Raw genomic sequence first — 57671 nt, forward strand, 5'->3', positions numbered from 1 at the left:
TTTACCCTGGCCAAGCGGTTCAGTCATTAAATCGCGCATGACCGTACCGGCGATTGCATATGCTACTACCAGCGGCGGCGAGGCCAGAAAATTGGCCCGCAGATTCGGGTGAATCCGTGCCTCGAAGTTGCGATTACCCGATAACACGGCAGCGGCTACGAGATCGTGCTGGATGATTGCTTCGTTAAGGGCTGGCGTGAGGTCGCCTGCATTGCCAATACATGTTGTACAGCCATAGGCGGCGAGTGTAAAACCGAGCTTCTCAAGATAAGGCGTGAGGCCGGTTGCATTTAAATATTCGGTAACAACGCGTGAGCCAGGCGCAAGAGAAGTCTTAATATGCGGGGCGACACTAAGGCCCATTTCAACCGCTTTCTTGGCAAGTAAGCCAGCAGCAAGCAGCACGCTTGGATTGGATGTGTTGGTACAGGACGTAATCGCCGCAATCAAGATGTCGCCATTTTTAATTGGCAGGCCATCACGGGTCTTATAGGCTTGATCGAGCGCGCTGTTGTCTTTAGAAAAACCGTTTTCAGTGACTGGCTTTGAGAAGAGTTCAGTGAAAGTTTGCTTCATCTGACCAAGCTCGATGCGGTCTTGCGGCCGCTTAGGGCCAGCCAGTGAGGGAGTTACGGTAGCTAGATCCAGCGTGACGATCCGGGTATAGTCGATTTGACCGGCCGCGGGCATGCCATAGAGGTGCTGCGCTTTAAAGTAATTACGGAACGCGTCAATTTCTTGTGGGGTACGGCCGGTATTTTCAAAATATTCGATAGTCTTATCATCTACTGGGAAAAAACCCATCGTAGCCCCATATTCGGGCGCCATATTGCTGATGGTTGCCCGGTCCGGTACGGCGATTGAAGCGGCCCCCTCGCCGAAGAATTCAACAAATGTGCCGACGACTTTTTCTTTGCGCAAGAGTTCAGTCACTGTCAGTACCAGGTCGGTGGCAGTGAGCCCTTCACGTAGTTGGCCTTTTAACTCAAAGCCAATCACATCAGGGGTCAGCAAATATACCGGCTGGCCGAGCATGGCTGCTTCCGCTTCAATACCACCGACTCCCCAGCCAATCACGCCAATACCGTTAATCATGGTTGTATGGCTATCCGTACCAACTAGCGTATCGGGGTAGTAAATGGCGTTGTGGCGAGGATCCGTTAGATCCTTCTTCTGGTGCACCCCCCGTGCAAAATATTCAAGATTGACTTGGTGGACAATGCCAATGCCAGGCGGCACCACGCGGAATGTATCAAACGCTTGCATGCCCCATTTCATGAACTGGTAGCGCTCTTGGTTGCGCTGAAACTCCAGCTTCATATTTAAATCGAGCGCATCTTCGCGGCGAAAATAATCGACCTGAACTGAGTGATCCACCACTAAATCAACCGGCACCAGTGGCTCAATCGATTTTGGATCCTGACCCATTTGTTTAGCCACATCGCGCATGGCTGCAATATCGGCCAGTAGCGGCACACCTGTGAAATCTTGTAAAACGACGCGCGCGACAACAAACGGAATTTCTTCAGTGCGAATTGCATTGGGCTTCCAGTTTGCGAGTTGCTCGATATGCGTACGAGTGATTTTGAGGTCGTCATAGTTACGCAAGACCGACTCAAGTATGAGCCTGATTGAAACGGGCAGGCGCTCAAGCTTAAGGTTAAGCGCCTGACCTAGCTGCGGCAGCGAGTAAAATGCACCGGTGCCAGTACCGCTATCAAATTCTTTGAGTGTGTTGTAAAGAGTGTGAACCATTTTGTCCTTATGGGCAGAAATCGCAAATCCTATGCGCCGCTTTTTCCCACTTATGCTTATGCATTGCGTTTATAGCAATGTGCGTCAGTACGAGAAAGCGTCTGCGCTATGATTTGCGAACGACCGTTCGTTAGTGAGCTTTGCGGATTGCCTCTGCTTGGGTTGGAGCGGGAGTATCCTTAGCAATCATTGCGGGTGACTTACATTCATCGGCAAGGCGTCTTTTATGCTGGCCTTTATCATTGAATAGCATTGCTTTGGACGGAATAACAATCCAATTCATACCGCTGGCCGGATCATAGAAACGATCAGCACCAGTGGTAGTTCGGACGCGCGGCAGTTGGTAGTTTTTACGGCCCCAACGCATGGTGAGGATTTGGTCGCGCTGCATATCGCCGGTGATCCAGAGTGTTTCTTTGCCTTTACACGACCATTTCACTGGCTTAGCAGCCGTTTTTTTGTGTGCGGCATGCTTGATACGCAAGCGCTCGGCCTTAGCAGATGCTTTTGAGGAGGTGGCGGTTTGTGCTGTGTGCGCCACAGCATTGCTCGCTAGCACCCCCGGTACGATAACTAATAGATAAGTGAGGACAGCGATAACTAGGTTTCTCATACAAGTCTCCTTATATATCGTAACTCCAAGCAAAAACAATCGCGACTACCCAAGCAGATGCTTTACACCGTTCTGTTCTTCGAGCAATTCTTGCAGCGCCAGATCCATCCGCTCGCGTGAAAACGCATCGATCTCAAGATCTGACACCAAAGTGTACTCTCCGTTTGCTGTTGTCACTGGAAAACCATAGAGCAAGTCTTTAGGAATGCCATAGGCTCCATTGGATGGAATGCCCATGGTAACCCAGCGCCCGTTGCTGCCCAGTACCCAGTCGCGCATATGATCAATCGCTGCATTGGCTGCGGAGGCTGCTGACGACAAGCCACGCGCCTCGATCACGGCGGTTCCGCGTTTAGCAACAGTTGGAATAAAAACCTCGCGATTCCAGGTCTCGTCATTGATCATCTGCTTTAAGCTAGCGCCGTTAACCGTGGCGAAACGGAAATCGGGATACATCGTAGGCGAATGATTGCCCCACACAATGATCTTCTCAATGTCTGTGATTGACTTACCCGATTGAGCGGCGAGTTGCGACAAAGCGCGATTATGGTCAAGGCGCATCATTGACGTGAAATTTTTCTGCGGTAAATCGGGCGCAGATTTCATCGCGATGTAGGCATTTGTGTTAGCGGGGTTGCCGACTACTAGTATTTTGACATTGCGGCTGGCTACTTCGTTTAAAGCGCGGCCTTGCACGGTAAAGATTTCAGCATTGGCGCTGAGTAGATCTTTGCGCTCCATCCCTTTTGAACGCGGTCGTGCGCCAACTAACAAAACAAAATCGGCGTCCTTAAAAGCAATTTTAGGATCATCTGTAATAATAATGTCTTGCAGCAGTCCAAAGGCGCAATCCTCAAGTTCCATCACCACCCCTTTCACGGCTGCTTGAGCTTGCGGCAGATCCAGCAGTTGCAAAATTATAGGCTGATCTTTACCAAGTAGATCGCCATTGGCAATACGAAAGAGCAGCGAGTAAGCAATTTGCCCGGCAGCACCGGAGATGGCGATACGCTTTGCAGGTTTAGACATAATTATTTCCTGAATGAGTCATTGAACAATCCGCGTGTAGGCGGCGCAGCGCCTAATCGATCCCAAGTCTAAAAGCCACTGTCTTGAAAGTCAACATTATCATGTATCTTATATAAGACATATAAATTAAAGCAGCGGGTAGACGGTATGAGTGCGCTGTGATCCAATACTACAATGAATACTCGTTCTGCCACTTTGTCGAAGGCGACTACTGAAATTGAGCGCAGCGCACAGGTAGAGTTGCCGCTTTCTCCTACCTTTAGCCCTCTCTATCAACAAATAAAAGCTCTCATTACACAGAGTTTAGAGGTTGGTGAGTGGAAGCCAGGTGAACCGATTCCGAGTGAAGTTGAGCTTGCCACGCGCTATAAAGTCAGTCAAGGAACCGTACGCAAAGCAATCAGTGTGCTGGCTGCTGAAAATTTGCTTATCCGCCGACAAGGCAAAGGCACTTTTGTTGCGACGCATAGTGAAGCGCGTGCGCAATTTCGTTTTTTGCGCTTACTGCCGGAAGCGGGCGTGCCGAACGTATACGAAAGTCATTTGCTTGAGTGCCGGCGCCTACGTGCACCGGTTGAGATTGCTCGGCCGCTCGAGCTTCAACCCAATGAGCCAGTTGTACTCATCAAACGTACTCTGCAGTTTAGTGGAGTTGTTGCCGTCTTCGATGAAATTTGGTTGCCAGGCAATTTATTTAGGGGCCTGACACTAGAGCGGTTGGCTGCGTATCATGGACCGCTTTATGTACTATTTGAAACAGAATTTGGTACGCGGATGATTCGTGCTTCGGAAAAAATTCGTGCGCTAGCCGCGGCTGATGAGGTTGCAGCAATGCTTGGTGTTGAACCAGGTCACCCGCTATTAAGTGTTGATCGAGTGTCTTATACCTATGGCGACCGGCCGGTTGAAGTTCGGCGCGGTTGGTATGTAACTGACGCGTTTTATTATCAGAATGATTTAAGTTAATTTAATGCAGTTTGCGCCGACGTTGGCGGAGCTGATGTAATGCCACTTATTACCCGTTAAAAAAATTCCGGCATTTAATCTGCTATTTGGTTGAAGAAAGTCGAGATGATGATAAGTGGTTTTTGCAGTTCTTGATGGAAAACGTAAATTTAAATTTTTTTTAACCAGCCTTATAACTTGCTTAACTCATCTATTTGCAAGGGGTCTGCGCGCGCAGGTTTGAGTTATGCGAAGTCTCTATAGTGTCAGACAAGCAGAAAAAGCGTTAAAATCTCGGGCTGTGTGATTCAATGAGGTTTAACCGTATGGCTGAAGCTAGCAAAAAACCAAGGCCGGAATTTCGTAATATTGGAATTAGGCAGATACTCAGTTACCGGCTTCCGTTAGCAGGGATGGTGTCAATTTTGCATCGTATTAGCGGGGCGCTGCTTTTTCTTTCCTTACCGTTTGCTTTGTATTTGTTCGAGCAAAGCCTGGCTTCGGCAACGAGCTTCGAGGTGCTAAAGGGGTTCGCGAGCGGTGTGCTGGTCAAGTTAAGCCTTTTGTTGGTTATTTGGGCATTTGCATTTCATTTTTTTGCAGGTCTTCGTCACTTGCTGATGGATATGCATTATGGGGTGGCTAAAGCCGCCAGTAAGAAGACAGCTGCTGTTGTATTCGTCCTTTCGTCAATAGTCACGTTTGCTATTGCGCTCAAACTATTCGGGGTTTTTTAAATGGCAAGCCAAAATAATCTTGGCCCAAAGCGCCTTGTGGTGGGCGCACATTACGGTTTGCGCGACTGGCTGGCGCAACGGGTGAGCGCCGTGGTGATGGCGATTTATACCCTTATTTTGCTCGTCTGGTTTTTTGCTGCGCAAGCTTTTTCATATGACGGTTGGGCATCGATTTTTGCTGCGCAATGGATGAAGGCAGCTACTTTTGTTGCATTGCTGGCGCTTTTTTATCATGCTTGGGTTGGCCTGCGTGATATTTGGATGGATTACGTGAAGCCGCTTAGTGTGCGGCTTACGTTGCAAGTGTTGACGATCGTATGGCTGCTTGTATGTGCAGGTTATGCCGTGCAGATTCTGTGGAGAGTATAAGAATGGCCGCAATTAAGAGTACGCTACCCCGCCGGCGTTTTGATGTAGTGATTGTCGGTGCGGGAGGCTCGGGCATGCGTGCCTCTTTGCAATTGGCGCAAGCGGGTTTGTCGGTCGCCGTATTATCTAAGGTGTTCCCAACTCGCTCACATACCGTTGCAGCTCAAGGCGGTATTGGCGCCTCGCTGGGCAATATGAGTGAAGATAATTGGCATTATCATTTTTATGACACGATTAAAGGCTCAGATTGGCTCGGTGACCAAGACGCGATTGAATTCATGTGTCGTGAGGCGCCACGTGCAGTTTATGAGCTTGAGCATTTTGGCATGCCGTTTGATCGTAACCCTGATGGTACGATTTATCAACGTCCGTTTGGCGGGCATACTGCAAATTATGGCGAGAAACCCGTACAGCGCGCTTGTGCCGCGGCGGATCGAACCGGTCATGCATTACTGCATACGCTTTATCAACAAAATGTTAAAGCAAAAACTCACTTCTTCGTTGAGTGGATGGCGCTTGATCTGATCCGCGATCAAGAGGGCAACGTGCTTGGCGTGACTGCGCTCGAAATGGAAACGGGTGAGGTTTATATTTTGGAAGCCAAGTGCACACTCTTTGCAACGGGTGGCGCTGGCCGTATTTATGCGGCTTCAACCAATGCATTTATCAATACGGGCGATGGTCTTGGCATGGCTGCACGAGCCGGTATTCCTCTCCAAGATATGGAGTTTTGGCAGTTTCATCCAACTGGGGTAGCAGGCGCTGGCGTCTTGATTACAGAAGGGGTGCGTGGCGAAGGTGGAATTTTACGCAATGCCCATGGCGAACGTTTTATGGAGCGTTATGCGCCAACTCTGAAAGATCTTGCCCCGCGCGATTTTGTTTCCCGCGCGATGGACCAAGAAATCAAGGAAGGCCGCGGCTGTGGGCCACAGCGAGACCATGTGCTATTGGATTTATCGCATATTGGGGCTGAAACCATTGTTAAACGACTGCCGTCAATCCGTGAAATCGCACTTAAATTTGCCAATGTGGATTGTATTTTAGAGGCGATTCCAGTGGTGCCTACAATTCATTATCAAATGGGCGGCATCCCGACCAACATTAATGGTCAGGTGGTTGGCAAAGAGGGTAATAGTCAAACCCCAGTCAGTGGTTTTTACGCTGTTGGCGAATGTTCGTGCGTATCGGTGCATGGCGCTAATCGTCTCGGCACTAATTCATTGCTGGATTTGGTTGTATTTGGCCGGGCTGCAGGTAACCATATTATTCAGCAAGTGAAGGCTCAAGCGGAGCATAAACCGTTGCCAGCCGATGCTGCCGAACGTACGTTGGCGCGGTTAGCTGAGCTTGAGGTAAGCACGACTGGTGAGTATACACAGCATATTGCGGGCGATATTCGTCAGGCCATGCAAGCTCATGCAGGCGTTTTTCGGACCAGTGAATTACTCGCAGCAGGCGTTGCAAAAATGAGCGAGTTGACTGAGCGCGTTAAACATGTGCACTTGCGAGATAAATCAAAAGTATTTAATACGGCGCGGGTCGAAGCACTGGAATTGGCTAATTTGATTGAAGTTGCACGTGCCACGATGACTTCAGCCGAAGCGCGTAAAGAAAGCCGTGGCGCACATGCGCACCGCGATTATCCAGAGCGCGACGACGGAGATTGGCTGCACCATACTCTTTGGTATAGCGCGGATAATCGTTTGGAATATAAGCCAGTGCAAATGAAGCCGCTGACAGTTGAAACGATACCGCCAAAGGCTCGCACCTTTTAAGCGCTGCCTATTTTTGCTAGATATGTCTGACAAAAGCATCAAGCGCAATCAGTTGATACAGTGTGCCTGCATGCTAGGTTAGGCCAACGGAAGTTCGAGATGACAAAACGTATTTTTGAGATTTATCGCTATGATCCAGACCAGGACGCAGCACCACGCATGCAAACTTACGAGCTTGAGCTCGACGCGCATGACAAAATGCTGCTCGATGTATTGATCAAGCTGAAATCGATGGATGAATCGATCGCCTTTCGCCGCTCATGTCGCGAAGGCGTATGCGGCTCGGATGCGATGAATATTAATGGTAAAAATGGGCTTGCCTGCCTAACCAATATGAATGAGCTGCCGCAGCGAATTACGCTAAGGCCGCTGCCAGGGTTGCCCGTAGTACGTGATTTGATTTGCGATTTTACGCATTTTTTTGATCAATATTATTCAATCAAGCCCTATTTGATTAATGATGAGCCACTACCAGAAAAAGAGCGTTTACAATCTCCACAAGAACGTAATGAGCTGGATGGATTGTATGAATGTATTTTATGCGCTAGCTGCTCGACTTCTTGCCCGAGTTTTTGGTGGAACCCAGACAAATTTGTTGGCCCCGCTGGTTTATTGCAAGCGTATCGTTTTATTGCTGACAGTCGGGATCGTGCGACCGGCGAGCGCCTAGATAACCTGGAAGACCCTTATCGCTTGTTCCGTTGCCACACGATTATGAATTGCGTTGATGTCTGCCCGAAGGGGCTGAATCCAACTAAGGCAATTGGTAAAATCAAAGAACTCATGGTGCGCCGTGCAATTTAAGCATAGACGTTGAAGCGGGCATTTAAAATGGAAACTGTTTCTCATCAAGCAGACCCCGTGCAACGGGCCCGATTGCGTTGGCGCGCGCGGCGCGGGCTGCTGGAAAACGATCTCATCATTGAACGTTTTTTTAGTCGTTATGAGCATACGCTGAGCGATGCTGACGTAGGGGCGCTGACTCAGCTGTTGGAGCTTAGCGATAACGATTTGTTAGACTTACTTCTTGCTCGATCGCAGCCGCAAGGCGAACTCGCCAGCGCGGATGGATTACGTGTATTGGCGCTGTTACGCGCCAGTTAAATGAACAATCCATTTTAATTTTACCGCAGAATCTAAACAGGTTCACGGCCTGCTTTTTTTGGCAACACCCGCTATGCCATTTTTTAACTTGAGGACGCTTATGACTCCATCCGATGTAAAAGCGACGCTTTCTTTTAGTGATGGCTCGCCCAGCGTTGAACTGCCAATCTACCAGGGCACCCAGGGCCCCGATGCGATTGATATTCGCAAGCTATATGGACAAACCGGTAAATTTACCTATGACCCAGGTTTTATGTCCACGGCAGCGTGCAATTCGGCCATTACCTATATTGACGGTGACAACGGCGAACTCTTGCATCGCGGCTATCCGATTGAGCAACTTGCAGTGCATGGCGATTTTTTGGACGTTTGCTATTTACTCTTAAAAGGCGATTTACCCAAGATCGAACAGAAACGGGAATTTAACGAGCTGGTCACTAAGCATACGATGGTGCACGAGCAGATGCAGTTTTTTTTCCGGGGTTTTCGGCGGGACTCGCATCCAATGGCAGTATTAACGGGGTGTGTCGGCGCTCTCTCCGCGTTTTATCACGACTCATTGAATATTAACGATGCCCGTCATCGCGAAGTATCGGCCATCCGGTTAATTGCTAAGCTGCCGACGTTGGTTGCAATGGCGTATAAATATAATATTGGCATGCCGTTTGTGTACCCACTCAACGAATTGTCATATAGCGCTAACTTTATGCGCATGATGTTTGCCAATCCATGCGAAGAGTATAAGGTTAACGAGGTATTGGTGCGTGCTCTTGACCGCATTTTGATCTTACATGCTGACCATGAGCAGAACGCTTCAACGTCAACGGTACGGCTTGCCGGGTCATCGGGCGCTAACCCATTTGCTTGCGTGGCGGCAGGCATTGCCTGTCTATGGGGACCGGCGCATGGCGGAGCGAATGAAGCTGCACTCAATATGCTAGAAGAAATTGGCTCGCCAGAGCGGATTCCAGAATTTATCAAGCAGGTCAAGGATAAGCACTCAAGTGTAAAGTTAATGGGCTTTGGCCATCGCGTCTATAAGAATTATGACCCACGCGCTAAACTCATGCGCGAGACGTGCCATGATGTGCTTGAAGAGTTGGGCTTGCAGAACGAACCACTCTTCAAATTGGCGATGGAGCTAGAAAAAATTGCGCTGGAAGATGAATATTTCGTCTCGCGCAAACTCTATCCTAATGTTGATTTTTATTCAGGCATTGTGCAGCGCGCGTTGGGTATTCCGACTTCGATGTTTACCTGTATTTTTGCGATGGCGCGCACGGTTGGCTGGATTGCGCAATGGAATGAAATGATTTCCGAGCCGGATCAAAAAATTGGCCGGCCACGCCAGCTTTTCGTTGGGCAGACACCGCGCGAAGCAAAACCGATCGAGCAACGATAGCCATATAGGATGCTCTCGCAGTGACGGGAGCGGATTTTTAAATGAGTAAAAAGATGAAAACAGTTGGCTTTGTCGGCTGGCGCGGCATGGTGGGTTCAGTTTTATTGCAGCGCATGTGCGAAGAAAACGATTTTGCCTTGATCGAGCCGTTATTTTTTAGTACGAGTAATGTTGGCGCAGCGGCGCCACCTTTCGCTAAAAATGAAATCAAGCTGAAAGATGCGTATGAGTTGCAGGCGCTCAAGCAGTGCGACATTATCATAACTTGCCAAGGTGGCGACTACACAGCTGAGATATTCCCTAAGCTGCGTGCGGCTGGCTGGGATGGCTATTGGATTGACGCTGCTTCTTCGCTGCGCATGAAAGAGGATGCGGTGATTATCCTAGACCCGGTGAATGCGGACGTTATTCAAGATGCACTAGGCCGTGGCATTAAAAATTACATCGGCGGCAATTGTACGGTCAGTCTCATGCTGATGGCGCTCGGTGGTCTTTTTCATGCGGGCTTAATCGAATGGGTCAGTGCGATGACCTATCAGGCCGCTTCTGGCGCCGGCGCGCAGAATATGCGCGAATTGCTGCAACAAATGGGCGTGCTATATGGCGCAGCCAATCAAAGCCTGGCTGATCCGGCCGCCGCAATCTTGGACATTGATCGCTGTGTGCTGGCTGCAATGAACAGTGAGCAGATGCCGGTGGCTCAGTTTGGCGCGCCGCTGGCGGGTTCACTGCTGCCATGGATTGACCAGGATCTAGGACAGGGTGTGTCGCGCGAAGAATGGAAAGGGGCGGCTGAAACCAATAAGATTCTTGGCAAGCCCTCACTGGGCATGGTCGGTTCAATACCCGTTGATGGTATTTGCGTGCGCATTGGTGCGATGCGTTGTCATGCACAGGCAATGACGATTAAGCTCACGCAAGATGTGCCGCTGGCCGAGATCGAAAATATATTGGCCGCGGCAAATGACTGGGTGAAGGTGGTGCCGAATGAACGCGTTGCATCGCTTAGCCAGCTTACGCCGGCTGCTGTAACGGGTAAGTTATCCGTACCGGTTGGCCGGTTGCGTAAGCCCGCGATGGGCGCTCAATATCTCTGCGCCTTTACAGTAGGCGACCAGTTACTTTGGGGCGCGGCTGAACCTTTGCGGCGGATGCTGCGAATTTTGTTGGCCGCAGCATGAAGTTTAACCTGCACTGCGGCTTTAGACCGTAAACTGCGATGCGCATTGCTTTAGGCTTGCAGTACGATGGTGCGACGTTCTCCGGCTGGCAGTCGCAGCAGCACCGCAACACGGTGCAAGATGCGCTTGAACGCGCATTGGCGTTATTTGCTACCCGTCCGCTGAAGACCGTGGCGGCGGGTCGTACAGATGCAGGCGTGCACGCGTTGGGCCAAGTGGTGCATTTTGACACCGAAGCGCAGCGCCCGATATTTGCATGGGTGCGCGGGGTCAATGCTTTTTTGCCGGCTAGCATTGCCGTGCAGTGGGCGCAGCATGTACCTGCAGAGTTTCATGCGCGTTTTAGCGCATATGAGCGTACTTATTACTATATGCTGTACTCGCATCCTATTCGCTCACCTCTATTGGCTGGCCGTGCCGGTTGGGTGTATCAGGCAGAACTTGACCTGACAGCCATGCGCGCCGCTGCATGCGTGCTGCTTGGCGAGCATGATTTCTCCGCCTTTCGTTCCTCTGAATGTCAGGCCAAATCGCCTTGTAAGCACCTCTATGCGCTGGATATCGAAGCGCGTGGCCATTTTATTTATTTTCGTTTTCGTGCTAATGCTTTTTTGCACCATATGGTGCGAAATATCATGGGCTGTCTGATTGAAATTGGCCGTCACCGGCAGTCGGTGAGCTGGTTGCAAACGGTGCTTGAGGCGCGTGAGCGACGTCAGGCAGCGCCAACTTTTATGGCGGATGGCCTATATCTTGCTCAGATTGGCTATCTGCCCACTTTCAAGGTGCCACTGCCGGACTTGACTAGTCAGCCTTGGGGAGAGCTATGGGCAAGCCACAGCTAGCTGCGGTGGTAATCGGTAGACGTATTGTGCAGCTTCTGGCCGAGGCGCCGCCCACAGACGCGGTACAATTGCTGATTAATTTTATTACGCAAATGCGACAGGCGCTCGATACAGCCGTAAAGTTAGAGCGTAACCAAGAAACTAAGGATAGATGATGAGCTGGCTTGATAAACTACTGCCACCTAAAATTAAACCGACTGATCCGGCAAGCCGCAAAAGCATGCCTGAAGGGCTATGGATTAAATGTCCATCATGTGAGGCCGTACTCTATCGCAATGATCTAGAGAGTAATCTGCACGTTTGCCCTAAGTGTGATTACCATATGCGGATTGGCGCGCGCGCGCGGCTAGATAGCTTGCTTGATGCAGAGGGCCGTTATGAAATTGGCCAGGAAATTGTGCCGGTCGATTCGCTTAAATTTAAAGACAGTCGCAAATATACCGAACGCATTAAAGAAGCGATGGAAGATACCGGGGAAACCGATGCGATGGTCGTACAGGGCGGCGCCATCCATACCTTGCCAGTGGTCGCGGCTTGTTTTGAATTTTCTTTTATGGGCGGGTCAATGGGCTCGGTCGTTGGCGAGCGTTTTGCGCGCGGCGTGAAAGTTGCGCTTGAGCAACGTACGCCATTTATTTGCGTGACAGCTTCGGGTGGCGCGCGCATGCAAGAAAGTTTGTTGTCGCTGATGCAAATGGCCAAAACGACGGCGATGTTGACCAAACTTTCCGAAGCTAAACTACCGTTTATTTCCGTCTTAACTGATCCAACCATGGGGGGGGTTTCAGCGAGTTTCGCATTTCTAGGCGATGTTGTGATTGCTGAGCCTAAAGCATTAATCGGTTTTGCCGGGCCACGCGTGATTGAGCAGACAGTACGTGAGAAACTACCGGAAGGTTTTCAACGCTCTGAGTTTTTGCTGCAAAAAGGCGCGATTGATATGATCGTTGACCGTCGTCAACTGCGCGCAAAAATTGCGCATTTGCTGGCCATACTTACGCTACAACCGCATGATGCCGTTGTTTCTTAGAGAGCATAGGCCGCTATGGTGCACTGATATGAGCGTTTTTATGACGGTGTTTTTTCATCACGAACCCTTTAATCTCAGTACCTATTCAGCAGTACATATCAGCTAAATGATCACTTTTCCAACCCTAACCGCTTGGCTTGCTCATCTCGAAACAGCCCATCCGATTGGTATTGATTTTGGCCTTGAGCGGGTGAGCAAAGTGAAAGATGCGCTCGCGCTGGATTTCAAGTGTCCAGTGATTACTGTCGGAGGGACAAACGGTAAGGGCTCGACCTGTGCGCTACTCGAATCTATTTTGTTACATGCCAGTTATCGTGTTGGTTGTCATACTTCACCGCATTTACTGTCATTTAACGAGCGTGCGCGTATCAATGGTGAGATGGCCTCTGATGCCGCTTTATTGCCTCACTTTAAAGCGGTCGAACATGCACGCCATAGTTTTGCCGAGCCGATCTCGCTGACTTACTTTGAATTTACGCTGCTGGCGATTGCGCATTGGTTTGCCGCCAGTAAACTTGATGTCGTGATTCTTGAAGTAGGCTTAGGCGGGCGGCTAGATGCAGTCAATAGTATCGATCCAGATTGCGCGGTGATTACGAGCATTGATCTCGATCATACTCATTACCTTGGTGACACGCGCGAGAAAATTGGCTTTGAAAAGGCGGGTATCTTCCGCCCTGGCAAACCGGCAATTTGCGGCGATCCATTACCGCCGCGCAGTTTAATTGACCACGCTCAGCGCATCGGCGCAGATTTATGGCTGGTTGGCCGTGATTTTGGTTATCAGGCGCAAGCGGGTAATGAGCGCCAGCAGTGGTGTTATACCGGCCGTACCTTATCGCGGGCGGCGCTTGCTTATCCGGCATTGCGAGGCGCGAATCAATTGCTCAATAGCTCAGCGGCGTTGGCGGCGCTTGAAGCACTGCGCGACAGACTGCCGGTCGCCGCGCAAGAGATTCGGCTTGGCCTAGCCAGGGTTGAATTAGCCGGCCGCTTCCAGGTACTGCCTGGCAAGCCGGCAGTGGTGTTGGATGTTGCACATAATCCGCATGCCGTGGCGGCACTCGCAGAAAATATAAGTAATATGGGATTTTTTCCGTATACCTATGCAGTATTTGGCGCCATGGAGGATAAAGATATTGCTGCCGTCCTTCAGCGGATTAAGGGCGAAATTGATTACTGGTATATCACTGATCTGCCCACGCCACGCGCAGCGCCAGCAGCCATGATCGAGGCGCTATTGCATGAAATACAGGCGGTTGATCAGAATCGTACCGCGGCCACCAATGTGCCTCGCCGCATCGAATGTTTTGCTACACCGGCGCAAGCTTACGCAAAGGCATTAGCGAATGCCGCGGAGAATGATAGAATTATCGTTTTTGGATCTTTCTACACGGTGGCTGATGTCATTGCATATCGACAACGCCAGCTATAAACCGGTCGACCTTCCAAAATTTTACGATACAAGTAAGGCGGTTTAAGCCATTTATGGGACTTTTCTCGTTCGGTAACAAAGAGAATAGCCGCCGCAGTGCGGGCGACGAATATGATACGCGCGACGCATCTAGCGGGCGGGTGAGCCGCGCGGATAAGGCCGCATTGGCTCGCGAGAAAGCTGCGCAGCGTGAACGCAGTGCTCGCCGCACTGGGCAAGAGGCTCTACTAGATCCGCTGCTGCTAGAAAAGCGGCGAGCGCGTCGTCGTTTGCTGGGAGCGGTAGTCCTGGTAGCTGTCGCCATTGTGGTTTTGTCTAAAGTGCTCGAGCCGGGCCCTAGGCCACACGTTGATGACATCGCAATTCACGTGGCTGCGCCGACTAAAATAACACCGGCGACAGCGTTGGGCATAGATACGGCTGTATCTGGTGTTCGTTCGCGCTTGCCTGAGTCGCTTCCCACTGCCCAAAAATCTATTCCTAATACAACGAGTCTAGCGGCCAAGGCTGCACCGAATATGCCGTCCGTTGCGTCTAGCCAGCCCGCTCAGCCAACTCGTAAGCCAGCTTCGCCCCCTACGGTAACGAATATGCCGCTGGTTACGGCGACTCATTCTTCAAAGGCTGTCAATGCGACGGACGCAAGGCGTGCCGCCACGGCGCCTTCTGCACCTGTTAACCCGCGTATAAAAGCCAGCCCTCAGACCACAAATGGAGTTGCCGGCAGTGCGCCTAGCAATCGCTTCGCGGTTCAGTTAGGCACTTTATATGATGAGCCGCGCGCCCGCGCATGGATTGCGCGCTTAAAAGCAGCTAACATACCCGCTTATCTGGAGCGTAAAAAGCTGGCTAACGGCAGCCAACAACTGCTCGTGCGAGCTGGGCCATTTAATGATCGCGTGAGTGCTGAGGCAGCTAGCAAGCGCATCCGTGAGCTAGGTCTGGCGCAGATGAAGGTCAAAACTGGTAAACCAACACTTAAATAGAGGTGCTCATGCTAACCATATTCGACTTTACCGTGTTGCTCGTGCTTGGCCTTTCGGCCTTGCGTGGTCTATGGCGGGGTTTAGTTGCTGAAATCTTTGGTTTAATTGGCTGGATTGCTGCTTTTATCATTGCTGCTAAGTGTGTAAACGGGATTGCGCCTTATCTGCCGGCGCATTTGCCGGGTGGTGAGACAACCCAGTATTTGTTGGCATTTGTTCTGCTGGTGATGGCTGTACTGCTCGCCGCCAATGTGCTCAATGCCTTATCAAACCGGTTAGTCGGCGCGATTGGACTAGGCTCGCTCAATGCATCATTGGGCGTACTATTTGGTTTATTGCGCGGCTTTGTACTGGTGGTGGTGTTGGCGGCGATAGCCAGCATGACCGATTTACCACAGCAACGGTTTTGGCGCGAGGCGTTGCTACGGCCTTATGTGCAATCAGGCGTGTCCCTCATGAAGCACCTGCTGCCTGATTCGCTAGCACGTTATGTGCGCGCCTACCCCGAATGAAGTAAAATGACTATATGGTTGCTAAAAGTTGCTAAGAAAGCAACTTTTAGCAAGCCAGGGTAGGTGTTCTAAAGCAAGAACGCAGTAATAATTTGTGTCATTTGAAGGACCCGCCATGTGTGGCATTGTAGGTGTAGTTTCAAAATCTCCTGTTAACCAGTTGCTGTATGACAGTTTGCTCTTGTTGCAGCATCGTGGTCAGGATGCGGCTGGGATTGCCACGGCAAATGGCAATACTTTCTATATGCATAAAGCCAATGGGATGGTGCGCGACGCTTTTCGCACGCGCAATATGCGTGCCTTGCCTGGCACCTGCGGCATTGGTCAGGTGCGCTATCCAACGGCAGGTTCGGCTAGCAGCCAAGAAGAGGCGCAGCCTTTTTATGTCAATGCGCCATACGGTATTATTTTGGCCCATAACGGCAATTTGACGAATTCCCGGCAATTAAAAGACGAACTGTTTCGGGTTGACCGGCGTCATATTAATACCCATTCTGATACAGAAGTTTTGCTCAATGTGCTCGCGCATGAATTGCAAATGGCGAGCGCGGGCTACTCGTTGGATCCTGCTATGCTGTTTAAAGCAGTCAGCGGGGTACACCGGCGCGTACGTGGCTCATATGCGATTGTTGCACTTATCGCGGGTTATGGCTTGTTGGTATTTCGTGATCCTTACGGCATTCGTCCGCTCTGTATCGGTAAGCGTGAAACTGAGCAGGGCACCGAATGGATGAGCGCATCTGAATCGGTTGCGCTTGAAGGTATTGGCTTTGAGTTGGTGCGCGATGTGGCGCCGGGCGAAGCGATTTTTATTGGCCTTGACGGCGATTTTTATAATCATCAGTGCGCGCTTGAGGCCAGCCTTAATCCTTGTATTTTCGAGTATGTGTATTTGGCGCGGCCGGATTCTTGTCTGGATGGAGTGCCTGTCTATAATGCTCGGTTGCGCATGGGCGATTATCTAGCGAAAAAAATTGCGCGGGTGATATCGGCAGGGGATATTGATGTGGTGATGCCGATTCCTGATTCAAGCCGGCCGGCGGCGATGCAAGTGGCAAATCGGCTTGGCATTGAATACCGTGAAGGGTTTTTTAAAAACCGTTACGTAGGCCGCACTTTTATCATGCCAGGCCAGGCAGTGCGCAAAAAGTCGGTGCGCCAAAAGCTAAATGCAATGCCGGTTGAGTTTAAAGGACGTAACGTGCTGATTGTCGATGACTCAATTGTACGCGGCACGACCAGTCATGAAATCGTACAAATGGCGCGCGATGCGGGCGCCAACAAGGTTATCTTTGCCTCTGCGGCGCCCCCGGTTAAATTTCCAAATGTCTATGGCATTGATATGCCAACCCGAGGTGAGCTTGTTGCCCATGGCCGTAGCGATGAAGAAGTGGCGCGCATCATTGGCGCAGACCAACTCATTTATCAGGACGTGACGGCGATGAAACAAGCTGTGCGCGACTTGAACCCGGCGCTCACGTCTTTTGAAGCAGCCTGTTTTGATGGTCATTATCTAACCGATGATATTACGCCGGATTACTTGAACAGCCTCGAATTGGCGCGACTTGCCCCCGCGGCACTGAGTGAGCGCGATGCCGGTTCCGATGGTGAAAAAGCGTTTTCGCAATTACATTTGCAATTGTCAGTGGAATAAGAGGCGCTTTTTTTTGACCTCAAGCTTCTGTTTTGCTAGCGCTGCCGAAGCAGTTGAAAGCTTTGCTAACTCGACTGAGGGGCAATACACCTACTCGCGTTTTTCAAACCCGAGTGTCGATATGTTTCAGAATTGGCTGGCAGCGCTTGAAGGCGGAGAAATTTGTGTGGCGACTGCATCTGGCATGAGCGCCATTATGTCGGTGGTTATGAGCGTGTTGCAGGTAGGCGATCACCTGGTGAGTTCGCGCAGTATTTTTGGCTCATGCATAGCCGTATTTCGCCGCAAGCGCGCGCGGCGGCCAGGGATTACTGGAGGTTTGATCAGGCTTGCGGTTGGCCTTGAGAGTAGCAATGATCTGCGCCAGGATTGAGCGCGTGGTTTAGGCAAATAACAGGCAAAAAAGCTTATCTGAATAGTCGCCGAGCAAATAGACAATGAAGCCCGGTTAAAGCGTGCTAAGAGTATTTAATGCTGGGGTGCTATTTTTTGGATATCCTCGTCAAAAAGGTCGGTCACTTTTTTAACAAAAGCAAATTCTGATCCCTCGGCTAGCATTTTTTTAGCAATAGCGAGCGCTTTCTGGTGCTCACCTTCTTGCCTACCTTCTTGTCGACCTTCTTGTCGACCTTCCTGCCGCAATTGTTCGTTAAAAGTCATGATACTCTCCCGCTTCTCAGGTAATGCTGTGTAGTCGCTGAGCAAATAGACAATGAATCCTAGTTAAAGTGTGCTGAGGGTATTTAATATTGGGCCGCTATTTTTTTGATATCCTCGTCAAAAAGGCCGGTCACTTTTTTAACAAAAGCAAATTCTGATCCCTCGGCTAGCATTTTTTTAGCAATAGCGAGCGCTTTCTGGTGTTCACCTTCTTGTCTACCCTCCTGCCGACCTTCTTGTCTACCTTCTTGTCTACCTTCCTGCCGACCTTCTTGTCTACCTTCCTGCCGACCCTCTTGCCGCAATTGTTCGTTAAAAGTCATGATACTCTCCCGCTTCTCAGGTAATACTGTGCTTAGTAGCTTAAATAAATCTTCCGCTTTTTGCGGTTGCTCCCCTTGTTCATTTGAACCAATATACTCTAGCATAGCAAAAAAATATGAATCTGTCGTATGAGATACTGCCACCTTCAAGATGCCTTGGTCTGCAAGCTGCCGAATTTTTTCGATAAAATCACGTTCCCGATAGTGCTTAAAAAGCAATTCCATCAGTGCTGCTACCCCATGCTGTTTCAAGGTATCGACAGGCAGCGTCGTCAAATCAATAAGCTGAAATTGTTTGAAGACTAGCGCTCTTGCCATCTCAACATCATCAAAGTCTTCAAAGATATCTGTTGAATACGGATAGGGAGATACGGTGCCATGATAAAGGCATATCGGCAAGACTAATGGGAGCGAGTTATGCCCAGCTTTTAAATGATCTCCCATCAAATTTACAGTGTACTGCAGCAGTCTAAAAGCCATATGTTTGCTGGCGGTAGATTGATGCTCAAGCAGCAGTAAGATGGGGATATAGCCTGCTTTGCCATTGATTTGGCAAGCATAGACCATGTCGCTATGCACTTCGCGTAGCTCAGCACTAACATAGCTTTTATCAATGGCTCGCAGAGTGCTGAGGTCAAGCTGTTGATAGATATCAGCAGGTAAATGGGCTTTTAGAAAATCGAGAGCAATTTGTTTTTCTTTGAGGCTTCCCTTAAAAAATTTATCATGGGGGTGGGAAATAATGGACATAGAAGTCCCCGGAGAGCTGAGTTTAAATGCTAAAGAAAAAATTATACCAGTTTAACTAGTATAAATCGACGTGTTATGAGCAATTCTGAGAAACGTATGAGAGACCTATGCGGACTATCATGATTTTGCTATCAAGCTAAACGGTGTCAGGGTATGGCTGAAGGCCTTGGCTATTAGCTTTTAAGATGGAGGTAGCTACGGTTAAGCGCGTAGGTTCGGTAAATAACACAGTTTGGCTAATCTTTCGAGCAACTTAATTTAAGCCCTTATATAGTTTTTACTCAGGCTACAACAGCAAATGTACTGAGCTCGCCAAAATGCAAATTTTACTAGTAAAATGCAGCGGCAACTTAGTTGAACGTTATAATTTCTGTAGAGGCTGTTTTAATACATCTGCAGCATGTGCTGAATCGCTATCGATTCCTATGTATGTGGTCGATGCAACGGGTACGGGTAAGCAATTAGGCAAGGGCCCGAAAGGACTTGCCGCTAGCATGGCTGCCGGAAGGGAGAGCAGGGACCCGCAGCAGACAAAGCGTCACGCGGGTCCCTATAGACCAGGAGGCTCTTGAATCAAAGCATTTCGTGGTGATAACGCGTCACACGGTCAACTTCATTTTTTGATCCAAGGAAAACGGCTACCCGTTCGTGTAGTTGGGTTGGGGTGATCTCAAGAATGCGCTGCTGACCATTGGTTGCAGCGCCTTGTGCCTGTTCCACGATAAAAGCGATCGGGTTAGCTTCATACATCAGGCGCAGCCTGCCAGGTTTGGCAGGATCGCGCTGGTCGGCCGGATACATAAAAATACCGCCGCGATTCAAAATACGGTGCACATCAGCCACCATCGAAGCGACCCAGCGCATATTAAAGTCTTGCTCGCGCACCCCGGTTTTGCCCATCAGTAGCTCATTGACATAGCGCTGTACCGGCGGATACCAATGCCGTGCATTTGAGGCATTGATGGCGTATTCATGAGTTGTTTGCGGAATACGCATATTGCTTTGCGTAAGGACCCATGAACCCAGTTCGCGATCAAGCGTAAAGCAGTGTACGCCGTGACCTGTGGTGAGCACAAACACAGTTTGCGGGCCATACACAACGTAACCCGCAGCAACTTGCTGCGTACCTGCTTGTAAGAATGATTGCTCGGTAGGCGGCTGGGTTTTATCTGTGCAACGCAAGACCGAGAAAATTGTGCCAATTGACACATTGACATCGATGTTCGATGAGCCATCAAGTGGATCAAACAACAGCAAGTATTCACCTTTAGGGTAATGGTGCGGAATCAGGTGAATATGCTCAAGCTCCTCGGATGCCATGGCGGCGAGACTGCCCCCCCATTTATTGGCTTCGAGCAGAATATCATTTGAAATCACATCGAGCTTTTTTTGCACTTCGCCCTGCACATTCTCGCTGCCGGCGCTGCCTAGTACACTGCCTAACGCACCTTTCCCGACATAATGGCCGATCATCTTGCACGCTCGTGCAACGACCTCGATTAAGAGCCGTAAATCAGCGGGGAGACTATTGTGTTGGCGTTGTTGTTCAATTAAAAATTGAGTAAGCGTGGTACGGTCTTGCATGAGGATGACTCCAAAAAGCGTTCAAATCGCCGCGATGTTACCAGTTTGCGCAAAAAGTGCGTGAATCTTTATCAATAACAAGACGCGATCTGCGTTAATTCCTATTCTGCACTCTATAATTTTGTATTACGAGCAGGATGGGGGTGGATGTAAACAGAGATATGCGCATGAGGGATATTTTATTGTCCGCGTCAGATAAGGCCGTGTAGGCTGCTTTTGCGAAGCTCCTTTTGGAGCAATCCTTCTTTGGAAGAGGCAGCGCGTTGCCTCATTAAAAAAGGTTACCGAAGGGGACTAACGTTGCCTCATAACATAGGTTACCGAACAAGTTTAAAAATAGCGTTAAGTTTTTTCTGAATAATAGAGCGCAAAACGAAAGGGTTAAGATTATTGTAGATGTTTTTCAGAGCTGTTTTTTGTTGAGAGTTGACGGCTGGATTTGCCAATAAACGTTGAACAGGGGTTTCTGGTTTGGCATGTTTTTTGATAATTTTTGCACCGACTCGCTTTTTCTCAAAGAGCTTCATGGTTGGGCAAAAGAAATTATTGAGCAAGCTGAATTCATTGGTATACAGGTCATTCATCATGGTAACGAGCTCGGGATTGGCAAAGCGCTCATAGCCCAAAAGCTGACGGACACAAGACCAATTTTTTTGCTCAACATGCGCATTATCATTTGAGTGATAAGGGCGAGAACGGGTAAATTGAATTGGCTGTGGATGGTTCTGGAAATAGCGTAGTAGATGCCAATTTAAGAATTCGGAGCCATTATCACAATCAAACCCTTGCACCACAAAGGGTAACGCTTTCTGCACAGCTTGAATTTGTTTCATGGCACCCTTAGCGCCTTTGCCCCAGGTAGCACGACATTCGGTCCACACGGAGTAAAGGTCAGTCATGGTTAGGCTCCAGACAAAATCCCCTGCTAAGCTTGTGCCGCAATGTGCCGCCGTATCGGCCTCGATAAAACTCGGTAGCCATCTCACCACGCATACGCATAGCCTCATAGTGCGGTAGCCAGAGCGGTATGGCAACTTTTAGGCGTTTGGAGGCCATTTGATCGGTAGCAAGCCAAATGGCGCGTAACGGCACCCTCACCTCGGCGCAATCGTAGCGCGATGGCTTGCCTGGCTTTTTTCTGGTAGCTTGTTTTTTCGGCTCGTTTAAGCGCTGCAGCGCATATTTGCGATGGTAGCCGCAAATCACACAAAATTACTGACACCCTCCGTAATAGGCGCGTATAAAGACCGCTGCCACAGCCAAAATCTAATGGTCCAAAGATATCGAAAAGGATATGCCTTTCGACATGTTTGCGAAAAAGTAAATCAGTGATGGTGTGCTCGAAAGCTTCTGCCAAGGTATCGAAGTGACGGGTTTGAGTGATCATCTTACTCTCCTTTCATTTATTAGTAATTTCGGCCGCTAAGCGTTTTTCGATAGTAGATGCTTAATGACGACATCATATAATTTTTCACATTAATGCCATGTTCGCGTTAATCCATGGCTCACGTTTTTTACGAGATGAACCACCAAGAAGCAGACGGCCCCTTCAATCGACAACTTCGGTATAACACTCTTTCTATGCTTCGAGTAGGAGGCCGGCCCGCAAGTAAATGAGGCGGCACCGAGGTGCCTGGTACATTATTAAATGCCGATGACGCTTAAGCTAAATATTCCTTTGTATAAAGCGGAAAATAACAAGTCTGACATCAAAACAATGCTAAACTTCACAGCATTTGAGCGATCCAATTCTGGAAAAAAGAGCCCCAACATACTCCCCATTAAATAATAAACTGATTGGCATGTGACTGTTTAATTTATATTATTTTTTCGTGTTGCCTCTTTGCTTGGCGCACTAATATTTGCTTACCTGTTTTAACTTTTTCTATGGGTATCTTATGTCTGTTTGCGTCAATCCAGTAACTTATCCCTTATCTGTTGCGCAAAGGGAGATTTGGCTCGCCCAGAAAATTAACCCCGACAGCCCTGCCTACAACATTTGCCAGTTCACGGAAATCCAGGGTGCCGTTGATTCGACCTTGTTTGAGGCTGCCTTGCGACAGGTGATCGCGGAAGCAGAAAGCTTGCGTCTTCAATTCATTGAAAGTAACGATGGCCCGCGACAATTTGTCGGCTCATCAGATTGGTCGCTACCTTTGATCGATGTTAGCGCGGACGTCAATCCTCAGGCTGCCGCCGAGGCTTGGATGAGAGCCGACTACGAGCAGCCAATCGATTTTCTGCGCAATCCGCTGTTTGGCTATGCGCTGTTCAAGACCGCACCTAACCGATTTTTTTGGTATCAACGCTATCACCATATTGTGATGGATGGAGCGGGAGGCGTCCTCATCGCGCAACGTATGGCGCAGGTGTATAGCGCACTAGTTAAGGGCGTGACAGCGAAAGAGTGCTTATTTGGGCCGCTATCGCTGTTGTTGGAGAATGATGACAGCTACCGCGCCTCAGCGCAATTTACTAAAGATCAGGCCTATTGGCTTAAGCATTGCGCTGATTGGCCAGAACCGGTGACGCTGGCAGGTCGGCAAGCCCCCGCTTTGCATCACCGTCTTCGACAGACAACTTACCTCTCTTCTCAATCAGTACGCATTCACGCTTCTGACGCAAGTCGTTTGGTGCAGCTCATGATTGCTGCCATGGCAGCGTATCTCCACCGTTTGACCGGTGCTCAAGACGTGGTATTGGGCTTTCCAGTGACAGCCCGCTTCGGCGAAGTTCGGCGCATCCCCGGCATGGTGTCTAATATCGTGCCAATCCGATTAACTGTGCAATCGGACATGTGTCTGTCATTATTAATAAAACAGGTGGCGCAAGAAATTCAACGCGGGTTTCGGCATCAACGCTACCGTTGTGAAGAGTTACGGCGAGAGCTCGGGCTGGAGCAAAGCCAAACATTATTTGGTCCTGTGATTAATCTCATGCCATTTGATTATGACCTATCTTTTGGCGAATATTCGTCGACCAATCATAATCTCGGTAATGGGCCGGTCGAAGATCTGATGATTGCTGTCTATACGCTATCCGACGACAATCCGCTACGGATTGACTTTGACGCGAATCCCGCGCTATATACGGCAGATGAACTGATTGCACATCAACGCCGTTTTTTAAAGTTCCTTGATGCTCTCGCCACTGGGCCCGCACAACCGATTAGCGACATTGACCTGCTCGATGCGGCGGAGCGACGGCAGTTGCTGGTTGAGTGGAATGCTACGGAGTCTGAGTATCCGGAACACCAGTGCATCCACCAATTGTTCGAAGAGCAGGTCGAGCGCACGCCAGAAGCCACTGCGCTCGTGTACGAGGATCAAGTATTGAGTTATGCTGAACTGAATGCACGCGCCAACCGTCTCGCGCATCAGCTTATTGAGTTAGGCGTTCAACCGGATGCGTGTGTAGCGATCTGTGTGGAGCGTTCACCGGCGATGGTGGTGGGGCTCTTGGCAACTCTGAAAGCGGGTGGTGCCTACGTGCCGCTCGATCCAGCATATCCGAGCGAGCGTCTTATCCATATTCTCGCCGATGCCGCACCGGAGATTCTGCTGGCTGATGCCGCTGGCCGCACTGCATTGGGCGATGCTGCCTGTGCTTCGTTGACGGTGCTCGATCCGAATCAGCTGCTGGAGTCAGGCACCACCAATCCGTATGTTCCTGAGCTGAGCTCAAGTCACCTGGCTTATGTAATCTACACCTCCGGCTCCACCGGCGCCCCCAAGGGTGTGATGGTGGAGCATCAAAGCGTTGCGAATCTCGCTCAGGCGCATCCGGTTTATTTTGAGATGGATCCATCCAGTCGGGTCTTACAATTTGCTTCACCCAGTTTCGACGCGAGTATCTGGGAAATCGTCATGGCCTTAAGTTGCGGCGCATGCTTATCTCTTCCGCCCGATATGGCTCGTCATGATCTGGATGCACTATGGGATTACTTGGAGAGATATGCGATCACTCATGCGATATTACCCCCTTCTTTGCTTCAGAATGGCACGACTTTCCCTAGCCTGAAGACACCCCTGACGCTGATTCTGGGAGGTGAAGCACCCAGTGCAACATTGCTTCGAACTTTGGACCACCAAGGCGTGGTCTTCAATGCCTACGGTCCAACGGAAACAACAGTTTGCGCCACTGCATGGCGTTGTCCGCATCATTTCAACGGAGAAGTCGTCCCTATCGGGCGACCGCTCACGAACACCCAGCTCTACTTGCTCGATATGCACGGCCAGCTGGTGCCGTTAGGTACAGTCGGCGAACTGTACATTGGCGGAGCTGGTGTTGCGCGTGGCTATCTGAACCGTCCTGAATTGACCACTGAGCGCTTCCTCCCTGATCCGTTTAGCGACGATGAAGAGGCTCGTATGTATAAGACGGGCGACCTAGCCCGTTACCTGCCCGACGGTAATTTGGAGTTTTTAGGCCGCAATGATCATCAGATCAAGATCCGCGGGTTTAGGATCGAACCTGGCGAGATCGAGACACGCCTGATCGAACATCCGCAGGTGCGTGAAGCTGCCGTGCTCGCATTGGGTGAGGGGAGTGATAAGCGCCTGGTGGCGTATGTGGTGGCTGAGGCTGACGAGCAACTGGCCTCTACCTTGCGCGAGCACCTTGCGGCCAAGTTGCCTGACTATATGATGCTCGCGGCCTTCGTACGCCTGGATGCGTTGCCGCTGACACCGAATGGTAAGCTGGATCGGCGAGCTCTGCCGGCACCGTCTGACGAGGCTTTTGCTCGTCAAGCGTATGAAGCGCCGCAGGGGGAGATCGAAATTACGCTGGCAAACATCTGGGCTGAGCTACTTCAGCTCGAAAAGGTTAGTCGCCATGATAATTTCTTCGCACTGGGTGGCCACTCGCTGCTTGCAATGCAGATGATCAGCCGTATTCGCAACATGCTAGGTATAGAGATATCCTTGGGCATGCTGTTCGAGGCACCTACTATTACGGGACTAGCAAAACGCTTACTTAAGTCGGATGGCGCGCTAGTCAATTTATTTGATGTCTTACTTCCTATTAAATCAACAGGCAGTCGCCCTCCTCTTTTTTGCATTCATCACGGTGGCGGGCTGAGCTGGAGTTATTTTAGTCTGTCCCAACATTTAGACGCAGACCAACCTGTTTATGGTCTTCAGGCCAGTGGATTCGATGGTGTATCGCCGCTAGCAGAAACAATCGATGCTATGGTAGCTGACTATATTAAGCAGATTCGCCGCGTTCAACCTAATGGACCTTATTATCTGCTCGGGTGGTCCTTTGGCGGTAGTATCGCTCACAGCATTGCAGTACAACTCGAGCAACAAGGCGAAAGAGTAGCATTGCTTGCTTTATTAGATGCTCAGTTAACTTATTCGATCGATTCAATCGATTTGCAAGAGGAGCTAAAAGCCCTCTATGGCGAAGCTATTGCTCGCTATGGTGATGAAAATATGCCAACTGAGGAAAAATCTTTCTGGGAAAGAACGCTAAATGTCCACAAAAACAATGCCCGCCTTGCAAAAACTCTTTCCCCGCTTATTTATTGCGGTGACATGCTCTACTTTTGTGCAACGATACCGCAAGGGGAGTCTGACCTACTTACCCCTCTTGATTTATGGAAGCCCCATGTCCTCGGGGATATCGAGGTTTGTGATATTCACAGCACACATAATGACATGGATGAGCCTGCACCGATGGCTGAAATTGGCCGCATTCTGGCCCAGAGGCTTGATAAATTACTGGTACAACCGCCGCTTGATGTTGCCCCCCTCTCGCGGACAGAAAATGGTTTCCCTTAATCAATTGGAAATGGATATGAAATTATTTTGTTATCCGGCCTGAACACAAGGCAAAACAGAATCCATCCTGCCAAACTTGAAGCAGTCCAACTCATGTAGAGAGTCATTAGGTTGAGTGTCGTTTTTTTGCAAATATTTCCTTTCAAAATTAATCGGTGATACATAGGCAAGAGCAGAATGCCTACGTTTAAGGTTGTACCAAGCTTCGATCCACGTAAATACAACGTCAATTGCCATGGATGGAAAATTTGACTTGATTTTTATTACAGATGCTGACGTTACCATAAGTCTCATCTGACTCAGCGTGAATCGTGCGAATGTCCTCTATCAGTTGCGCATTCTCTTGCTCACGAGCACTCGGTACACGTTTATGCCAGCCATAATATGCACTGCGCGAAACGTTTAGAATTCGGCACAATGCCTGCACTGGGAAGTCGGCCTGATTCACCATCACGAGTTCGAAGACGGAGTGAACATCTTCTCGCCTTTGGCGGCAAACCAGGCCGTAGCCTTTGCCAAGATATCGCGTTCCATCTGCAACTGGCGTACTTGACGGCGTAAGCGACTAAGCTCTTCACGCTCTGCAGCACTTAGGCCCGCCTTGATCGATGATTTGGGTTCTTGAGCTATTGACGCTTGGGCTACCCAATTCAGGATTGTCTTAGTGCAGCATCCGAACTCTTTGGATAGCTCCTTAGCGCTCTTACCCGCTTGCACTAGCTCTATTATTTGTTGACGAAAGGCCGCTGGATACGGCGCTCTAGATTGGTTCATTACAGACTCCTTTTAGGTAGTTTAAAAGTGTCCGCAAAAATGAGTCAACTCCAGTTAACGAGTAAAGGCCTTCACCGCACACTACGCCGGCGCAACCGATCCGCACATCCAATAATAATCGCCACGAAGAAAAACAGGCAAGTTGAAACGGCTGCAATTGTCGGAGAGACGTTTAATGTAATCTCGTCCCAAAACTGCTTAGGCAGCGTTGCACTGAGACCACCCGTGACAAAAAGTGCAATCGTCAATTCATCAAATGAAGTGGCAAAGGCAAACAAAAACGCTGAGGCTAAGCCAGCGGATAAAATCGGAAAAGTGATATAACGTAAAGTCTTAAACCGGTTAGCCCCCAGGCTTTGAGCTGCCGCATCAAGCTGGGTATCATAATTTTTAAGAACCGCCATGATTGTGATGACGACATAGGGAAGCGCAATGGCCGTGTGGCCTAACACCAAGCCAAACATGGAGCCTACCAAGCCTAGCTTAGCGAAAAGATAAAAGAAACCAATCGCTAGAATCATCCTTGGCACAATCATCGGCGTTAGAATAAAACCCAGCAGTGCTATTTTCCAGCGAAAGCCTGAGCGAGAGAGCAAAAAAGCGGCAGGTGCGCCAATCAGCATCGATAAAAATCCCGTGCTTATGCCAATCAAGATGGAACGTATAGCGGCATGGCTCCAATTGGGCGAATGAAAGATGGCTTCATACCACTGTAAGGAAAACCCTCGAGGGGGCCAATCGATTGCTCGGCTTTCAGTGAAAGAGATTGGAATCATCACGAGTATCGGAGCCATCAAGAATGCCAGCATAGCCAGCGCAGCGATCCGCAGCGCCCATCCTTGTTTGCCGGAGAGATGCCGGTTTTTTGCAGGATTTTTGACGTAAGTTTGTGTTCTCCAAGAAACCGTATGGCGCCACAGACTACCCAAACCATCAAAAATATCGGCCAAACGTTCAAGGATCCAGTAGCCAGCAAGTCGTATCCTGAGATGGGTGGGGCTAGCCGCTTGCTGAGTGGTCGTGGTCCTTTCTCCGGCTAAACTTGAAAGCCCGATGAGCCGACTATATAAGAAAAAAACGGCTAACACTGCCACCAGCAGCAGCATTGAAACAGCACCAGCAAATCCCCAATTGAGCGTACTCTGAATTTGGTCCATGATAATTTGCGTCATCATGATTTCTTTACGCCCACCTAACAGCGCTGGCGTGATAAAAAAGCCAATCGACGTGACAAATACCATCAGCGCTGCTGCCGCTACGCCTGGCAAAGAAAGTGGAAAATACACGGTCCAGAATGCTCTAGCGGGTTTTGCGCCCAGTGTTAATGCAGCACGAGGCAGGGTGCGGTCAATATTTTTCATGACCGACAGCATGGTCAAAATGGCCAGCGGCATCATTGCATGCACCATGCCAGTTAGGACGGCTGGAAAGTGATAGAGTAAATTGAGTGGGGTGTCTGTCATCTTGGTGAGGGCCAGCATCTGATTGAGCATACCATTGCGGCCAAGCAGTACCATCCAACCAAAAGTGCGCACGAGAAAGCTTGTCCAAAATGGCAACAGGACCCAAAACAGCAACGAACTCTTAAACTTTGGGGGCGCAAAAGTAATCAGATAGGCAACTGGATATCCTCCCACGACAGCAAGCAAAGTGGTATAGGCGGCTGTTTTGAAGGTGATGGCAAGCACTTGCAGGTAGACTGGCGACAAAAAGAGCCGGCTGTAATGGGTCAGCCCTAATTCTCCTTCAGGCAGAAAGCTTAGACTGAACAACTGGGTGATGGGTAACACCAGCGTCACCAGCAGATAAATGATAATGGGCGCGCCGAGATAAAATTTTGGGCTACTCAATAGTCTAAATAGATTGGGCCAATACTGTGCGGTGAGTAGCCTGGGGGTTGCTCGAACTTGCCAGGAAGAATCTTTTTGTTTCATTAGACCTCAATGCCCATTGGGTCTTGTGGAATTGCGATCGCATCCGCTGCATTCCAGGTCAACGTAAGTTTCTCACCTTGAAGGCGATGTGAGCGGTGGCCCTGGGTTAGCTCTGCAATGATGAGTTGCGTGTCCCTTGGGGCCGATAGGTACGATTTGCTGGTGGCGCCAGTGACCACGAAATCAGTGAGCATAGCTTCAATTCGGTTTTCGTTTAAGTCGCTCTCTGTGCTGACGCGCAAATGTTGCGGCCTAATCATGACCTCAATGTGGCTGCCAGGCGTGACCGGCTTGCCATTGGAGGTGGCAATGCCGCCCCCACTCATACCGTTGAAGCTGAAATGCACGGCTTCACCAGCGACTTGGCTGACGCGTGCTGGCAATAAATTGGACTCGCCAATAAAATCTGCTACGAAAGCGGTCTGTGGGCAAAAATAAAGCTCAATAGGCGTACCCAATTGCTCGATCTTGCCCCCGTTCATTAAGCAAATGCGATCCGACATGGTCATCGCTTCCTCTTGATCATGCGTGACATAAAGGATCGTTGTGCCAAGCTCGCGATGGATGCGTTTAATCTCCAACTGCATTTGGTTGCGCAATTTTTTATCTAATGCGCCGAGAGGTTCATCCATCAAAATAATCGACGGGCGATACACCATACAGCGAGCGAGTGCGATGCGCTGTTGCTGACCACCGGATAATTCACGCGGGAAGCGCTCAGCAACATGCGGCAGCTCGACAAGCTCAAGTATGCGTGCAACGGCTTGCTGAATCTCGCGCGCGCTCACTTTGCGCATTTTAAGAGGAAAGGCAATATTTTCCGTCACGGTCATATGCGGGAATAACGCATAGTTTTGAAAAACTACACCAATATCTCTTTCATATGGCGCCTTGTTAGTGACGTCGATACCAGCGATATGAATACTGCCGTCATCGGGCTGTAATAATCCTGCAATCAAGCTCAGTAGTGTTGTTTTACCTGAGCCCGAAGGGCCGAGTAAGGTTAGAAATTCCCCTTGCGATACCGTCAAATCAGTTGCAGCTAATGCAACAACATGGCCGTACTGCTTACAAAGCTGATTGGTTTGTAATAATTTTGATGGTTCAGGCATTAGAAAATTTTCTTTCCTTAGTTGTGCGCAATCTTTTGTGCAGGATTGATGCTGCTTGGCGGTAACGCTGCAATCCGCGTACGGCTGCTAAGTGCAAGCATGAAGACAACTGCTGCGGCAAAAAGCCAAGTGTCCGAGCCAACTTCCTCGCCAAAAAAGCAGGCAGAAAAAGCCAGCGTGAAAAATACCTGTAACTGTTGCACTTGGCTAACACGCGCAATACCGCCTAACGCAAGGCCCGCGTACCATATAAAAAGACCAAAAAACTGCGAAATAAGCGCAGCATAGCCAAAAGCCAGCCAGGATTTAAGAGAAATTGGGCCCGTATGGTGCCAAGCCAGCAAAGTAACCGGTATGACTAGCACTGGAGCGGCGATAACCAAGGCCCAACAAATTACTCGCCAGCCACCCATTTGCTTAGCCAGGCGCCCCCCTTCTGTATAGCCGAGCGCGCCAAAAACAACGGCAATCAACATGAAGATATCCCCAGCCATTAACGTGCCGCCACTTGCGCGCATTGCATAGGTGATAATGAGTGTGCTGCCTATGATTGAGCATAGCCAAAATGTACGGGAGGGTTTTTCACGGGCGAACCACACTGCATAGATGGCAACGCATAAGGGTTGTAGTCCATTGACAATCGCGCCGTGCGAGGCGGGCAGGGTACGCATAGCCCAGGCAGTACATACCGGAAACACTATAATTGCGCCTAAGGCGACAACGGCTAGCCCCTTCATTTGTTGTTTAGTCGGCCATTTTTCCCGGCGCCAGGCCAGTAAGATGGCTGCAGGTATCGCCGCTATGAATGAACGCCCAAGCCCATTGAGTAATGGATGAATTTCCATAATGGTAATGCGTGTCATCGGTAACGTTATGCTGAAAAGAATAACGCTTAGCAAGCCAAGCAGCATGCCTTGAATTTCACGTGGACTCATCAAAGAATATCCGATAATGTTGAATTTGGCCGACAGCGCCGAGATAATAAGTATAGGCGAATGTGATGGAATAATTGTACGACAATGTGGCAAGAGCCATTAAAATAGGCCAACTAACGCAAAAACGTTATTGCAGTAGCCCACCAACCTGGCTTGCTGCTTGTGCTGGCATTTCATGTGTGCGCTTATCTAATCTCTCTCTTGAAATACGGAAAAGCGCCTCCACTATTTGGCACGATCAATTAATATCAATTTAACAGCCCTTAAGGATTTTGACAATGACGCAAGAAACCCTAAGCTTTCAGGCAGAAGTAAAGCAGCTTCTGCAGTTGATGATTCACTCACTCTATAGCAATAAAGAAATTTTTCTGCGCGAATTGGTCTCAAATGCGTCAGATGCTGCGGACAAACTACGCTTTGAAGCCATTGCAGATGCGTCACTTTATGAGAGTGATGCGGATTTACGTATTCGCATTTCATATGATGCCGCTGCGCGCACCATCACAATTGACGATAATGGGATTGGCATGAGTCGCGAGGAGGCAATTGCCAACCTTGGCACGATTGCTCGCTCCGGTACCAAAGAGTTTTTTGCCAAACTCTCTGGCGATGAGCAAAAAGATGCGGCGCTGATTGGTCAATTTGGCGTGGGTTTTTATTCCGGTTTTATCGTTGCTGACCAGATCACAGTCGAATCGCGCCGCGCTGGCTTGCCAGCTGCTGAAGGACTCCGCTGGCAAAGTACAGGAGATGGCGAGTTTAGTATAGAAGCGATTGAACGGACCGCACGTGGTACGTCCATTACCTTGCATCTGCGCGCAGGCGAAGATGATTTTCTGTCTGCGTGGCGCTTGAAATCGATCATCAGAAAATATTCGGATCATATTGCCCTGCCGATTCTGATGGCCAAGGAAGAATGGGATCAAGAAAAGCAAGAAACCGTACGCCGTGACGAGGATGAAACGATCAACCAGGCAAGCGCTCTATGGGCACGCGCAAAAAGCGATATTGATGAAACCCAGTATAAGAATTTTTATCAGCATCTGTCGCATGATCAACAAGAGCCGTTGATCTGGACACATAATCGCGTTGAGGGCCGTAATGAATATACGCAGCTCTTATATGTCCCTGCTCAAGCGCCTTTCGATCTAGGGGACCGTAATCAGCGTGGTGGGTTAAAACTGTATATCAAGCGCGTCTTCGTGATGGACGATGCAGAGCAATTATTGCCTACATATTTACGTTTTATTCGCGGGGTGGTCGATTCAAACGACTTACCATTGAATGTCTCACGTGAAATTTTGCAGGAGAGCCGTGACGTTAAGGCAATTCGAGATGGTGTGACTAAGCGCGCGTTATCCATGCTTGAAGAGCTCGCTGAGACAGATGTGGAAAAATATACGGTGTTCTGGCAGCAATTTGGTCAGGTATTGAAAGAAGGAATGGGCGAAGATCATGCCAATCGCGATCGAATTGCACAACTTTTGCGGTTTGCCAGCACAGCCACTGATACAGCAGCTCAGACGGTCACTTTGGCAGAATATGTGGCACGCATGAAAGAAGGCCAGAGCAAAATTTATTATGTCACGGCAGATAGCTGGCAGGCGGCGCGCAATAGCCCACACCTTGAGGTATTTCGCAACAAAGGAGTCGAAGTATTATTGCTGACGGACCGGGTAGATGAATGGATGCTCTCTTTCTTAAACGACTTCCAAGATAAGCCACTGAGCAGCGTAGCGCGCGGCGATCTTGATCTAGGCACGTTAAGCGATGATGAGAAAAAAGAGCAAGAAAAAACCAGCGAGTCATTGCAGCCGGTGGTCGAAAAAATGAAAGAGGCCTTGAAAGACAAGGCAAAAGATGTGCGTGTTACATTCAGGCTGACTGACTCACCCTCTTGCTTAATTGCCGATGCAAACGAGATGAGTGGCTATTTGCAACGCCTATTAAAATCGGCGGGCCAAAAAGCACCTGAATCCAGGCCAATTCTAGAAATTAATCCAGAGCATGCATTGATTAAGCGTTTGAATGCTGAACAAGCCAGCTTTGATGCCTGGTGTCATTTGCTTTTCGACCAAGCAATGTTGGCCGAAGGGGGCGCGCTAAACGATCCGGCGGACTATGTAAAACGCGCTAACACGTTGTTATTGGAAGGGCTGGAGCGCGGCTAAACAGTTTTATCCGTTTGATGCCCATGCCTTTTAATGTGTCCAATGCACACTGGCGAGTGCTGCCGCGCCCGGCTTTTTCTGCTAATCAGAAAGATTGGCTGACGCGCGGTGGCTCGTTGACGCGTCGTTTGCAAACATTGGGCAGGGTAGACGTGCAGGTCGTGCGCGAAACAGTTGATTTTGTTTGGGCGAGTGAAGCGCATTGTTTAAAGACACGTGCCCGTCAACGTGTATGGGCGCGCGAGGTGCTACTGCTGGTAGAAGGAGAACCTTTTATTGCCGCGCGTAGTATTGTGCCGTTGGTCGCAAGCCGTAGTGTTTGGGGCGGGATTCGCCAGTTACATACGCGCTCACTGTCTGAGCTATTGTACGGTGGCGTGATTCAACGCTCGGCGCTGGCCAGCCGGCCAGTTGGAAGGCGCGATCCACTCCAGCGTTTTGTTAGGCGGTGCCTTGCTCAACCGGCGCTAGATTTATTACCGATCGACGCGCAGCCATGTGTTGCGCGCCGTTCGATTTTTATGCATGCTGGCGAGCCTTTGCTCGTCACTGAATGCATGCTGGCAGCATTATGGACACGTCTTGCTACGCATAATAGGTGAAACCGGATAATGTTATATGGTTTTCCACCTGTGCTCGCAAACGATACACGCATCCTTATTTTGGGGAGCTTTCCTGGCGAAGCATCACTGCTGGCAACACAATACTATGCACATCCACGCAATCAATTTTGGCGTTTATTGAGTGAATTGCTCAATGAACCACTCACAGAACTGACTTATCCGGCTCGTCTTGAGCGCCTGCTAACTTATCGGATCGGTCTTTGGGATGTACTGGCGGCTTGTCAGCGCAAGGGTAGCCTCGATACCGCGATCCGCCAGGCGGCGCCTAATGATTTTGCTGGTTTGCAGCAGTTGGCTCCGGCCCTTGAGAAAATCTGCTTTAATGGCAAAACCGCGGGTCGCTTTGCGCCAGTGCTGCGGGCGGCGGGTTATCAGACATTGGCTTTGCCCTCTTCAAGCCCAGCTTATGCTGTGCTCTCATTTGAACAAAAACTGCGCGCCTGGCGTGAAATTTTGCATGACAACTTCTAATAAACGTAGCTTACGTTACCCGCAAACTCCGCGTTTTGCACCCGTTACTTTTTCTGAGGAAGGGGGCGTGCGTTATTTGCATTTTGGCACTCAATGGGTGCAGGGCGCGATGCGATTGCGTGCTCCAACGCGGATTGAACTCGAATATGCGCAGCAGATGATGGCGTGGCTGCTCTTTCTTGATCCGCCTGCGCATATTGTGCAACTGGGTTTAGGGGCGGCAACATTAACCAAATTTTGCTACCGATACTGCCAAGCTTCACGGGTCACGGCAGTTGAATTGAATCCGGCTGTTGTGCTTGCCGCGCGTACCATGTTCGAGCTACCTGCTAACGATGAGCGCTTATCGGTGATTGAATCTGATGCTTGGGATTTTGTTCATGATTCATCTCACTATGGTGCCATCGGTGTTTTGCAAGTCGATTTATATGACGCAACTGCACATGGCCCTGTACTTGAGAGTACAGCATTTTACCGTGCTTGCCGTTCTTGTTTGGCGGCGCCTGGCATCTTAACCGTCAATTTGTTCGGCGACCATCCTAGCTTTGCGCGCAATATGCGTAGTTTACGTGAAGCTTTTGAGGGGCGCGTGGTGGCTTTGCCTATAGTTCATGACGGTAATCGGGTAGCGCTCGCTTTTAGTGGTCCACCGCTGGCCTTTGATTGGGATGCGCTGGCCGCCCATGCGCGTGTGCTTGAAAAGAAATGGCGGCTGCCAGCGCGTGCATGGCTGTCAGCGTTATCTGAAGTGATGGATATGGATGCCCAGCATCAATTGTTAATTTAGCAGAAAGGCAAAATATCCGCCTGAGCTTCGCTCTGCAATTTGTCCAATATCCGTCGTACTGGTGCGGGCAAACCATAAGCTTGGACGTCATCTGCTGAGACCCAAGCTTGGTTGGCGTCGGCCACTGCTGCTGCAGTTGCAGTAGAGGATGAAAGTGCCGCCAGCCTAGGTTCTATGGTGAGCTGAAAATGCGTAAAGGTGTGGATGATCGAAGGCAGCGCGGTCAAAGGGCCAAGCACGCCGAAGCGCGCTGCATAAGCGGCCAGAGTGGCATCATCCGTGGCTTCTGGCAGGCTCCATAAACCACCCCAGATGCCTGCGGGAGGGCGGCGCTCAAGCAGTACGGCATCACCGTTACATAGAATGAGCATTAGCGTGCGCCGCATAGGTTTGATTTTTTTGGGCCGGGCCGTTGGCAAGGTTTTTTCACGGCCGCTAAGATAAGCTACGCAACCGCTTTGAAAGGGACAGCGAGCACAAGCAGGACGACCACGTACACATAAAGTAGCGCCAAAGTCCATTAAACCTTGGGTATACGCTTTGATTGCGACGTTGTTGCTGGCTTTATCTTGGCCAGAGTAGAGCGGCAATAGCGACTCTGCTAATTTCCACATTGCGTTCTCAACCTGTTTTTCGCCAGGAAAGCCTTCAATTCCAAAAACGCGGGCCAGTACGCGCTTCACATTGCCGTCCAAAATGGTTTCGCGCGCGCCAAAGGCAAAAACAGCAATGGCTGCCGCCGTTGAACGGCCAATACCCGGTAATGTGATGAGTGTATTGACATCGTTTGGGAAATGACCATCATGTTCGGCCACCAGCTGTTGTGCGCAACGATGCAGATTGCGGGCGCGCGAGTAATAACCTAGTCCGCTCCATAAGGCCATCACTTCATCAAGCGGCGCATTGGCTAATGCCGTCAGATTAGGAAAACGCTCAATAAACCGTAGATAATAGGCAATCACAGTTGACACTTGCGTCTGTTGCAGCATGATTTCAGATAGCCAAATACAATAAGGGTCGTCGTGCTGCCACGGCAAATCGTGGCGTCCAGATTGACGTTGCCAAGTAATCAGGCGAGGAGCGAATTCTGCAATCGAAATCATTGAGGGAGTGGATGAATTGTAAAAAAATCAAATGAAGGGCTTGGATACTACCCGCTGCTGGATCATTTATCGTTTAATGCTGGCAGCGCGGACAATAATAAGTGGAGCGCTGCTGTTGCATAATTTGGCGAATGGGCGCGCCACAGTTGCGGCACGGCTCACCGCTACGGCCGTAAACGAAATAGTCCAACTGAAAATAACCTCGCGCGCCGTCGCTACCAACGAAATCGCGCAACGTGCTGCCGCCTTTTTCAATGGCTTCGGCCAATGTTGCACGGATCTCGGTGACGAGTTTTTCATAACGCTTAACTGAAATACGTCCAGCCGCAGTTGCTGGATGAATGCCCGCGCGGAATAAACTCTCTGAGGCATAGATATTACCCACCCCCACGACAATCTGACCCGCTAGCAAGATCTGCTTGATAGGCGTGCTGCGCGCGCGTGTTAGGCGATGAAAAAGCGCGCTATTAAAATCAGCCGATAGTGGCTCAATACCTAACTTGGCTAATAATGGGTGTAGCAAGACGGGTCCAGCATTGTGCGGATGCCACAAAACCGCGCCAAAACGCCGTGGGTCCCGAAAACGCAGCATACATTTATCGAAGATCCAATCGATATGATCGTGTCGGTCCGTTGGCAAGAGCTGGCTCTCGCCGGCCGTGCCACGCGACAGGATACGCAAAGTCCCGGTCATGCCGAGATGAATCAATAGCCAGCCGCTTTCTAGCTCAAGCAATAAATATTTGCCACGCCGCTCAACATGCTTAATTAAGCCATCGTTAAGCAAGGTGCCAAGCTGCGTTGGCACGGGCCAGCGCAGCTTGGCAGTACGCACCACGACGCGTTGAATTCGTTGATTCGTTATATATGGCATGATGCCGCGGCGGGTAACTTCTACTTCTGGTAATTCTGGCATAGTGCAAGATGGATTAGGTTAAGCCAAATTTTATCCGATTCTTGTCGGTTGATCGCGTTACAATTCTTCAATCAGATTGCCGCTGGAGACTCATGAATATTTTTCTTACACAGTTGTTGATGTATCGATCTGAGCGTACGGCTCTGACGCGCGTGGCGTATTTGATTGGCGTAGTGGTGCTGGCAACCGCCGTATGGGCGGCTCCCTTCAGCGTAAATGCGCGTGCAACCGCCATCTCAGGCGAAGAGAGCGTCGTCGCTGGCTTGCCAGCGCCGCTTGACGCGTACAGAACACTGCCGGCAGTTAAGCTGACAAGCCAGATTATGTTCTTGGTCCTGGCGGCTGAGATTGCGCTACAGCGCGGGCAGCCTGCGCCTGCTTATCAGACTTATCTTGAACTGACGCGTACCACCCATGATCCTCGCATGGCTCAGCGAGCGGCAGAAATCGCATTGGGCGCGCAGAGCCCATCCGATGCGCTGGTGGCCGCCCGTCTATGGCGCCAATATGAGCCAAATTCTGGGCGTGCCGCACAATTTGAAGCTGCTTTGCTGGTGCTAAGCGGTAAGTTTAATGAAGCGCGGCCTATTTTGGCTGCTGAATTGGCCAAAGTCCCGGCAGACGATAAAGGGGAGGCGATGTTGGCGCTGCAGTTACTGTTAGCACGCAGCCCAGCCCCGGCGAGTGGCTTGAACTTACTGCAGACGCTACTCAAAAGCGAGTTGGCGCGTCCTGAAGCGCACCTTGCGCTGGCGCGGCAGCAGCTTTTGTTAAATGACTCAGCCAAAGCTTGGCAATCATTGCGCCAGGCGCTTACTCTTAAGCCAGACTATGAAGCCGCCGCCTTATTGTTGGGGCAACTTGGGCCCCTCCAGCGGCAGCAGGCGATTGAGTTGATGCGGGCTTTTGCTCAGAAAAATCCAAAATCGCGTAATGCGCATATTGCGCTAGCGCAGCTCTATCTGGCCGATCAGGAGTTTGATCAGGCCCGTAGAGAATTCCAAGTAATGCGCGCGCAAAATCCGGCTGATCTTGCCCCGTTAATGGCTTTGGCCCTGATTCATATCCAGCAAAAGCACTATGACGATGCGCAGCAGTATTTGCAACAATACGTGCATGCCGTAGAAAAGCGCAAAACCAAGCCAGAATTGGATGCCGGGCAGGCCTATATTTACTTAGCGCAGATTGCCAGCGAAAAAAAGAATGATGTGCTCGCCATGCAATGGCTAAGCAAAATTAATGCCGCCAGCGGCCAATACATTCCGGCGTTGTTTGCCCGCGTACAGCTCTTAGCTAAAGCTGGCAAAGTCGATGAAGCACGCAAATTGCTTGCTGATTTGCAAAGCAATGAGCCGCGCGTCAAAATGTTGGCCGCGCGCACCGATAGCGCCTTGCTGGCTGAGGCGCAGCATTATGTCGAGGCTGAAGCAAGTCTAGCGCGGGCGCATAAAGCGTATCCAGATGAGCCGGAGTTGCTTTACGAGTACGCCATGATGGCTGAAAAAAATCGCCATTACACGCTGATGGAAAATCTCCTGCGTCGTTTGATGACGTTACAGCCCGATAATCCCAATGCGTATAATGCTCTTGGTTATTCATTGGCAGATCGTGGTCAACGGCTTAATGAGGCAGACAAGCTGATTGAGAAAGCTTCTTCTTTGGCGCCAGACGATGCTTTCATTATCGATAGTTTAGGTTGGGTCAAGTACCGACTTGGCAATCCACTGCAAGCAGCTAAATTACTGCGTCGCGCTTATCAGCTACAGCCTAATGCCGAAATTGGCGCTCATTTGGGTGAAGTCCTGTGGATACAAGGTTTGCAGGAAGAGGCCAAACAAATCTGGAAAAAAGCCAGAAAACTTGAAGAAAACAACGATATTTTGCTGCGAACGCTAAAACGTTTTTCGATCAAACGGTAATGGGACAGTAAAGAGCAAAAATAGATATGCGATATCCAATCAAATCTCAACTCAAAAAGTTTACGGTACTGGCTATTTTGTTAGGGTGGCTGGCGGGTTGCGCGTTGCCACCGCTTGCGCCCCCTGCACCCACATCGTTTGCATGCAATGGCCGTTTTTCAGTGCGCTACCAAGAGGTCAAGGGCGTTCATAGCCGAACCCGCAATATTTATGGGCATTTTGCCTGGCGCGACAATGGCAAAGCAGTGACCTTGCGTTTACTGAGCCCGCTTGGTCAGACGTTGGCTATGGTCCAATTATCGGCTTTGGGCGCAGTGCTTGAACTGCCTAATCGGCCGACACAGGTTGCTGACAATGCGGACGAGTTGATGAAAACCGCACTAGGTTTTTCCTTGCCGGTGACAGGTTTGCGCAATTGGCTGCGGGTACCGGAAGGTTGGGAGCGCCCGGTGCAGATTCGGCAAGATGGGTGGACGATTGACTATCTCTCTTATACAGAGGCGCCTGTAGTGCGGGTGCAACGCATGAATTTAACGCGTGATGATTCATCGATTGAGGTTAAACTTGTGCTTGATCGTTGAAACTCAACTGAGCACTAGGCTGTTATCAGGCAAGCAAAATCTAAGCAGATAAGGCCTGTTAACAGAAATTGAATGATTTAATGATATAAAACATATGCCTGATTTTTCATGTTTGGCGCCTGCCAAGCTGAATCTTTTTTTGCACATCACCGGTCGCCGGGCGGATGGATATCACTTTTTACAAACGGTATTTCAGCTGCTCGACTACGGCGATACGCTACATTTTAAGGTGCGCGCTGATTCACTCATCACGCGCGCGGCGCCTGTGCCGGGCGTGTCTGAGGCGTCCGATCTGACCTTGCGCGCAGCGCGCGCGCTGCAGGCGCATGCGCGTTGTCCCCTGGGGGTTGAGATTGGGCTTGAAAAGCAGATACCGATTGGCGCCGGCCTAGGCGGCGGCAGTTCAGATGCGGCCAGCGTCTTACTTGCGCTGAACCGGTTATGGGAGCTCAATTTATCACGTGCACAACTACAGGAATTGGCTGTATCATTAGGCGCAGATGTGCCATTTTTTGTATTTGGCTACAATGCATTTGCACAAGGAATTGGAGAGCAGTTACAGGCTCTTGAGCTACCGCAGCGCCATTTTTTGGTCGTGACGCCGGCCGTGCAAGTGTCGACTGTTGAAATTTTCTCTACGCGGGAATTGACACGGGATACGAAAGTCATCAAAATAGCGGACTTTCTAGCGCAACGAAGTGACGCGTTAGGGTCTGGCGGTTTTGGGCGTAACGATATGCAAGCTGTAGTCGCCGGAAAATACGCAGAAGTAGCGCAAGTGTTGGATTGGTTTAAAGCTGTTGCGCCAGCTCGCATGACGGGGTCAGGTGCAAGTGTTTTTGCTGTATTTCTTAGCAAAGATGAAGCCCTCTCGGTGCAAGCGGCGTTGCCTGCTGGCTGGCATAGTCAGGTAGCGACAAGTCTTGACAGCCACCCGTTGCTTGCTTTTGCGTCGTAAAAAGTTAAAGATAAGGTTTAAGCGATTTAGAAGTTGTTGTTTGTAGGGGAGTCGCCAAGTTGGTCAAGGCACCGGATTTTGATTCCGGCATGCGAGGGTTCGAGTCCTTCCTCCCCTGCCAAAATTTCGCGAAGAGCCGTCCTGAATAGGTATATATGAGTAGTGACGGCTTAATGGTGTTCACTGGCAATGCTAATCCTAAGCTTGCTCACGATGTAGTTAAGATCCTTGGTATTCCGCTCGGTAAAGCAATGGTCAGCCGCTTTTCCGATGGCGAGATTCAAGTCGAGATTCAGGAAAACGTGCGTGGCAAAGAAGTTTTTGTCCTCCAGCCTACATGCGCGCCAACTAACGATAACCTAATGGAATTAATGATCATGGTCGATGCGCTAAAACGCGCTTCCGCCGGCCGGATCACTGCTGCTATTCCTTATTTTGGCTATGCCCGCCAAGATCGTCGACCCCGCTCAGCCCGGGTTGCGATTTCCGCTAAGCTGGTTGCCAATATGCTGCAAATTGCTGGCGTTGGCCGGATCATTACGATGGATTTGCACGCGGACCAAATTCAAGGTTTTTTCGACATCCCGGTTGATAATATTTATGCGACGCCAATTCTGCTAGGGGATTTGCGTAAGCAAAACCACAAAGATTTGCTCGTTGTGTCGCCCGATGTAGGCGGAGTGGTGCGTGCCCGCGCATTAGCTAAGCAACTCAACACTGACCTTGCAATTATCGATAAGCGGCGCCCTAAAGCGAATGTTGCGGAAGTCATGCATGTGATCGGCGAGGTAGAGGGTCGCACCTGCGTGATCATGGATGATATGGTGGATACCGCTGGCACTTTATGTAAGGCGGCGCAAGTATTAAAGACACGGGGTGCGCGGCAGGTTTTTGCGTATACGACTCACCCAGTTTTGTCAGGTGAGGCCGTCAAACGAGTTGCCGAATCTGAGCTAGACGAGCTTGTGGTTGCCGATACCATTCCGTTACGCGATGACGCCCGTGCGTGTGCAAAAATTCGACAGCTATCAAGCGCAAGCCTGCTGGCTGAGACATTCTCGCGGATTCGCCGCGGTGATTCAGTCATGTCGCTTTTTGCAGATAGTTAAACATTGAATTACCCCATTTTTTAGCGCATAAAATGCGCTAAAGAGCGATGCGGAATGAATCGAAATTCGCTTGCATCGTTTTTTTATGAGAAGCGCGCCGATTAAAAATGTAATGGGCGCGATTTCTTTTTCTGCCTGGTCGTGGGCGGTTTTTTAGGAGAAGTATATGAAAATAGTCGCTTTTGAGCGCAACCTGCAGGGTACGGGTGCGAGCCGCCGTCTGCGTAATGCTGGCAAAACACCCGCTATTGTTTATGGCGCGGATAGCCAGCCACAATTAATCGAGCTAGATCATAATGTGATCTTCCATGCACTGAAGAAAGAAGCGTTTCATTCTTCGATTCTGGAGCTTGAAATTGGTAGTACCTCGCAGCCAGTATTATTGCGCGATGTGCAATATCATCCATTCAAACCTTTAGTGCTGCACGTTGATTTTCAACGTATTGATGCCAGCAAAAAGCTCCACAAAAAAGTGCCTCTGCATTTCTTGAATCAAGATATCTCTAAAGCGGTCAAGCTAGATGGTGCGATTCTTTCCCATGTAATGAATGAACTCGAAGTGACCTGTTTACCTGCCAATCTGCCCGAATTTATCGAGCTTGATCTGGCCGATATGGGGGTCGGTCAGTCACTACATGCAAAAGACGTGAAATTGCCAGAAGGGGTTGAACTGATGCAATACCTAGAGCAAGAAAACCCAGTGATCGTCTCGGCCACAATCCCTGCAGCCGCGTCGGCAGCTGAAAATGCGTCTGCTGCTGTTGAAGGAGGCGAAGCGCCAGCAGCTTCTTAAGGCATTCTTCTATGATTAAGCTCATTGCCGGCCTTGGCAATCCGGGTGCGGAATATAGTGCAACCCGGCACAATGCCGGCTTTTGGGCGGTTGATGCGATTGCCCGCGCGACGCAAACAACGCTACGTCATGAAGCGCGTTTTCATGGCTTAGCGGCGCGGGCGCGTTTGCATGGTAGTGAAGTATGGCTACTACAGCCAGAGACCTTTATGAACCGCTCAGGCCAGTCAGTTGCTGCGCTTGCCCGCTTTCATAAAATTCTTCCTGCTGAAATTCTAGTTGTGCATGATGAACTTGATTTGCCGCCTGGCGCTGCTAAATTAAAATTTAGTGGCGGCAGTGGCGGGCACAATGGTTTAAAAGATATTGGTGCGCATTTGGCAACTCCGCAATACTGGCGATTGCGTTTAGGGATTGGTCATCCGCGGGATTGTGCGATAGACGAAAAAAAATCTGACGTAGTTAATTACGTACTCAAGCCGCCGCGTAAAGAGGAGCAGGCATTAGTTGACGATGCTATTCGCCGCAGTCTTGCAGTGATGCAATGGGTGGTACAAGGCGAAATGGAGCGTGCAATGATGCAGTTACATGGTCAGTCGCGCTGATTCCAAACAAAATTCCAGACTAAACTCCACACAAGAAAGTACACGCTCTGCAAGAGCTCGGTTTCATTGCCGCCCTACTATTTTGCACAGTTATTCACAAATTTCTGGCTCGCCTTGAGCCGTCACGCGTTCCACGCGCGAGAGCACAAGGCAAACACCTGCTTAGTGCGCTTAAACTGTTTCATCCGAGCGATTGGCAGAGGGATTATTTAGAATTTCATCCGCAAGCCAGTCGTGATCGCTATTTGTCTGTTAGTGCTGGAGTATTTGAAGCCATTGATATTGGTAAGGCTTAACTGGCTATCCCGTACTTGAGATTGCTGAGCGACCGCTGAAATAAAAACATTCGTGCGTTTTGATAGAGCGTAGCTGGTGAGCAGGCTAGCTTGATGCCATTTCGCCTTCAAAGCGCTAGTATCTTGAGAAAGGGAGAATTTTCCCGTGCTGAATGTGTACGCGCCATTTACGCTCCATGCTGGCGTTATGCGATAGCGGGCATTGAGTTCGTAGTTATTAAAATTGGCATAATTGCCAAGCAATGAGCGGTCCGGAATGTTTAATTTATCTCCAATCTCATCATTCGACGGACGGTCAAATTTTGCTTGGGTAAATACGAAACCTACTGTGGTTGGGCCAAATATATAACTTGCCCCAGCTCCCCATATGCGCTGACGGTCAGCTGCAAAATTGGACTCATCCGCCATCTCTGCGCCGGTGTTATTCGCGCCAATGTTGTGAGCTTGCAGATACCCTACTGCGGCGCCGAACGGGCCATAATTATAGGCAGCGCCAAGGCTGTAATTACGGTTATTGGCGAACTTGCCTGCTTCATTCGAAAAACCATATAAACCACCGAACGTAAAGCCGTTATAGTCGATACTTGAGAATTTAATTGAGTTGTTGACACTAAACGTGCTATTCAAATTATCGTTATCGAAGGGATGCGAGAATTGTCCGCCCCCTAGACTGCTGCCTGCTAAGCTGAATGTCGCAAGGTAATCGGTCAGAGAGTCATATTGGCGGCCCAGTGTGATTGTGCCAGTTCCTGAGTCGGACAAACCGATAAAGGATTGGCGGTCAAAGCCCACGCCCTTTAATGGAAAGCGGCCATTGTTAATTTTAAAGCCGCTTTCTAGCAGAAAAATTGCTTTTGTGCCTGCACCTAGATCTTCTGTGCCGCGCAATCCCCAGTAGTTGCTACCTGCACCCCCGCTGCCGATTTGCCAGCTTGGGCCAGTTTGGTCTTTTCCTATTTGGTTGTTGGTATAAATAATCGCAGCCCCTAGTGAGCCATAGAGCGTTAAACTGCTCTGAGCATAGACAGGAGTGGCAACTGCGCTAGCGAGAACAATGCTTAAAAGAGCTTTCTTCATCTTTACACCCCGCAATATAATAGTGGTCAAATCTTTTAATAAAAAATAAAAAAGCCGTACGAGCATTGTGCTTGTACGGCTTAGTCTGTATTTCTTATCGCAACACCGACTGAGTGATTGCTAAGCGAACATTTAATTCCGATTCCCGCCAAAAACGCCGAGCAGTGCTAACAGATTAGCGAACACATTGTAGATATTTAGATAGATAGCCAGTGCTGCGGTAATGTAATTGGTTTCTCCTCCGTTCACTACACGCTGCACATCAAACAGCATATAAGCGGAGAAAATCACAATCGCCAGCACAGATACGGTCAGCATCAAAGCGGGTAGCTTGAGCCAAATATTAGCGACTGACGCGATGAGCAGCACAACTACGCCCATGAATAGCCATTTGCCAAGACCGGAAAAATCCCGTTTTGAAACAGTTGCGATCGATGCCATCACGGTAAAAATAACGGCCGTGCCGCCAAACGCGAGCATGATTAACGACGCGCCATTTGAAAAACCCAGCACAAAACTTAATAGGCGTGAGAGCATCAAGCCCATAAAGAATGTAAAGCCCAGCAGCAAGGCGACGCCGACGCCACTGTTTTTAAACCGCTGAATCGCAAACATAAAGCCAAATGCAATCGCCATAAAGAGCATTAAGCCGATACCTGGACTGGTTGCGCTGAGCAGCGAAAAGCCGGCGCTCACGCCAAGCCAAGCGCCGAAGACACTTGGAATCATCGATAGGGCTAGCAGCCAATATGTATTACGCAATACCCGGTTGCGAGTCTCAACCGTGGTGATGCTTCCATTACGGCCGAAGCTGTAAGTTTGAAAATCGTTTTTCATATACTCTCTCCTGAAAATACGGGGGCTTGGCAACGTACCCCACCCATAAGAAAGGACGCCGCCCAAATAGAACGCCCGCACAGCGTTTATATAGCACATTTATAGAGCTATGGATAGCCCCTTGGTTTGTGTGCTTATGCTTTGGCCTTTTGGCTAGCTGGTGGAGGCAAGGATAAAAACCTACAATATTATTAATTACGCAAAGAGCCGCGCCTATTTTTCTCCTGTAACGAAGATATTTAGCATGGCTAGCATATAGACGGTATCCTCGTATTTGGCTACATGTTAGAATATCAAGCTTGCTTTAGATGTTGCCAAGCTGACTGACGCTTACTGGTAAGGGGTTTTGGCTGAGTAGAATTTATGATGCTAATACTTTATTCATTTCGCATAAACATCATCCTTTAGGGGGATGAATGAGAGCGAGGTCATCGCTTGTGCGCCTGTAGAGAAAAGAATGCAGTCAGGCCGTTCTGTGAAACAGGAATCCACCGAAGCGGCTCAAGTGATTATGGCTTGAATGTTGTCGGGGTCCCCCCACTGTCATCAGGAAGGGGAGAGGGCTGATTAAGTAATATTAAATAAACATTTATTGAGTGGAGTTTTTTATGGCGTTTGAACGCACTTTGTCAATTATTAAACCTGATGCTGTAGTCAAGAATGTAATTGGCAAGATTTATAGCCGTTTTGAAGATGCTGGCCTGAAAATCGTGGCCGCTCGCATGACTCATTTGTCGCGTGAGCAAGCGGAGCAATTTTATAGCGTTCATAAGGAGCGTCCGTTTTTTAAAGCGCTCGTTGATTTCATGGTATCGGGGCCGGTTATGATTCAAGTGCTCGAAGGCGAGGGCGCAATTGCAAAAAACCGTGATTTAATGGGCGCGACTGATCCGCAAAAAGCAGATAAAGGCACAATCCGTGCAGATTTTGCTGATAGCATTGATGCGAATGCTGTCCATGGTTCTGATAGTTCAGATAACGCGCGCATTGAGATCGGTTTTTTCTTTCCAGAAATCAATATTTATTCGCGTTAAACTTATAGGCCACTAAAAAATGGCAACCGCCGAAGCCGTAAATTTGCTCGATTTCGATGGGCCTGGGCTGAGCGCTTATTGCGCCAACAGCCTGGGCGAGAAGCCATTTCGTGCAAAGCAATTACAACGCTGGATTCACCAATATGGCGTAGCCGATTTTGATCAGATGACCGATCTGGCAAAATCATTGCGTGCAAAACTTAAAGCACATGCAACGATCCAGCCTCCTGGAATTGCGAGCGACCACCTATCGGCCGATGGCACCCGTAAATGGCTGATCGATGTAGGAAATGGCAATGCGGTTGAGACCGTATTCATTCCCGAAACGGCGCGCGGCACCCTCTGCATTTCATCTCAGGCCGGATGTGCCGTGAACTGCCGCTTTTGCTCGACGGGCAAGCAAGGCTTTAGCCGGAATTTAAGCGCAAGCGAAATCATTGGCCAACTCTGGCTGGCAGAATTTGCCTTGCGCAATTCTTTGCCGCCAGGCGATCTTGGCGCTAATCGCCCAAATCGGGTGATTACTAATGTGGTCATGATGGGAATGGGCGAGCCGCTACTTAATTTTAATCCAGTAGTCAGTGCGATGCGCCTGATGCTGGATGATAATGCTTATGGGCTTTCGCGCCGGCGCGTGACTTTGTCGACTTCCGGAGTTGTGCCGATGATGGATCGGTTGGCGGCAGAGTTGCCAGTCGCCCTCGCTGTCTCGTTGCATGCGCCTAACGATAAACTGCGCGATGAACTGGTGCCGCTGAATAAAAAATACCCGTTGCACGAATTAATGAGTGCATGTCAGCGTTATTTGAAAGCTGCGCCCCGTGATTTCATTACGTTTGAATATTGCATGCTGGATGGGGTCAACGATGAAGTTGCACATGCGCATGAATTGGTTGCGCTGGTGCGTGATGTGCATTGTAAATTCAATTTGATTCCTTTTAACCCGTTTCCTGAGTCTGGACTGAAGCGTTCCAGCGCTGAGCGGATTAAGCGCTTTGCGCAAGTTTTGTTGGCCGCTGGCATTGTCACGACCATTCGCAAAACGCGTGGCGATGATATTGACGCAGCATGCGGCCAGTTGGCGGGGGATGTGATTGACCGCACCCGCCTTGCCGAACGTAGTCAAAGCATGAAAGGCGCCGTCGCGGCAGATACCACGGCTCAAAATAAAGGGCGAGCAATGATCGAGATTCATTCGGCATGATGCTAAGGCGCCTCTTCGTTTTATGTGCAGCATGCTTTTTAAGTGGGGCCTGTTCAGCGCCATCGTCAGTAGTCGTTAGCCCTGGTCCGGCGAAGCAAGCGGCGTTGCGTTACCGGGCGGATTTACATGCGGAACTTGCGCTGGCTTATCTGGACAAAGAACAATTTGAGGTTGCCCGCCGCGAAGCTGCGTTGGCGCTACAACTCACTGCGGATCACCGTGATGCGCTACACGCGCTAGCGCTGATTGAGCGTGCTGCCGGTAATGTGCAAGCAGCAGGGCAATATTTTCAGCAGGCGTTAGCAGTCAAAAGCGGTAAGGACGACCCGTTGTTACGATTAAATTATGCGAGATTTTTAGATGAGCAAGCACGACGAACAGTCTTTGATGACTGATAGCAAGGAACCATTGCCCGCTACTTCGGCAGCGGCTGTTAGCACGGTATGGACTGCCGATGATGGTTCAGCGCGTGTTGCAGGCGAGCAACTTGCTCAATTACGTCAAGCTAAAGGTTGGCTGATTGAAGATGTTTCTGCCCGGCTTAAGGTGCCGGTGGCCAAAATGCGCGCGCTTGAAGCGGGCGAGCTTGAGCATTTACCAGAAGTCACTTTTGCGATTGGCATTATGCGTAGCTATGCAAAAATCCTCGGCACTGATCCGCAGCCTTTAGTCGATGCTTTGCGTCGCACCAGTGGCCAAGGTCCCTCTAACCTTTCAACCTTGAGCTTGCGCGATCCAATTCAGCCACCAAAGCGCAGCGGCTTGACTGCTTGGCAGGGTAAGCGCAGACGTTATCCATGGCTATGGGGCGCGAGCCTACTTGCTTTAATCGTGGCGGTGCTTTTGACATACCGGCATGGCAGCACAACAGCGCAATGGCTTGAGCAGCAGTTCTCTGACCCAGCGCCGGCAGCGTCCACCAGCGAGGCGCCTGTGGGCGCTGTCGAAGAGCGCTCGGTTCTAGCTAGCCAAGCCAATTGGATCACTGCAACTCAAGAAACAAGCTCGGATGTGGTGCCAGCAAGTACGGTGCCGGCTATTTCATCGACTGCATCGGCTTCAGAAAGCCAGCTGAATACGCCAAACGCATACTCAACCCTGCATATCAAAGTTTCGCAAGACAACTGGATTAGCGTAAACCAGCACGATGGCCAACAAGTGTATGCAAATACTCTGCGGGCAGGCGATCAACACACCCTGAAAGGGGCGCCACCATTCAAGGTGGTGGTTGGCAATGTAGTTGGGCTGAGTGCGCTAGAATTGAATGGCAAGCAGGTAGATTCAGCTAAATATATGGGTGCGCGCCAAAATGTTGCACGTTTTGAGTTACCGTAGCCAGATGAATGTGAATGGATAGAAGCGGGATGCAAACGCACAACAAACCAGCGTTACAGGACGTGCCTGTTACTGCTGCTATGGCATGTCGCCGTCTGTCGCAGCCGGTACTCGTGCGCTGGGGGGAGCATCAAGTCACGATTGGCGGGGCGGCCCCAGTTTGCGTCCAGTCAATGACCAACACGGATACAGCAGATGCGATTGCGACTGCAATCCAGATCAAAGAGCTAGCGCAAGCGGGCTCTGAGTTGGTCCGGATTACCGTCAATACGCCACAGGCGGCCCAGGCGGTGCCTATTATCCGTGAGCAGCTTGATCGGATGGACGTGCCCGTGCCGCTGATTGGTGATTTTCATTACAACGGTCATATATTGTTGCGCGATTACCCTGCGTGCGCGCAGGCTTTGTCAAAGTATCGGATTAATCCGGGCAATGTTGGCCAAGGCGCTAAGCGCGATCTTCAATTTGCGCAGATGATCGAAGTAGCATGTCGTTATAATAAGCCCGTGCGTATCGGCGTTAACTGGGGTAGCCTTGACCAGACTGTCTTAATGCGCATCATGGACAACAATGCGCAGCGTGCCGAGCCTATCTCGGCGCAAAGCGTGATGGTTGAGGCATTGATTGAATCTGCACTAAGTAGCGCCGAGCGAGCACTTGAGCTCGGGCTTACGGCTAAGCAGATTGTGCTGTCATGCAAAGTCAGTAGTGTGCAGGATTTGATTGCCGTGTATCGTGAACTCGGGCAGCGTTGCGACTATGCTCTTCACCTCGGATTGACTGAGGCTGGCATGGGCTCAAGAGGTATTGTGGCATCCACTGCTGCGCTGGCTATTTTATTGCAAACTGGCATTGGTGACACCATTCGTATTTCACTAACGCCTGAACCTGGCGCTACGCGTACGGGCGAGGTGATCGTCGCCCGAGACATTTTGCAAGCTCTAGGTTTACGCGCATTTTCGCCAGTGGTGATTGCTTGCCCGGGGTGTGGACGGACGACGAGCACTTCTTTTCAAACGCTGGCCGCCCAGATCCAAGATTATTTGCATCTGAACATGCCGGTATGGCGCAAACGCTACCCAGGCGTTGAAAAAATGAAGGTTGCGGTGATGGGCTGTATTGTGAATGGGCCGGGCGAATCGAAGTATGCTGATATTGGCATCAGCTTGCCAGGTTCTGGCGAAAACCCGGCAGCTCCGGTTTTTATTGATGGTGAAAAATCAGTGACCTTGCGTGGCGAGCGAATTGCTGAAGAATTTCAGCAAATTATCAGCCACTATATTGAGCGCCGTTTCGGCAGTGCGCTTGCAGTAAACTAAAAAAAGATTCAACAAAATAGAGTCAATTAAAATCCATGATAGAGCAACGTAAGAAGGTTGAAAAACTGACCGGAATCAAAGGGATGAATGACATCCTGCCGCAGGACGCAGCCCTATGGGAGTTTTTTGAAAATACTGCGAAAGCAGCACTAAGCGCATACGGCTATCATAATATCCGTACTCCAATTGTTGAGCAAACGCAGCTTTTTACGCGCGGTATCGGTGAAGTGACGGATATCGTTGAAAAAGAAATGTATAGTTTTGTGGATGCGCTAAATGGCGAATGCTTGACGTTGCGTCCAGAAAATACTGCTGCCGTTGTGCGGGCAACCATTGAACATAGCTTGTTATACGATGGTCCTAAGCGTTTATGGTATAACGGGCCGATGTTTAGGCACGAACGCCCACAGCGCGGCCGCTATCGGCAGTTTCACCAGCTTGGTGTTGAAGCATTGGGTTTTGCTGGCCCAGATGCGGATGCTGAAATTATTTTGCTGTCTCAGCGTTTATGGGATGAGCTTGGTTTGACTGGTATCCGGCTTGAGCTTAACTCGTTAGGCCAGCCTGCTGAGCGTGCCGAACATCGCAAAGCGTTAGTCGCTTACTTAGAGCAGCATATGGAGTTACTTGATGACGAAGCGAAGCGGCGCCTATATGCTAATCCGCTACGTGTGCTGGATACTAAACAGCCAGCGTTGCAAGAACTGGTGCAGCAGGCACCTAAGCTAATGGATTTTTTAGGGGAAGCATCGCTGGCCCACTTTGATGCGTTAAGTCAGTTGCTAAAAGCAAATAATATTCCATTTACCCTGAATCCACGCCTTGTGCGCGGGCTTGACTATTACAATTTGACGGTCTTTGAATGGGTCACGGACCGACTTGGGGCGCAGGGTACAGTTGCTGGGGGCGGGCGCTATGATTTGTTGTTTGAGCAGCTTGGTGGCAAGCCCGTGCCAGCGTGTGGCTGGGCCGTAGGTATTGAGCGGGTTCTTGAACTGCTTAAAGAAGATCAACTCACGCCGCAGCCGCAGGGCTGCGATATCTATCTTGTTCATCAGGGTGACGCTGCGCGCACGCAGGCTTTTATTATCGCAGAACGGCTGCGCGACGCAAGCTTTGACGTTATTTTGCACTGTAGCGCCAATGGCGCTCCCGCAAATTTTAAAACACAAATGAAGCGTGCGGATGCGAGTGGCGCACAATATGCGGTTATCATTGGCGAGGACGAAGTTGCACAAGGCTCGGTCACCGTCAAAGCTTTGCGCAAGACCCATGAAGCAGGTAGCGATGTAACGCAGCACAGCATCTCTAACGAGCGTTTACTAGACTATCTAATCGATGCAATGGTTGCCGCCTAGCAGCGCAACCCGTTTCTAAAAGGAAGCAATGGTATGAGTTATCACGACGAACAAGAAACACTCGATAATATGAAAACATGGTGGACTCGGTGGGGTAATACCCTCATCCGATCATTAACCATAGTGCTATTGGTCGGGGCTGCCTGGAGCGGCTGGAATTACTGGCAAAGCCGGCAGGTAGCGCAAGCAGCGGTCCTTTACGAACAGCTGCAACAAGTTGCGCAGGCATCTGCCCAGGAGCTCGATAAAGAGCGGCTTGCTCGTATCATAAGCGATATGCAAAGTAAATTTAAGCGTACGCCGTATGCACAGATGAGCGCACTGATTGGCGCCAAAGCCTTCTACCAAGCAGCCGATAGCGCGGCCGCTAAAACCCAATTGCAATGGGCTATTGAGCATGCGCGCGATACTGAATATCAGCAAATCGCAAGATTGCGCTTAGCTTCAATCTTGCTTGATGAAAAAGCCTACGATCAGGGTTTAAGCTTGCTTGCCCAGCCACCGATGGATACATTTAAAGCGCTCTATGCGGATCGCCGCGGCGATTTATTGGCGGCCCAAGGCAAACGTGATGACGCGCGGCAAGCGTATCAAGACGCATTGCAGTGGTTGGCGACGGATAATGCAAACAATGGCCCGGTACGTCGCCTGGTCCAGCTCAAGCTTGATGCGTTGGGTGGCTAAGATAATATTTTTATGATTTATTCACCTCGCTCTCTGTTTTATCCGCTTGCCTGTATCTTGGCTGTGCTGCTATTCGCCGCTTGCTCATCATCGAAGGATTTGCGGCGCGTTCCTACCCCTCTCGCCGACATTTCCCCAGTGCTTGGCGTCGAGCAAATCTGGACTGCAAATGTCGGTAAGGGCGGCCGTTATTTATTTCAGCCAATTGCTTTCGATGATGCAGTTTATGCTGCCGGGGCCAACGGTACGGTAGCAAAATTTGATGCCAGCAGTGGCCAGACGCTCTGGCGCACCAAGCTTGATACTGACTTATCCGCTGGGGTTGGCAGCGACGGCACAGTGGTGGCCGTTGCTAGCTTAAACGGCACTGTCTATTTACTTGATGCCAACGGCAAATTGTTATGGCAGGCTAATGCAAACGGTGAAATCTTAACCTCCCCTTTAGTTGGCCAGGGTAAGGTTCTAGTGCGCACAACAGATAGCCGCATTATTGCATTTGATCTGCAAACAGGCGAACAAAAATGGGTGTTTTATAATCGTGCGCCGTTGCTGAATTTGCGTACCAGCGCTGAGATGATATTTGCGGGTATGGGCGCGTTTCTCGCTGGCTTTCCAGATGGTTCATTGGCAGCGATTAATCTTTCAAACGGCGTGCCTTATTGGCAAACGCCAGTGGCCTATCCAAGGGGCGTGACCGAGGTCGAGCGCTTAAACGATGTGGCCGGCGCTCCGACGTTGGTAGATGACCAAACTTGTGCCGTGACTTTTCAAGGTGGCCTGGGCTGTTTTAATGTGCATAATGGGCAACCTTTATGGGAGCAGCCATTCTCAAGCTACCATGGGATTGCACAGGATAAAAGCGCATTGGTTGCAAGCGATGATTGGTCAGTGATTTCGCTCTATGATGCTGTCAATGGCAGGCTGCTTTGGCAAAATGCCAAGCTTAAAAGCCGTCGACTAGGAACCCCGATCATCGCTGGCCAAACAATTGCGGTTGGCGATTATCGTGGTTTCGTACATTTTTTCTCACGTGAGCAAGGCGATTTGGTTGCGCGAATGGCAACAGACGGCAGTGCAATTAGCGCGCAGCCGGTGTTAGCCAAGCGTACCCTCGTTGTGCAAACGAGCAATGGTAGTTTATACGCATTCCGCCCCAAATGAAGCCAGTAATTGCCCTAGTAGGGCGCCCCAATGTCGGCAAATCAACTTTATTTAATCGCCTGACGCGCTCGCGTGATGCGCTAGTTGCCAATTTACCTGGCTTAACGCGAGATCGCCATTACGGTGAGGGCCGTTTAGGTGAGCGACCCTATTTAGTGGTGGATACGGGGGGCTTCGAGCCAGTCGTCAAAGAGGGCATCGTCCACCAAATGGCGCGTCAGACACAGCAAGCCATAGATGAGGCAGATGTAGTTGTTTTCATCGTAGATGCCCGCCAAGGAATGACGCCGCAGGATAGTTTGATTGCTGATCATCTACGTAAGACCGGACGGCCATTGAGTTTAGTGGTGAATAAAGCCGAAGGAATGAAGCATAGCGCGGTAGTTGCTGATTTCTATGAGCTTGGTTTAGGTGAGCCCTGTGCGATTTCATCGGCACATGGGGAAGGCGTGCGCGACATGATAGAGCATGCCCTCGAACTTGCTTATGCTGGGCGTGCGGATGAAAGTGAGGCCGATAATGCAGCGCATGGTGTTAAAATTGCAATTGTCGGCCGTCCTAATGTAGGTAAATCAACGTTGGTGAATACGTTGCTTGGCGAAGAACGCGTTATTGCGTTTGATATGCCGGGGACAACTCGCGATTCAATCTATATTGATTTTGAGCGGCAAGGACGGCCTTACACGCTGATTGATACAGCGGGCTTGCGTCGTCGTGGTAAAGTGTTTGAAGCAGTTGAAAAATTTTCGGTAGTTAAAACCCTGCAAGCTATTTCTGATGCAAATGTTGTTGTGCTTTTGCTTGACGCATGTCAGGATATCAGCGAGCAAGACGCGCATATTGCGGGTTTTGTGATTGAACAGGGGCGGGCATTAGTCGTTGGCGTTAATAAATGGGATGGGCTTGATGCTCATACGCGCGAGCGTTTTAAAACTGAGTTAACACGACAATTACAATTTCTCGATTTCGCGAAGTTTCACTTTATTTCGGCGACAAAAAAAATCGGCATCGATCCGTTGGTACATTCGGTTGACGACGCATATGCAGCGGCAATGGCAGATTTGCCAACACCGAAGTTGACGCGGGCGTTGATCGAGGCAGTTGAGTTTCAGCAGCCACGTCGCAAGGGGCCGGTACGACCAAAGTTGCGCTATGCGCATCAGGGCGGTCAGAATCCGCCGATTATTATTATCCATGGGAATGCGCTTGACGCGATAACAGATTCTTATCGGCGTTACCTTGAACGAAGATTTCGCGAAACATTTGCGTTGACGGGTACTCCATTAAGAGTAGAGTTCCGATCAGGGCGCAATCCTTACGTTGACAGAAAGTAGGGCATAATTTTTTAAATTAATTTTTTAAATTAATTAGAAATGAATTTTGCTTCACTTAGTAAATTGGCTGTAGTTATAATAGCTGGCTGAAATTAGAATTTTTTAATATTTTGATTTATTAATCCAATCGCAAAAAGCAAAATGGAGTTTACTATGAGTAATAAAGGGCAACTATTACAAGACCCGTTTCTGAACGCACTGCGTAAAGAACATGTGCCGGTGTCAATTTATCTTGTTAACGGCATTAAATTGCAAGGTAATGTTGAATCTTTTGACCAATATGTAGTATTGCTAAAAAATACCGTAACCCAGATGGTATATAAACACGCAATCTCTACCGTGGTACCTGCTCGTCCAGTCAATTTCTCTACAGATGCTGACGCAGCTCAGGACTAAAACGCTGTCTGGAAACGGGTGGTTTTCGGTTGTGCATAAACGGGCCCGGTTAGGCTTTGATCGTTTGCAAGGGCAAAGATTGGAAATCAACGGGGCCGTTAATAGCCGCAATAATCCACCCGATTTGGATGAGCTTTGGCGCGACTTCAACCGCCGTTTAAGCCGCTTGTTTGGACTAAAAGAGGCGGCTAATGGCGGGCGTGGTCCATTTGGCGGGGGCAAAAATAACCGTTACTATGGCATTGGGATTGGGTGTGCCCTCCTGCTGGCTATTTGGCTGGGCAGTGGTGCCTATATTGTAGGAGAGGGTCAGGCAGGCGTGATTACGCAGCTTGGAAGCTATAAATATACGACCACCTCGACTGGCATCCGGTGGCATTTGCCCTATCCATTCCAGTCATGTACATTGGTTGATCTGATCCCGGCGCAGCCGGTTGAAATCGGCGGCAATAAAAGCAATGAGTTGGCTGGCGTTAAAGCTTCGCCAATGCTGACGCGAGATGGCAAGCTCGTCGATGCGCGTTTTACTATACGCTATCAGATCAAAGATGCTCATGCCTTTCTCTTTAATAATGTCGATGCGCAGGCTAGCATTGCGCAGGCAGGCGAAGCCGCTGCTCGCGCGGTTTTGGGCAAACTCAAACTAGACGATCTGCTCTCTCACAGTCGTGAAACGGCGGTGTTTGAACTCAAGCAAAAGCTGCAAAATAGGCTGGATCTGTACCACACAGGCATTCTCATTAAAGATGTGACAATGCAAACGATACGGTGGCCCGCGCAGATACAGGCGGCATTTGATGATGCGCTTAAGGCAACGCAAGAGAACGAACGTCAAAAGAAGCAGGCCAACGCGCATAGCGATGCACTCCTAGCGCGCGCGCGCGCGGACGTTGCACAGATGATTAATGAGGCTGAGGGTCATAAGGCACGTGTGATCGCTCAGGCGCAAGGGGATGCAGAGCGTTTTAAGCAAGTCTTTGCTGAATATTTAAAAGCGCCGGCGGTCATTCGCGAGCACCTGTACTTGGAAACGATGCAGCAAGTCTATGGCAATGCAACTAAAGTGTTGGTAGATAACAAAATGACTAGCGCTCTAATCCATCTGCCGCTTGATAAGCTATTGGCAAACAGCGCAGTGCCTCAGACTGCAACGCCTGATGCAAGTCCAAGCAAAGGGCCTGCGGCTACAGCAAAGGGAGCGGCAGGCGCGGCTCATGTGGCTGGACAGTCGCCGGCGCCGTCGGCCGATCGTCAGCAAGCAACTGGCCCTACTACGCCAGCGAGCGCTAATCCGGCGAGTCTACGCGACATGCTGCGCACTCGGGACCGTAACGATGATGGACGTTAATGCGGTGAAAGGACAAAAATTCAAGATGAACCGAATCGCCCTATTGATTGCCTTTTTCTTTGCACTGACCTTGGGGGCCTCAACGTTGTTGGTGGTGGACCAGCGTCAATATGCTGTGGTCGTTTCTGGGCTGGGTAGCCTCAAGCGAGTGATTAGCGCTCCCGGTCTTTACTGGAAATTGCCGCTGCCATTTGACCGAGTCATGTTATTGGATAAACGGACGCAAACTGTGACGGCTCAGAATCCAGAGCATTATTTGACGGCCGATAAAAAACAAGTATTAGTCAGGCTATATATTAAATGGCGCATTACTGATCCAGATAAATACTTTAGTCACTTTCGTCACGAATTGGCGCCTGCGCAGAGTCAATTATTGCAATTGGCACACACGGCACTCAATGCAGAATTCGGGCAACACTCGGTAGCTGAGTTGGTCGCCAACAACGACAATCGGATAATGCACGCCGTGCAGACACAAATCGCGCGTGAAACAAGCATGTTGGGCATTGAGATTGCCGATATATCCATGACTCACCTGGATTTTCCGGCAGAGTTGAATGATGCGATATACAAACAGATGGGAGTCGAGCGCACAGAGGCCGCTCACCAATTACGTTCGGCGGGCATGGTTGAGGCTGCTGAAGAGCGTTCCTATGCCGACCGTCAGCGTGAAATGATCTTGGCGCAAGGTTATAAACGAGCGCAGATGGTGAAGGGCAACGGCGATGCGCAAGCCATTGCAATTTATGCAAGCGCGTTCGGACGTGATCCACAATTCTATCGTTTTTACAAAAGTCTTGATGCTTATCGGCAGACTTTTCGTGAACGTGATGTGATCGTGGTTGACCCAACGAGCGACTTCTTCCGCTTTATGCATAGTTCGGCAGGAATGCCAAGTAGCAAGCGCTAAAATTGAACGAATCGATCGTATCCTAGTTAAACGCGGCGATCAGTGGCCGGTCGAAGCGAAAGAGTAACATTCATTTTTAATCCAACTAAAGATTCCAATATGTCTGGCA

At 49.9% G+C, this 57671-nt stretch carries 56 protein-coding genes, 1 tRNA gene and 1 pseudogene (2 of these 58 running past the window's edge); 41 read left to right on the plus strand and 17 right to left on the minus strand.

Going from position 1 to position 57671, the window contains the following annotated elements:
- The 3 genes from acnA to KMZ15_RS02525 all read right to left on the minus strand — a co-directional run.
- On the minus strand, positions 1–1755 hold the 5' portion of the coding sequence (gene acnA, locus KMZ15_RS02515; RefSeq protein ID WP_223693851.1) for an aconitate hydratase AcnA. 981 nt of this gene lie to the left of the window's left edge; the window shows 1755 of its 2736 coding nt (coding positions 1–1755); it begins with the start codon at positions 1753–1755; the stop codon falls past the left edge of the window.
- A gap of 130 nt (positions 1756–1885) precedes the next feature.
- Positions 1886–2368, minus strand: coding sequence for a hypothetical protein (locus KMZ15_RS02520; RefSeq protein ID WP_223693854.1), 483 nt, complete (start codon positions 2366–2368; stop codon positions 1886–1888).
- A 45-nt stretch (positions 2369–2413) separates the two neighbouring features.
- Positions 2414–3397: a malate dehydrogenase gene (locus KMZ15_RS02525; protein WP_223693856.1), complete on the minus strand. Its 984-nt coding sequence runs from the start codon at positions 3395–3397 to the stop codon at positions 2414–2416.
- Positions 3398–3571: 174 nt separating this feature from the next.
- Between KMZ15_RS02525 and KMZ15_RS02530 the strand changes: the two genes are divergently transcribed.
- The 16 genes and pseudogenes from KMZ15_RS02530 to KMZ15_RS02605 form a co-directional block, all read left to right on the plus strand.
- Positions 3572–4363, plus strand: a complete 792-nt coding sequence (locus KMZ15_RS02530) for a GntR family transcriptional regulator (RefSeq protein ID WP_223693859.1) — start codon at positions 3572–3574, stop codon at positions 4361–4363.
- 305 nt (positions 4364–4668) lie between these two features.
- Positions 4669–5079, plus strand: a complete 411-nt coding sequence (gene sdhC, locus KMZ15_RS02535; RefSeq protein WP_223693861.1) for a succinate dehydrogenase, cytochrome b556 subunit — start codon at positions 4669–4671, stop codon at positions 5077–5079.
- Positions 5080–5448: a succinate dehydrogenase, hydrophobic membrane anchor protein gene (gene sdhD / locus KMZ15_RS02540; RefSeq protein WP_223693864.1), complete on the plus strand. Its 369-nt coding sequence runs from the start codon at positions 5080–5082 to the stop codon at positions 5446–5448.
- Between the two features lie 2 nt (positions 5449–5450).
- Positions 5451–7226, plus strand: coding sequence for a succinate dehydrogenase flavoprotein subunit (gene sdhA, locus KMZ15_RS02545; protein ID WP_223693866.1), 1776 nt, complete (start codon positions 5451–5453; stop codon positions 7224–7226).
- A 99-nt stretch (positions 7227–7325) separates the two neighbouring features.
- Complete coding sequence (locus KMZ15_RS02550) at positions 7326–8030, plus strand: succinate dehydrogenase iron-sulfur subunit (protein WP_223693868.1); 705 nt, start codon at positions 7326–7328, stop codon at positions 8028–8030.
- 27 nt (positions 8031–8057) lie between these two features.
- Positions 8058–8330, plus strand: a complete 273-nt coding sequence (locus KMZ15_RS02555; protein WP_223693871.1) for a succinate dehydrogenase assembly factor 2 — start codon at positions 8058–8060, stop codon at positions 8328–8330.
- 100 nt (positions 8331–8430) lie between these two features.
- Positions 8431–9732, plus strand: a complete 1302-nt coding sequence (locus KMZ15_RS02560; protein WP_223693874.1) for a citrate synthase — start codon at positions 8431–8433, stop codon at positions 9730–9732.
- Between the two features lie 53 nt (positions 9733–9785).
- On the plus strand, positions 9786–10913 hold the full coding sequence (gene asd / locus KMZ15_RS02565; protein WP_223694655.1) for an aspartate-semialdehyde dehydrogenase: 1128 nt from the start codon (positions 9786–9788) through the stop codon (positions 10911–10913).
- A 38-nt stretch (positions 10914–10951) separates the two neighbouring features.
- The gene (gene truA, locus KMZ15_RS02570) at positions 10952–11758 is read left to right on the plus strand and encodes a tRNA pseudouridine(38-40) synthase TruA (RefSeq protein ID WP_223693876.1); all 807 of its coding nucleotides are present in this window, start codon (positions 10952–10954) and stop codon (positions 11756–11758) included.
- Entirely contained in the window at positions 11740–11913 is a 174-nt protein-coding gene (locus tag KMZ15_RS02575) for a hypothetical protein (protein WP_223693878.1), read from the plus strand. The genes truA and KMZ15_RS02575 overlap by 19 nt, the downstream gene beginning before the upstream one ends.
- Positions 11913–12788 (plus strand): acetyl-CoA carboxylase, carboxyltransferase subunit beta, encoded by an 876-nt coding sequence (gene accD / locus KMZ15_RS02580; protein WP_223693880.1) that lies wholly within the window; start codon positions 11913–11915, stop codon positions 12786–12788. The genes KMZ15_RS02575 and accD overlap by 1 nt, the downstream gene beginning before the upstream one ends.
- Before the next feature lie 106 nt (positions 12789–12894).
- Positions 12895–14223 (plus strand): bifunctional tetrahydrofolate synthase/dihydrofolate synthase, encoded by a 1329-nt coding sequence (gene folC, locus KMZ15_RS02585; RefSeq protein ID WP_223693883.1) that lies wholly within the window; start codon positions 12895–12897, stop codon positions 14221–14223.
- Positions 14224–14276: 53 nt separating this feature from the next.
- Positions 14277–15209 carry an SPOR domain-containing protein gene (locus KMZ15_RS02590; RefSeq protein WP_223693885.1) on the plus strand — a complete coding sequence of 311 codons (933 nt, stop codon included), beginning with the start codon at positions 14277–14279 and terminating at the stop codon, positions 15207–15209.
- A gap of 8 nt (positions 15210–15217) precedes the next feature.
- Positions 15218–15721 carry a CvpA family protein gene (locus tag KMZ15_RS02595; protein WP_223693888.1) on the plus strand — a complete coding sequence of 168 codons (504 nt, stop codon included), beginning with the start codon at positions 15218–15220 and terminating at the stop codon, positions 15719–15721.
- Positions 15722–15836: 115 nt separating this feature from the next.
- On the plus strand, positions 15837–17375 hold the full coding sequence (purF, locus tag KMZ15_RS02600) for an amidophosphoribosyltransferase (RefSeq protein WP_223693890.1): 1539 nt from the start codon (positions 15837–15839) through the stop codon (positions 17373–17375).
- A 10-nt stretch (positions 17376–17385) separates the two neighbouring features.
- Positions 17386–17688 (plus strand): annotated as a pseudogene (locus KMZ15_RS02605) (PLP-dependent transferase); the annotation flags it as partial.
- 155 nt (positions 17689–17843) lie between these two features.
- Here the strand turns inward: KMZ15_RS02605 and KMZ15_RS02610 are convergent.
- The 5 genes from KMZ15_RS02610 to KMZ15_RS02630 all read right to left on the minus strand — a co-directional run bounded on the left by KMZ15_RS02610 (position 17844) and on the right by KMZ15_RS02630 (position 21898).
- Positions 17844–18035: a hypothetical protein gene (locus tag KMZ15_RS02610; protein WP_223693893.1), complete on the minus strand. Its 192-nt coding sequence runs from the start codon at positions 18033–18035 to the stop codon at positions 17844–17846.
- Between the two features lie 83 nt (positions 18036–18118).
- A complete protein-coding gene (locus KMZ15_RS02615) occupies positions 18119–19108 on the minus strand; it encodes an Rpn family recombination-promoting nuclease/putative transposase (protein WP_223693895.1) in 990 nt (329 codons plus the stop codon).
- A gap of 573 nt (positions 19109–19681) precedes the next feature.
- Entirely contained in the window at positions 19682–20698 is a 1017-nt protein-coding gene (locus tag KMZ15_RS02620; RefSeq protein ID WP_223694657.1) for a class 1 fructose-bisphosphatase, read from the minus strand.
- A gap of 311 nt (positions 20699–21009) precedes the next feature.
- On the minus strand, positions 21010–21591 hold the full coding sequence (locus KMZ15_RS02625) for a hypothetical protein (protein ID WP_223693898.1): 582 nt from the start codon (positions 21589–21591) through the stop codon (positions 21010–21012).
- Positions 21584–21898 carry a hypothetical protein gene (locus KMZ15_RS02630; protein WP_258134758.1) on the minus strand — a complete coding sequence of 105 codons (315 nt, stop codon included), beginning with the start codon at positions 21896–21898 and terminating at the stop codon, positions 21584–21586. The genes KMZ15_RS02625 and KMZ15_RS02630 overlap by 8 nt, the downstream gene beginning before the upstream one ends.
- 692 nt (positions 21899–22590) lie before the next feature.
- Here KMZ15_RS02630 and KMZ15_RS02635 point away from each other — a divergent pair.
- Positions 22591–26478, plus strand: a complete 3888-nt coding sequence (locus KMZ15_RS02635; protein WP_223693902.1) for a non-ribosomal peptide synthetase — start codon at positions 22591–22593, stop codon at positions 26476–26478.
- 226 nt (positions 26479–26704) lie between these two features.
- Here KMZ15_RS02635 and KMZ15_RS02640 read toward each other — a convergent pair whose 3' ends face one another.
- The 5 genes from KMZ15_RS02640 to KMZ15_RS02660 form a co-directional block, all read right to left on the minus strand.
- Positions 26705–26932, minus strand: a complete 228-nt coding sequence (locus KMZ15_RS02640) for a hypothetical protein (RefSeq protein WP_258134759.1) — start codon at positions 26930–26932, stop codon at positions 26705–26707.
- Positions 26929–27252, minus strand: coding sequence for a transposase (locus tag KMZ15_RS02645; RefSeq protein ID WP_223693906.1), 324 nt, complete (start codon positions 27250–27252; stop codon positions 26929–26931). The genes KMZ15_RS02640 and KMZ15_RS02645 overlap by 4 nt, the downstream gene beginning before the upstream one ends.
- A 71-nt stretch (positions 27253–27323) precedes the next feature.
- Positions 27324–29186 (minus strand): ABC transporter permease subunit, encoded by a 1863-nt coding sequence (locus KMZ15_RS02650; RefSeq protein WP_223693908.1) that lies wholly within the window; start codon positions 29184–29186, stop codon positions 27324–27326.
- Complete coding sequence (locus tag KMZ15_RS02655; RefSeq protein WP_223693910.1) at positions 29186–30298, minus strand: ABC transporter ATP-binding protein; 1113 nt, start codon at positions 30296–30298, stop codon at positions 29186–29188. The genes KMZ15_RS02650 and KMZ15_RS02655 overlap by 1 nt, the downstream gene beginning before the upstream one ends.
- A gap of 17 nt (positions 30299–30315) precedes the next feature.
- Complete coding sequence (locus KMZ15_RS02660) at positions 30316–31233, minus strand: DMT family transporter (protein ID WP_308710476.1); 918 nt, start codon at positions 31231–31233, stop codon at positions 30316–30318.
- Positions 31234–31511: 278 nt separating this feature from the next.
- Between KMZ15_RS02660 and htpG the strand changes: the two genes are divergently transcribed.
- The 4 genes from htpG to KMZ15_RS02680 are packed head-to-tail and all read left to right on the plus strand — an operon-like array spanning position 31512 to position 35285.
- The gene (gene htpG / locus KMZ15_RS02665; RefSeq protein WP_223693912.1) at positions 31512–33404 is read left to right on the plus strand and encodes a molecular chaperone HtpG; all 1893 of its coding nucleotides are present in this window, start codon (positions 31512–31514) and stop codon (positions 33402–33404) included.
- Between the two features lie 17 nt (positions 33405–33421).
- The gene (locus tag KMZ15_RS02670) at positions 33422–34006 is read left to right on the plus strand and encodes a chorismate lyase (RefSeq protein ID WP_223693914.1); all 585 of its coding nucleotides are present in this window, start codon (positions 33422–33424) and stop codon (positions 34004–34006) included.
- 9 nt (positions 34007–34015) lie between these two features.
- Complete coding sequence (locus KMZ15_RS02675) at positions 34016–34498, plus strand: DNA-deoxyinosine glycosylase (protein ID WP_223693916.1); 483 nt, start codon at positions 34016–34018, stop codon at positions 34496–34498.
- The gene (locus tag KMZ15_RS02680; RefSeq protein ID WP_223693918.1) at positions 34485–35285 is read left to right on the plus strand and encodes a spermidine synthase; all 801 of its coding nucleotides are present in this window, start codon (positions 34485–34487) and stop codon (positions 35283–35285) included. Before KMZ15_RS02675 ends, KMZ15_RS02680 begins: the two co-directional genes overlap by 14 nt.
- Here the strand turns inward: KMZ15_RS02680 and mutY are convergent.
- Together mutY and mutM are read right to left on the minus strand one after the other, a co-directional pair.
- Entirely contained in the window at positions 35282–36388 is a 1107-nt protein-coding gene (mutY, locus tag KMZ15_RS02685) for an A/G-specific adenine glycosylase (protein ID WP_223693921.1), read from the minus strand. The two genes, KMZ15_RS02680 and mutY, sit on opposite strands and share 4 nt — an antisense overlap.
- Positions 36389–36461: 73 nt before the next feature.
- Positions 36462–37304 (minus strand): bifunctional DNA-formamidopyrimidine glycosylase/DNA-(apurinic or apyrimidinic site) lyase, encoded by an 843-nt coding sequence (mutM, locus tag KMZ15_RS02690; RefSeq protein ID WP_223693924.1) that lies wholly within the window; start codon positions 37302–37304, stop codon positions 36462–36464.
- 92 nt (positions 37305–37396) lie between these two features.
- Here mutM and KMZ15_RS02695 point away from each other — a divergent pair, with 92 nt between their 5' ends.
- From KMZ15_RS02695 to pth, 7 genes are all read left to right on the plus strand, one after another.
- Entirely contained in the window at positions 37397–39223 is a 1827-nt protein-coding gene (locus tag KMZ15_RS02695; protein ID WP_223693927.1) for a tetratricopeptide repeat protein, read from the plus strand.
- A gap of 26 nt (positions 39224–39249) precedes the next feature.
- A complete protein-coding gene (locus KMZ15_RS02700; protein WP_223693929.1) occupies positions 39250–39804 on the plus strand; it encodes an outer membrane lipoprotein LolB in 555 nt (184 codons plus the stop codon).
- Between the two features lie 94 nt (positions 39805–39898).
- Positions 39899–40762, plus strand: coding sequence for a 4-(cytidine 5'-diphospho)-2-C-methyl-D-erythritol kinase (gene ispE, locus KMZ15_RS02705; protein ID WP_223693931.1), 864 nt, complete (start codon positions 39899–39901; stop codon positions 40760–40762).
- 44 nt (positions 40763–40806) lie between these two features.
- A tRNA-Gln gene (locus KMZ15_RS02710) sits at positions 40807–40883 on the plus strand.
- A 34-nt stretch (positions 40884–40917) separates the two neighbouring features.
- Positions 40918–41871 (plus strand): ribose-phosphate pyrophosphokinase, encoded by a 954-nt coding sequence (locus KMZ15_RS02715; protein ID WP_223693934.1) that lies wholly within the window; start codon positions 40918–40920, stop codon positions 41869–41871.
- A gap of 166 nt (positions 41872–42037) precedes the next feature.
- Entirely contained in the window at positions 42038–42664 is a 627-nt protein-coding gene (locus KMZ15_RS02720; RefSeq protein ID WP_223693936.1) for a 50S ribosomal protein L25/general stress protein Ctc, read from the plus strand.
- A gap of 11 nt (positions 42665–42675) precedes the next feature.
- Complete coding sequence (gene pth, locus KMZ15_RS02725) at positions 42676–43269, plus strand: aminoacyl-tRNA hydrolase (RefSeq protein WP_223693938.1); 594 nt, start codon at positions 42676–42678, stop codon at positions 43267–43269.
- A gap of 209 nt (positions 43270–43478) precedes the next feature.
- Here pth and KMZ15_RS02730 read toward each other — a convergent pair whose 3' ends face one another.
- Together KMZ15_RS02730 and KMZ15_RS02735 are read right to left on the minus strand one after the other, a co-directional pair.
- Positions 43479–44642 (minus strand): porin, encoded by a 1164-nt coding sequence (locus tag KMZ15_RS02730; protein WP_223693940.1) that lies wholly within the window; start codon positions 44640–44642, stop codon positions 43479–43481.
- A gap of 132 nt (positions 44643–44774) precedes the next feature.
- Entirely contained in the window at positions 44775–45479 is a 705-nt protein-coding gene (locus KMZ15_RS02735; protein ID WP_223693942.1) for a Bax inhibitor-1/YccA family protein, read from the minus strand.
- A gap of 608 nt (positions 45480–46087) precedes the next feature.
- Between KMZ15_RS02735 and ndk the strand changes: the two genes are divergently transcribed.
- From ndk to KMZ15_RS02800, 13 genes are all read left to right on the plus strand, one after another.
- Positions 46088–46513, plus strand: a complete 426-nt coding sequence (gene ndk / locus KMZ15_RS02740) for a nucleoside-diphosphate kinase (RefSeq protein ID WP_223693945.1) — start codon at positions 46088–46090, stop codon at positions 46511–46513.
- 19 nt (positions 46514–46532) lie between these two features.
- The gene (rlmN, locus tag KMZ15_RS02745; protein ID WP_223693947.1) at positions 46533–47717 is read left to right on the plus strand and encodes a 23S rRNA (adenine(2503)-C(2))-methyltransferase RlmN; all 1185 of its coding nucleotides are present in this window, start codon (positions 46533–46535) and stop codon (positions 47715–47717) included.
- Positions 47714–48112, plus strand: coding sequence for a hypothetical protein (locus KMZ15_RS02750; protein WP_223693949.1), 399 nt, complete (start codon positions 47714–47716; stop codon positions 48110–48112). The genes rlmN and KMZ15_RS02750 overlap by 4 nt, the downstream gene beginning before the upstream one ends.
- Positions 48078–49052 (plus strand): helix-turn-helix domain-containing protein, encoded by a 975-nt coding sequence (locus KMZ15_RS02755; protein ID WP_223693951.1) that lies wholly within the window; start codon positions 48078–48080, stop codon positions 49050–49052. The genes KMZ15_RS02750 and KMZ15_RS02755 overlap by 35 nt, the downstream gene beginning before the upstream one ends.
- Before the next feature lie 29 nt (positions 49053–49081).
- Positions 49082–50371, plus strand: coding sequence for a flavodoxin-dependent (E)-4-hydroxy-3-methylbut-2-enyl-diphosphate synthase (ispG, locus tag KMZ15_RS02760; protein ID WP_223694659.1), 1290 nt, complete (start codon positions 49082–49084; stop codon positions 50369–50371).
- 35 nt (positions 50372–50406) lie between these two features.
- Positions 50407–51729 carry a histidine--tRNA ligase gene (gene hisS / locus KMZ15_RS02765; RefSeq protein WP_223693954.1) on the plus strand — a complete coding sequence of 441 codons (1323 nt, stop codon included), beginning with the start codon at positions 50407–50409 and terminating at the stop codon, positions 51727–51729.
- Positions 51730–51762: 33 nt separating this feature from the next.
- Complete coding sequence (locus KMZ15_RS02770; protein WP_223693956.1) at positions 51763–52413, plus strand: tetratricopeptide repeat protein; 651 nt, start codon at positions 51763–51765, stop codon at positions 52411–52413.
- A gap of 12 nt (positions 52414–52425) precedes the next feature.
- Complete coding sequence (gene bamB, locus KMZ15_RS02775; RefSeq protein WP_223693958.1) at positions 52426–53574, plus strand: outer membrane protein assembly factor BamB; 1149 nt, start codon at positions 52426–52428, stop codon at positions 53572–53574.
- Complete coding sequence (gene der, locus KMZ15_RS02780; RefSeq protein ID WP_223693960.1) at positions 53571–54908, plus strand: ribosome biogenesis GTPase Der; 1338 nt, start codon at positions 53571–53573, stop codon at positions 54906–54908. Before bamB ends, der begins: the two co-directional genes overlap by 4 nt.
- A gap of 153 nt (positions 54909–55061) precedes the next feature.
- Positions 55062–55304: an RNA chaperone Hfq gene (gene hfq, locus KMZ15_RS02785; RefSeq protein ID WP_223693962.1), complete on the plus strand. Its 243-nt coding sequence runs from the start codon at positions 55062–55064 to the stop codon at positions 55302–55304.
- Positions 55305–55335: 31 nt separating this feature from the next.
- Positions 55336–56652 (plus strand): FtsH protease activity modulator HflK, encoded by a 1317-nt coding sequence (hflK, locus tag KMZ15_RS02790; protein ID WP_223693964.1) that lies wholly within the window; start codon positions 55336–55338, stop codon positions 56650–56652.
- On the plus strand, positions 56639–57562 hold the full coding sequence (gene hflC, locus KMZ15_RS02795) for a protease modulator HflC (RefSeq protein ID WP_223693966.1): 924 nt from the start codon (positions 56639–56641) through the stop codon (positions 57560–57562). Before hflK ends, hflC begins: the two co-directional genes overlap by 14 nt.
- A gap of 99 nt (positions 57563–57661) precedes the next feature.
- Positions 57662–57671, plus strand: the 5' end (the start) of a protein-coding gene (locus KMZ15_RS02800) for an adenylosuccinate synthase (RefSeq protein ID WP_223693968.1). 1334 nt of this gene lie beyond the right edge of the window; 10 of the gene's 1344 nt are visible here — the first part of the coding sequence; it begins with the start codon at positions 57662–57664; its stop codon lies beyond the right edge, outside the window.

Origin of the sequence: Mycoavidus sp. HKI (assembly GCF_020023735.2) — a bacterium.
Classification (GTDB): Bacteria; Pseudomonadota; Gammaproteobacteria; order Burkholderiales; family Burkholderiaceae; genus Mycoavidus.

Coding starts and splice junctions, on each gene's coding strand:
- KMZ15_RS02520 (WP_223693854.1), bottom strand. CDS start 2,368: ATGAGAAACCTAGTTATCGCTGTCCTCACTTATCTATTAGTTATCGTA.
- KMZ15_RS02525 (WP_223693856.1), bottom strand. CDS start 3,397: ATGTCTAAACCTGCAAAGCGTATCGCCATCTCCGGTGCTGCCGGGCAA.
- KMZ15_RS02530 (WP_223693859.1), top strand. CDS start 3,572: ATGAATACTCGTTCTGCCACTTTGTCGAAGGCGACTACTGAAATTGAG.
- sdhC (WP_223693861.1), top strand. CDS start 4,669: ATGGCTGAAGCTAGCAAAAAACCAAGGCCGGAATTTCGTAATATTGGA.
- sdhD (WP_223693864.1), top strand. CDS start 5,080: ATGGCAAGCCAAAATAATCTTGGCCCAAAGCGCCTTGTGGTGGGCGCA.
- sdhA (WP_223693866.1), top strand. CDS start 5,451: ATGGCCGCAATTAAGAGTACGCTACCCCGCCGGCGTTTTGATGTAGTG.
- KMZ15_RS02550 (WP_223693868.1), top strand. CDS start 7,326: ATGACAAAACGTATTTTTGAGATTTATCGCTATGATCCAGACCAGGAC.
- KMZ15_RS02555 (WP_223693871.1), top strand. CDS start 8,058: ATGGAAACTGTTTCTCATCAAGCAGACCCCGTGCAACGGGCCCGATTG.
- KMZ15_RS02560 (WP_223693874.1), top strand. CDS start 8,431: ATGACTCCATCCGATGTAAAAGCGACGCTTTCTTTTAGTGATGGCTCG.
- asd (WP_223694655.1), top strand. CDS start 9,786: ATGAAAACAGTTGGCTTTGTCGGCTGGCGCGGCATGGTGGGTTCAGTT.
- truA (WP_223693876.1), top strand. CDS start 10,952: ATGCGCATTGCTTTAGGCTTGCAGTACGATGGTGCGACGTTCTCCGGC.
- KMZ15_RS02575 (WP_223693878.1), top strand. CDS start 11,740: ATGGGCAAGCCACAGCTAGCTGCGGTGGTAATCGGTAGACGTATTGTG.
- accD (WP_223693880.1), top strand. CDS start 11,913: ATGAGCTGGCTTGATAAACTACTGCCACCTAAAATTAAACCGACTGAT.
- folC (WP_223693883.1), top strand. CDS start 12,895: ATGATCACTTTTCCAACCCTAACCGCTTGGCTTGCTCATCTCGAAACA.
- KMZ15_RS02590 (WP_223693885.1), top strand. CDS start 14,277: ATGGGACTTTTCTCGTTCGGTAACAAAGAGAATAGCCGCCGCAGTGCG.
- KMZ15_RS02595 (WP_223693888.1), top strand. CDS start 15,218: ATGCTAACCATATTCGACTTTACCGTGTTGCTCGTGCTTGGCCTTTCG.
- purF (WP_223693890.1), top strand. CDS start 15,837: ATGTGTGGCATTGTAGGTGTAGTTTCAAAATCTCCTGTTAACCAGTTG.
- KMZ15_RS02610 (WP_223693893.1), bottom strand. CDS start 18,035: ATGACTTTTAACGAACAATTGCGGCAGGAAGGTCGACAAGAAGGTCGA.
- KMZ15_RS02615 (WP_223693895.1), bottom strand. CDS start 19,108: ATGTCCATTATTTCCCACCCCCATGATAAATTTTTTAAGGGAAGCCTC.
- KMZ15_RS02625 (WP_223693898.1), bottom strand. CDS start 21,591: ATGACTGACCTTTACTCCGTGTGGACCGAATGTCGTGCTACCTGGGGC.
- KMZ15_RS02635 (WP_223693902.1), top strand. CDS start 22,591: ATGTCTGTTTGCGTCAATCCAGTAACTTATCCCTTATCTGTTGCGCAA.
- KMZ15_RS02645 (WP_223693906.1), bottom strand. CDS start 27,252: ATGAACCAATCTAGAGCGCCGTATCCAGCGGCCTTTCGTCAACAAATA.
- KMZ15_RS02650 (WP_223693908.1), bottom strand. CDS start 29,186: ATGAAACAAAAAGATTCTTCCTGGCAAGTTCGAGCAACCCCCAGGCTA.
- KMZ15_RS02655 (WP_223693910.1), bottom strand. CDS start 30,298: ATGCCTGAACCATCAAAATTATTACAAACCAATCAGCTTTGTAAGCAG.
- KMZ15_RS02660 (WP_308710476.1), bottom strand. CDS start 31,233: ATGAGTCCACGTGAAATTCAAGGCATGCTGCTTGGCTTGCTAAGCGTT.
- htpG (WP_223693912.1), top strand. CDS start 31,512: ATGACGCAAGAAACCCTAAGCTTTCAGGCAGAAGTAAAGCAGCTTCTG.
- KMZ15_RS02670 (WP_223693914.1), top strand. CDS start 33,422: ATGCCCATGCCTTTTAATGTGTCCAATGCACACTGGCGAGTGCTGCCG.
- KMZ15_RS02675 (WP_223693916.1), top strand. CDS start 34,016: ATGTTATATGGTTTTCCACCTGTGCTCGCAAACGATACACGCATCCTT.
- KMZ15_RS02680 (WP_223693918.1), top strand. CDS start 34,485: ATGACAACTTCTAATAAACGTAGCTTACGTTACCCGCAAACTCCGCGT.
- mutY (WP_223693921.1), bottom strand. CDS start 36,388: ATGATTTCGATTGCAGAATTCGCTCCTCGCCTGATTACTTGGCAACGT.
- mutM (WP_223693924.1), bottom strand. CDS start 37,304: ATGCCAGAATTACCAGAAGTAGAAGTTACCCGCCGCGGCATCATGCCA.
- KMZ15_RS02695 (WP_223693927.1), top strand. CDS start 37,397: ATGAATATTTTTCTTACACAGTTGTTGATGTATCGATCTGAGCGTACG.
- KMZ15_RS02700 (WP_223693929.1), top strand. CDS start 39,250: ATGCGATATCCAATCAAATCTCAACTCAAAAAGTTTACGGTACTGGCT.
- ispE (WP_223693931.1), top strand. CDS start 39,899: ATGCCTGATTTTTCATGTTTGGCGCCTGCCAAGCTGAATCTTTTTTTG.
- KMZ15_RS02715 (WP_223693934.1), top strand. CDS start 40,918: ATGAGTAGTGACGGCTTAATGGTGTTCACTGGCAATGCTAATCCTAAG.
- KMZ15_RS02720 (WP_223693936.1), top strand. CDS start 42,038: ATGAAAATAGTCGCTTTTGAGCGCAACCTGCAGGGTACGGGTGCGAGC.
- pth (WP_223693938.1), top strand. CDS start 42,676: ATGATTAAGCTCATTGCCGGCCTTGGCAATCCGGGTGCGGAATATAGT.
- KMZ15_RS02730 (WP_223693940.1), bottom strand. CDS start 44,642: ATGAAGAAAGCTCTTTTAAGCATTGTTCTCGCTAGCGCAGTTGCCACT.
- KMZ15_RS02735 (WP_223693942.1), bottom strand. CDS start 45,479: ATGAAAAACGATTTTCAAACTTACAGCTTCGGCCGTAATGGAAGCATC.
- ndk (WP_223693945.1), top strand. CDS start 46,088: ATGGCGTTTGAACGCACTTTGTCAATTATTAAACCTGATGCTGTAGTC.
- rlmN (WP_223693947.1), top strand. CDS start 46,533: ATGGCAACCGCCGAAGCCGTAAATTTGCTCGATTTCGATGGGCCTGGG.
- KMZ15_RS02750 (WP_223693949.1), top strand. CDS start 47,714: ATGATGCTAAGGCGCCTCTTCGTTTTATGTGCAGCATGCTTTTTAAGT.
- KMZ15_RS02755 (WP_223693951.1), top strand. CDS start 48,078: ATGAGCAAGCACGACGAACAGTCTTTGATGACTGATAGCAAGGAACCA.
- ispG (WP_223694659.1), top strand. CDS start 49,082: ATGCAAACGCACAACAAACCAGCGTTACAGGACGTGCCTGTTACTGCT.
- hisS (WP_223693954.1), top strand. CDS start 50,407: ATGATAGAGCAACGTAAGAAGGTTGAAAAACTGACCGGAATCAAAGGG.
- KMZ15_RS02770 (WP_223693956.1), top strand. CDS start 51,763: ATGAGTTATCACGACGAACAAGAAACACTCGATAATATGAAAACATGG.
- bamB (WP_223693958.1), top strand. CDS start 52,426: ATGATTTATTCACCTCGCTCTCTGTTTTATCCGCTTGCCTGTATCTTG.
- der (WP_223693960.1), top strand. CDS start 53,571: ATGAAGCCAGTAATTGCCCTAGTAGGGCGCCCCAATGTCGGCAAATCA.
- hfq (WP_223693962.1), top strand. CDS start 55,062: ATGAGTAATAAAGGGCAACTATTACAAGACCCGTTTCTGAACGCACTG.
- hflC (WP_223693966.1), top strand. CDS start 56,639: ATGATGGACGTTAATGCGGTGAAAGGACAAAAATTCAAGATGAACCGA.